General features: G+C 43.0%; 40 protein-coding genes and 2 pseudogenes (2 of these 42 running past the window's edge). 23 read left to right on the plus strand and 19 right to left on the minus strand.

Annotated features, from left to right (window positions below; all coding sequences use genetic code 11):
• On the minus strand, nt 1-2,693 hold the 5' portion of the coding sequence (locus BQ7997_RS00930) for a glycoside hydrolase family 3 C-terminal domain-containing protein (protein WP_073342613.1). Its footprint begins 172 nt before the window's first position; the window shows 2,693 of its 2,865 coding nt (coding positions 1-2,693); it begins with the start codon at nt 2,691-2,693; its stop codon lies beyond the left edge, outside the window.
• A 44-nt stretch (nt 2,694-2,737) separates the two neighbouring features.
• On the minus strand, nt 2,738-3,661 hold the full coding sequence (locus BQ7997_RS26040; protein ID WP_317045000.1) for a family 43 glycosylhydrolase: 924 nt from the start codon (nt 3,659-3,661) through the stop codon (nt 2,738-2,740).
• 1,439 nt (nt 3,662-5,100) lie between these two features.
• Between BQ7997_RS26040 and BQ7997_RS00940 the strand changes: the two genes are divergently transcribed.
• Nucleotides 5,101-6,123, plus strand: coding sequence for a helix-turn-helix transcriptional regulator (locus BQ7997_RS00940; protein ID WP_044654905.1), 1,023 nt, complete (start codon nt 5,101-5,103; stop codon nt 6,121-6,123).
• On the opposite strand, the gene BQ7997_RS00945 is transcribed toward BQ7997_RS00940, so the two are convergent.
• Nucleotides 6,115-6,954: a patatin-like phospholipase family protein gene (locus tag BQ7997_RS00945; RefSeq protein WP_022140147.1), complete on the minus strand. Its 840-nt coding sequence runs from the start codon at nt 6,952-6,954 to the stop codon at nt 6,115-6,117. The two genes, BQ7997_RS00940 and BQ7997_RS00945, sit on opposite strands and share 9 nt — an antisense overlap.
• Before the next feature lie 225 nt (nt 6,955-7,179).
• Here BQ7997_RS00945 and BQ7997_RS00955 point away from each other — a divergent pair, with 225 nt between their 5' ends.
• Complete coding sequence (locus BQ7997_RS00955) at nt 7,180-7,701, plus strand: hypothetical protein (protein WP_022140146.1); 522 nt, start codon at nt 7,180-7,182, stop codon at nt 7,699-7,701.
• Between the two features lie 92 nt (nt 7,702-7,793).
• Here the strand turns inward: BQ7997_RS00955 and BQ7997_RS00960 are convergent, their stop codons facing one another.
• Entirely contained in the window at nt 7,794-8,120 is a 327-nt protein-coding gene (locus BQ7997_RS00960; RefSeq protein WP_235817241.1) for a DUF4907 domain-containing protein, read from the minus strand.
• Nucleotides 8,107-9,150: a Kelch repeat-containing protein gene (locus tag BQ7997_RS00965; protein ID WP_073342621.1), complete on the minus strand. Its 1,044-nt coding sequence runs from the start codon at nt 9,148-9,150 to the stop codon at nt 8,107-8,109. The genes BQ7997_RS00960 and BQ7997_RS00965 overlap by 14 nt, the downstream gene beginning before the upstream one ends.
• Nucleotides 9,151-9,341: 191 nt before the next feature.
• On the opposite strand from BQ7997_RS00965, the pseudogene BQ7997_RS00970 reads away from it, so the two are divergent.
• From BQ7997_RS00970 to BQ7997_RS00980, 3 genes and pseudogenes are all read left to right on the plus strand, one after another.
• Nucleotides 9,342-10,666 (plus strand): annotated as a pseudogene (locus BQ7997_RS00970) (DUF4270 family protein).
• A complete protein-coding gene (locus BQ7997_RS00975; RefSeq protein WP_073342624.1) occupies nt 10,663-11,868 on the plus strand; it encodes a BamG family beta-barrel-assembly machinery protein in 1,206 nt (401 codons plus the stop codon). The pseudogene BQ7997_RS00970 and the gene BQ7997_RS00975 overlap by 4 nt, the downstream one beginning before the upstream one ends.
• Before the next feature lie 102 nt (nt 11,869-11,970).
• Complete coding sequence (locus tag BQ7997_RS00980) at nt 11,971-13,155, plus strand: C1 family peptidase (protein WP_044654906.1); 1,185 nt, start codon at nt 11,971-11,973, stop codon at nt 13,153-13,155.
• 15 nt (nt 13,156-13,170) lie between these two features.
• Here the strand turns inward: BQ7997_RS00980 and BQ7997_RS00985 are convergent, their stop codons facing one another.
• Both BQ7997_RS00985 and BQ7997_RS00990 read right to left on the minus strand, forming a co-directional pair.
• The gene (locus BQ7997_RS00985) at nt 13,171-13,899 is read right to left on the minus strand and encodes a LytR/AlgR family response regulator transcription factor (protein WP_073342626.1); all 729 of its coding nucleotides are present in this window, start codon (nt 13,897-13,899) and stop codon (nt 13,171-13,173) included.
• Nucleotides 13,899-15,113, minus strand: a complete 1,215-nt coding sequence (locus BQ7997_RS00990; protein WP_073342629.1) for a sensor histidine kinase — start codon at nt 15,111-15,113, stop codon at nt 13,899-13,901. Before BQ7997_RS00990 ends, BQ7997_RS00985 begins: the two co-directional genes overlap by 1 nt.
• 895 nt (nt 15,114-16,008) lie before the next feature.
• Between BQ7997_RS00990 and BQ7997_RS00995 the strand changes: the two genes are divergently transcribed.
• The 5 genes from BQ7997_RS00995 to BQ7997_RS01015 all read left to right on the plus strand — a co-directional run bounded on the left by BQ7997_RS00995 (nt 16,009) and on the right by BQ7997_RS01015 (nt 24,340).
• Nucleotides 16,009-17,376, plus strand: coding sequence for a DUF4925 domain-containing protein (locus BQ7997_RS00995; protein WP_073342632.1), 1,368 nt, complete (start codon nt 16,009-16,011; stop codon nt 17,374-17,376).
• A gap of 9 nt (nt 17,377-17,385) precedes the next feature.
• Nucleotides 17,386-18,720 carry a DUF4925 domain-containing protein gene (locus BQ7997_RS01000; RefSeq protein WP_073342635.1) on the plus strand — a complete coding sequence of 445 codons (1,335 nt, stop codon included), beginning with the start codon at nt 17,386-17,388 and terminating at the stop codon, nt 18,718-18,720.
• A 33-nt stretch (nt 18,721-18,753) separates the two neighbouring features.
• Nucleotides 18,754-21,603 carry a TonB-dependent receptor gene (locus BQ7997_RS01005; protein ID WP_073342638.1) on the plus strand — a complete coding sequence of 950 codons (2,850 nt, stop codon included), beginning with the start codon at nt 18,754-18,756 and terminating at the stop codon, nt 21,601-21,603.
• 138 nt (nt 21,604-21,741) lie between these two features.
• The gene (locus BQ7997_RS01010) at nt 21,742-22,422 is read left to right on the plus strand and encodes a hypothetical protein (RefSeq protein ID WP_073342640.1); all 681 of its coding nucleotides are present in this window, start codon (nt 21,742-21,744) and stop codon (nt 22,420-22,422) included.
• 43 nt (nt 22,423-22,465) lie between these two features.
• Complete coding sequence (locus BQ7997_RS01015) at nt 22,466-24,340, plus strand: alpha-L-fucosidase (RefSeq protein WP_073342643.1); 1,875 nt, start codon at nt 22,466-22,468, stop codon at nt 24,338-24,340.
• Between the two features lie 149 nt (nt 24,341-24,489).
• Here BQ7997_RS01015 and BQ7997_RS01020 read toward each other — a convergent pair whose 3' ends face one another.
• The 6 genes from BQ7997_RS01020 to BQ7997_RS01045 form a co-directional block, all read right to left on the minus strand.
• Complete coding sequence (locus BQ7997_RS01020; RefSeq protein ID WP_073342646.1) at nt 24,490-25,692, minus strand: BT_3987 domain-containing protein; 1,203 nt, start codon at nt 25,690-25,692, stop codon at nt 24,490-24,492.
• A gap of 27 nt (nt 25,693-25,719) precedes the next feature.
• A complete protein-coding gene (locus tag BQ7997_RS01025; RefSeq protein WP_073342648.1) occupies nt 25,720-26,829 on the minus strand; it encodes a glycoside hydrolase family 18 in 1,110 nt (369 codons plus the stop codon).
• 25 nt (nt 26,830-26,854) lie between these two features.
• A complete protein-coding gene (locus tag BQ7997_RS01030; protein WP_073342651.1) occupies nt 26,855-28,411 on the minus strand; it encodes a SusD/RagB family nutrient-binding outer membrane lipoprotein in 1,557 nt (518 codons plus the stop codon).
• A 12-nt stretch (nt 28,412-28,423) separates the two neighbouring features.
• Nucleotides 28,424-31,711, minus strand: coding sequence for a SusC/RagA family TonB-linked outer membrane protein (locus BQ7997_RS01035; protein ID WP_073342654.1), 3,288 nt, complete (start codon nt 31,709-31,711; stop codon nt 28,424-28,426).
• 168 nt (nt 31,712-31,879) lie between these two features.
• Complete coding sequence (locus tag BQ7997_RS01040; protein ID WP_073342796.1) at nt 31,880-32,866, minus strand: FecR family protein; 987 nt, start codon at nt 32,864-32,866, stop codon at nt 31,880-31,882.
• A 24-nt stretch (nt 32,867-32,890) separates the two neighbouring features.
• Nucleotides 32,891-33,475: an RNA polymerase sigma-70 factor gene (locus tag BQ7997_RS01045; RefSeq protein ID WP_073342793.1), complete on the minus strand. Its 585-nt coding sequence runs from the start codon at nt 33,473-33,475 to the stop codon at nt 32,891-32,893.
• 338 nt (nt 33,476-33,813) lie between these two features.
• Between BQ7997_RS01045 and BQ7997_RS01050 the strand changes: the two genes are divergently transcribed.
• The 7 genes from BQ7997_RS01050 (at nt 33,814) to BQ7997_RS01080 (ending at nt 45,330) form a co-directional block, all read left to right on the plus strand.
• A complete protein-coding gene (locus BQ7997_RS01050) occupies nt 33,814-34,686 on the plus strand; it encodes an electron transfer flavoprotein subunit beta/FixA family protein (RefSeq protein ID WP_044654281.1) in 873 nt (290 codons plus the stop codon).
• A gap of 2 nt (nt 34,687-34,688) precedes the next feature.
• Nucleotides 34,689-35,708, plus strand: coding sequence for an electron transfer flavoprotein subunit alpha/FixB family protein (locus BQ7997_RS01055; protein ID WP_044654282.1), 1,020 nt, complete (start codon nt 34,689-34,691; stop codon nt 35,706-35,708).
• Between the two features lie 6 nt (nt 35,709-35,714).
• Entirely contained in the window at nt 35,715-37,421 is a 1,707-nt protein-coding gene (locus BQ7997_RS01060) for an acyl-CoA dehydrogenase family protein (RefSeq protein WP_022136840.1), read from the plus strand.
• Nucleotides 37,422-37,573: 152 nt separating this feature from the next.
• Entirely contained in the window at nt 37,574-39,322 is a 1,749-nt protein-coding gene (locus tag BQ7997_RS01065) for a rhomboid family intramembrane serine protease (RefSeq protein WP_073342657.1), read from the plus strand.
• 7 nt (nt 39,323-39,329) lie between these two features.
• Nucleotides 39,330-39,749, plus strand: a complete 420-nt coding sequence (locus tag BQ7997_RS01070; RefSeq protein ID WP_073342659.1) for a hypothetical protein — start codon at nt 39,330-39,332, stop codon at nt 39,747-39,749.
• 42 nt (nt 39,750-39,791) lie between these two features.
• On the plus strand, nt 39,792-44,852 hold the full coding sequence (locus tag BQ7997_RS01075; RefSeq protein ID WP_073342662.1) for a DUF4132 domain-containing protein: 5,061 nt from the start codon (nt 39,792-39,794) through the stop codon (nt 44,850-44,852).
• A 7-nt stretch (nt 44,853-44,859) separates the two neighbouring features.
• The gene (locus BQ7997_RS01080; protein WP_044653288.1) at nt 44,860-45,330 is read left to right on the plus strand and encodes a GAF domain-containing protein; all 471 of its coding nucleotides are present in this window, start codon (nt 44,860-44,862) and stop codon (nt 45,328-45,330) included.
• Nucleotides 45,331-45,442: 112 nt separating this feature from the next.
• Here BQ7997_RS01080 and BQ7997_RS01085 read toward each other — a convergent pair whose 3' ends face one another.
• The 5 genes from BQ7997_RS01085 to BQ7997_RS01105 all read right to left on the minus strand — a co-directional run bounded on the left by BQ7997_RS01085 (nt 45,443) and on the right by BQ7997_RS01105 (nt 50,884).
• On the minus strand, nt 45,443-45,757 hold the full coding sequence (locus BQ7997_RS01085; protein WP_073342798.1) for a chaperone modulator CbpM: 315 nt from the start codon (nt 45,755-45,757) through the stop codon (nt 45,443-45,445).
• A 14-nt stretch (nt 45,758-45,771) separates the two neighbouring features.
• Nucleotides 45,772-46,740, minus strand: a complete 969-nt coding sequence (locus BQ7997_RS01090) for a DnaJ C-terminal domain-containing protein (protein ID WP_073342665.1) — start codon at nt 46,738-46,740, stop codon at nt 45,772-45,774.
• Nucleotides 46,741-46,879: 139 nt separating this feature from the next.
• On the minus strand, nt 46,880-48,595 hold the full coding sequence (locus BQ7997_RS01095) for a phosphoethanolamine transferase family protein (protein ID WP_073342668.1): 1,716 nt from the start codon (nt 48,593-48,595) through the stop codon (nt 46,880-46,882).
• A complete protein-coding gene (locus BQ7997_RS01100) occupies nt 48,582-49,775 on the minus strand; it encodes a BamA/TamA family outer membrane protein (RefSeq protein ID WP_073342671.1) in 1,194 nt (397 codons plus the stop codon). The genes BQ7997_RS01095 and BQ7997_RS01100 overlap by 14 nt, the downstream gene beginning before the upstream one ends.
• A gap of 95 nt (nt 49,776-49,870) precedes the next feature.
• The gene (locus BQ7997_RS01105; protein WP_044653292.1) at nt 49,871-50,884 is read right to left on the minus strand and encodes a threonine aldolase family protein; all 1,014 of its coding nucleotides are present in this window, start codon (nt 50,882-50,884) and stop codon (nt 49,871-49,873) included.
• A gap of 502 nt (nt 50,885-51,386) precedes the next feature.
• Between BQ7997_RS01105 and BQ7997_RS01110 the strand changes: the two genes are divergently transcribed.
• The 5 genes and pseudogenes from BQ7997_RS01110 (at nt 51,387) to BQ7997_RS01130 (ending at nt 55,628) form a co-directional block, all read left to right on the plus strand.
• Nucleotides 51,387-52,106 (plus strand): hypothetical protein, encoded by a 720-nt coding sequence (locus BQ7997_RS01110; protein ID WP_229087787.1) that lies wholly within the window; start codon nt 51,387-51,389, stop codon nt 52,104-52,106.
• A gap of 10 nt (nt 52,107-52,116) precedes the next feature.
• Nucleotides 52,117-52,989, plus strand: a complete 873-nt coding sequence (locus tag BQ7997_RS01115) for a thiol-activated cytolysin family protein (RefSeq protein WP_073342674.1) — start codon at nt 52,117-52,119, stop codon at nt 52,987-52,989.
• 20 nt (nt 52,990-53,009) lie between these two features.
• The gene (locus tag BQ7997_RS25810) at nt 53,010-53,750 is read left to right on the plus strand and encodes a hypothetical protein (RefSeq protein WP_235817242.1); all 741 of its coding nucleotides are present in this window, start codon (nt 53,010-53,012) and stop codon (nt 53,748-53,750) included.
• A 24-nt stretch (nt 53,751-53,774) separates the two neighbouring features.
• A pseudogene (locus BQ7997_RS25815) lies at nt 53,775-54,548 on the plus strand (thiol-activated cytolysin family protein); the annotation flags it as partial.
• Nucleotides 54,549-54,563: 15 nt separating this feature from the next.
• The gene (locus BQ7997_RS01130) at nt 54,564-55,628 is read left to right on the plus strand and encodes a thiol-activated cytolysin family protein (RefSeq protein ID WP_073342683.1); all 1,065 of its coding nucleotides are present in this window, start codon (nt 54,564-54,566) and stop codon (nt 55,626-55,628) included.
• A gap of 526 nt (nt 55,629-56,154) precedes the next feature.
• On the opposite strand, the gene BQ7997_RS01135 is transcribed toward BQ7997_RS01130, so the two are convergent.
• Complete coding sequence (locus BQ7997_RS01135) at nt 56,155-56,373, minus strand: winged helix-turn-helix domain-containing protein (protein WP_022136827.1); 219 nt, start codon at nt 56,371-56,373, stop codon at nt 56,155-56,157.
• A 235-nt stretch (nt 56,374-56,608) separates the two neighbouring features.
• Here BQ7997_RS01135 and BQ7997_RS01140 point away from each other — a divergent pair, with 235 nt between their 5' ends.
• On the plus strand, nt 56,609-57,671 hold the 5' portion of the coding sequence (locus tag BQ7997_RS01140) for a thiamine pyrophosphate-dependent enzyme (protein ID WP_073342686.1). The gene runs 677 nt beyond the window's last position; only the first 1,063 of its 1,740 coding nucleotides appear in the window; its start codon is at nt 56,609-56,611; its stop codon lies off the right edge, out of view.

Genomic DNA, 57,671 nt, shown 5'->3' on the forward strand with positions numbered 1-57,671 from the left:
CCTTTATTCTTCACACTTACCCATACGGTCTTTTGGTTCTTCGTCAGATTCTCTTCCACTTTCGAAATAGAGAGGTCGAAGTCAGCGCCAAACTCATGAGTATAATCAAGCATACCGGATACGCCCTTTTTCTTATCGCTAAAGCCTACACTATGTTTAATCTCATTGTTGGCCTTATAGTCAGGACTCATACCGCCGACACATATCTTGAATTCTCCTTTTTCCACTACTCTGTCCATGCGGTCATTGAGCAACGAAATATCGTACGGTGTCAACTCAAAAGAGACGTTTTTTGATTCTCCCGGTTGCAAGTGAATACGCTCGAAGTCTTTCAGTTCCATGACACGGGTCTTTACACTGGCATACATATCCGTCACATACAACTGTGCCACTTCATCACCGGCACGGCTTCCTGTATTTTTCACCGTTGCCTGAACTGTTATATTTCCATCCGGTTTTTCCTGTATCTTCAGATTAGAATATTCAAAGGAAGTATAGCTAAGACCGAATCCGAAGCGGTAAAGGGGATAATATTCCATATCCACATATTCATAACGGCGTCCTGAAGTCTTGAAGTTATAATATAATGGAAGTTGCCCAACGTGGCGCGGGAAAGTCATCGGCAAACGACCGCCGGGATTATAATCGCCAAACAGCACGTCCGCCATTGCCGGACCACCTTCTTGTCCCGGAAGCCAGTTTACAAGAATAGCCTTACACATTTCGGATGCTTTCAGAATATCATAAGGACGTCCTGCCTGAAGAACCAGAATCACAGGTTTCCCTGTTGCACAAACCGCTTCCAGCAATTCCTGTTGCTTGCCCGGCAAAATCAAGGTAGCCCAGTCATTATTTTCTCCGCATGTCTTGCGGACGTCGTTGGTGGCTTCACTGGTGGAACAGTCGCCCAATACCATTACTACAACATCCGATTGGGAAGCGGCTTTGACTGCTTTGGGGATATTCGTTGCATCCGGATTTGTAAAGTCACAACCTTGTTCATAGAGAACTTTTGTCTGTTTGCCCACGGCATTCCTTATACCCGTCAGGACGGATTTCAATTGTCCGGGCTGCAATTTCGGAGTGTAATCACCCGGCTGAAGGTCATCTGCCCCAGGGCCTAATACGGCAATAGTGCGTACGGTCTTGGACAAAGGCAAAAGATTATCCTTATTTTCCAGCATTACAATAGATTCGCGGGCCGCCTGACGTGCCATTTCTTTATGGCTGTCCGAGTTCCATCCCGGATAGATTTTCTTCCAGTCCAAAGGTTTGCAAGGGTTCTTCTCAAAGAGTTCGTTGCGGAACATGGTAGATAGCATGGTACGACATACGTTATCCAAGTTTTCCATATTGATACGTCCGTCTTTTGCAGCTTGAATCACTTCCTTATTGTTATAAGTGTCACCGCAATTGGTAGCGATACCGGCAGCCAATGCCTGATTGGCAGCTTCAATCTTATCTTTTGCCGTATAATGTTTACGGGCAGTCAGATTCCCGATAGCACCGCAGTCACTGACGATAAATCCGTTGAATCCCCATTCCTGACGTAAAATCTGTTGCAGCAGTTCCGTGCTCTTGGCAACAGGAATTCCCATATAGTCGGAGTAAGCCATCATCAAAGACTGGCAATCGTAGTTGCGGATAGCATGACGGAACGGAACCAAATGCACCTCACGCATCTCACGCTCGGACAGGCCGATGTCGTGCGAGTCACGTCCGCCCAACGGAGCGCCATGTCCGCCAAAATGCTTGGGAGTGGTGAACAGGCCTCTGGACTGATAACCTTTAATCCATGCACCGCCTATTTGTGAAACCAGTACCGGGTCTTCCCCGAAAGTTTCTTCACAACGTCCCCAGCGTGCATCCTGTGCAACATCCAATACGGGCGACCATGCCTGTTTGGTATTTGCCGCTACAGTCTCGTCACCGATTACCATCGCCACTTCTTCCGTCAGTTTCCGGTTCCAGGTCGCTCCCATCGCCAAAGCCTGCGGGAAAATAGTCGCGCCGCTTCCGTACGAGAAACCATGTACTGCTTCTACCTTTGTGATAGGCGGTACATACAAATGAGGAATACCGGGAATCCCCCATCCTTCACGAATCAATTCCATTTTATCTTCCGGCGTCATTACAGCCAACAGGCTCTCTACGCGTTCTTCTACGGGAAGGGACGCGTCCATATAACGACGGTCGGTTACTTTACCTTTGCTGTCCTTCAACACCTTTTCCGCTACGAGCACAGAAATCTCCTTAAGAGAAAAAGGCTTATCCAGCTTTCCTGATTTGAAGTTCAGCTTGACATGAGCACCATATTTAGGGGGAAATTTCACTTTCATTTGTTTATCACTCCCCTCTACCTGATAACTTACAGGAGTTCCCAGGTTCATCGGGTCATAAGTGACAAAAATATCCAATGCATCTTTCAACTCATTTTTGTTGATACCTTGCATCTGAAGCTCCAGCTCGCAGACATCACCGGGTTGTTGAATGGTAAACATCAGCCATTGTTCGGTCTTTAATGCCTGAGAGGGGATTGTCCACATTGTCTTTGCATTTTTATCAAATGCCAAAGAAGCATTTTCTGCGTTTGCAGAAGCCGCTACCGATAGAATATCGCTCTGTTGTTGCGCCATTGCTACTGAACACGACAATAATCCTACTGCCAGCATCCATTTCATTTTGTTTTTCATGTTATATTCGTTTTTCAAATATTATTAGTATTCCGTTTATCTATTTATTTCGTCTGCTTTACCATTTGTATAGTGCCGTCCTGATTGTAGTATAACTTATCTACACAAATAGAGCGCAACCAATCATGCCCGGACAGTGTGCTGTTGTGATAGAAAGCATACCACTGCCCTTTGAACTGGACGATAGAGCCATGATTCGTATAGCTGTCGGTCGGTTCCATATAGATACCTTTCGATTCCCATGGTCCCAGCGGGGAGTCACTGATGGCATAACGCATCCGATTATCTCCTTTCACGCCGTCATTCCAGTTCTCATCATGGTTGTCGGAGTAGGACAGGTAATATTTTCCGTTATATTTGTGAATCCAGGCTGCTTCGTGGAAGTCTTCCAACCCTTTCATCAGTTGCATCGAACCATCCAGTTCTATCATATTATCTTTCAGCTTGCCTCCTTTGCAGATGCCGCCACCGCCATTGTAGATATAAGCCTGCCCGTCGTCATCCACAAAGACGCAAGGGTCAATCAGCGGGTCCATTCCCTCGATATATCCCTGCACTTTGAATCCTTCCGCCGGCTTGTTGCTGGTAGCCACTCCAATCTTCCAACTGTTATCCCACGCTGTCTCACTGGGATGGGGAAAATAGAAATAATAAGTACCGTTCCTGTAAGCACAGTCCGGTGCCCACATAAAACCGCCCTCTTTCCGTCCCCAGGGTACTTGTTCAGAACTAAGAATCTCCCCGTGGTCTGTCCAGTTCACCATATCGTCGGTTGAGAATACATGATAACGGTCCATCAAGTCACATCCGCGCGGCGGGGCAATATCATGGGAAGCATATACATACAAGCGTCCGTCTTTCCAGACATGAGCCGAAGGGTCGGCTGTGTACATATGCCGGATAAAGGGATTCGGAGCTGCAGGATTCAGACTTGTATTCAGTGCTATCGCCTTTTCCTTACGTAAAATCTTACCCGCTTCGCCTACTAATTTCAGATAATGGTCACTTTCCACCCCTTCCTCGATAGGCACAAACGTACTTTCACCTACCGGAACTTTCTTGGCACACTTAAAGATAGCCGTCCCCTCGTCTATTTCATCAAACATTGCTACATAAATCATTTCGGCACCTGCCCGAATAGCTCCCATCAACTGTTCCCAAAGGAAAGAGCCTTTGTTGCGGGGGATAAGTGAATTGTTATCTTTCCCCTTCATATTCGCCCATGAAAAACCCGGGAAAACCAACGGAGCATAATCAACCTGATTCTTCTTCGCCCACTGAATATCTTCTTCTACGAGTTTCTGATATTTCGGATAGATAGTCTGATTGTATCGCCCAACAAACCAGGGCATGATAATATCACATTTTCTGATAAGTGCGTGCAACTGAGGGTCTGATTCCGTATCACCTTTCAGTTCGCGCCACTGGGTAGGCACTCCAAGCATCACACTGAATCCCTGAGATTTCAAGCCATCGATGATACGCGCAGCTTCTTTCAGCCCATAACGTCGGTTATCATTAAATCCCACTCCCCATACCGTAACCAGTGGCTTGCCGTTGTGATACAGATAGGAAGAATTCTTTGCCCGATTTTTTATGGAATATCGCTGTGCAATCTCCGCTATGTCTTTGAGCAGGAAGTCTTCCTCACCCGGCTTCATTCCGCTCAAGTCGTACATCACACAGATAGCACGCTCATATTTATTGGCAGCTTTCATTGCCGAGTTCAGTACTTTATTGAAATGCTTCATCCCACTTTCGTTTCGAATCTCCGTGATAAAACGCTGCATGAATACTCCGTCCAGTCCATACTCTTTCATCCATTTGAAATGAACATTGACCGTAGACTCATCATAAGAAGAAAAAACAGATGCCTGTTTACCGTCCGCAAAAGTAAACTCCGTTTTATAGAGTTTCTTATATTCCGACACTTCCGGCCAGAAATCGACCGAACAGGAACCCGGACGAAACCCATCACGACCATTGTAATGATGCCAGCCACGACCGGAGCCGTCACCAGGGGTATTGAACCACCCCTGATAACCAGCCATGACCAATCCTTTGTAAGAATCATACCGCTTCTTGCCGGATTGTGCAGTCGCCCCTATTGAAAACAATAAAAATACCAATATCCAATCAAACCTTTTTACCATGTTATTCCTTTGTTTTTCATGTTATACTTTTAAGTCTTTAAAACTATTTTCAGCAAAGTAAAGGGACATCCCTTAATAAATTCCGCCAAAGTCAATTAATAATGACTTAAAATCGAATTAATTGAGAAAAAAGATAGAAAGAACCGGGAAAATACACCTTTTTACGGAGATATTACAAGAATAAAGACAGGCAACCTCTTTGTTTTACTGAATTTATTTTTCTACTTTTGAAGCAAATCTTTATTCTTCTGCTTATGCCAGCCAATAGAAATGCCTTGATTCGTTATAAAACGATTGATAACTGTCTGCGTAATCCTTACCGTCGCTGGACGCTCGAAGATTTGGTGGATGCCTGTTCGGATGCCCTTTATGAATATGAGGGCATTGACAAAGGAATAAGCAAACGTACCGTGCAAATGGACATCCAGATGATGCGCAGCGAGAAACTGGGATATAACGCCCCGATTGTAGTGTACGAGAATAAATATTATAAATACGAAGACCCGGAATACAGTATCACGCAAACTCCGCTGAACGAACAGGATTTGAAAATGATGTCGGAAGCGGTGGAAGTGTTGCGGCAGTTCAAAGGATTCTCCTACTTCACGGAAATGAGCGATATTATCAACCGCCTGGAAGACCATGTGGCTTCCGCCCGAATGAAGACAACCCCTGTCATCGACTTCGAAAAGAACGAATCGTTGAAAGGGCTGGATTACCTGGACACTATCTATCACGCCATTGTAAACGAACACCCTATACGGTTCAAATACCGCTCGTTCAAAGCACGTTCGGCAAACGAATTCATTTTTTATCCTTATCTATTAAAAGAATACCGGAACCGCTGGTTTGTTTACGGAGTAAGGAAAAGCGGACGTATATTGCAAAATTTAGCTTTAGACAGGATACATTCCTTAGAAGTCCTGCCGCAAGAACACTATATAAAGAATACGTTCTTCGACCCGAATACGTTCTTTGACGATCTGGTAGGAGTCACCAAAAACGCAGGAAGCAAAGCAGAAAAAGTAGGTTTCAAAGTAAAGGCTGACGAAGCGCCTTACATCATAACCAAACCAATACACCGCAGCCAGCAATTGATAGAAAGATTAGCTGACGGAAGCGTCATACTCGAAATCGAAGTAGTCATCAACCACGAACTGGAACGGGTATTCTTCGGCTATGCCGACGGAATACAAATTCTGTATCCGGAGACATTGGTAGAATTGATGAGCAGGAAACTAAAAAGAGCTGCCGAACAATATACAAACTCAAAATAAAGCTCGTGCACACTCATATCCTTCCTGATAAAACTCCGTCAGCTTCTGCACATCTTTCTCGATACGGTCTACAGCAACAGGTTTCAACGGACGGATAACGATAATCTTTCCCTCGTCTTCCATACGCTCTACCATCTCCAACTGTTCATTATACACGGCGCAGCGACGCCCCAGCGCTTCGCGCAGTTTCGGATATTTACGGTATACGAATGACGGGACACGAATATCTTTCGAATCTTTCCGATAACCACGATTGCGAGTGAGCACAACAACATTGCGGGTGTAGCCATCTGAAATAGCACGTTGCAAAGGAATGGAGTCTACAATTCCCCCATCGAGCATCGGGATGCCGTCTACATAAGCAATGGGACAGACAATAGGCAGACTGCTGGAAGCACGGACAATATCAATCACCCGGTTCTTGTCTTTCTTTTCCTCAAAATAGTTGGCTTCTCCCGTCAGGCAGTTTGTGGTCACCATGACGAAACGTTCGGGTGAAGCGAAATACGTTTCATAATCATACGGAAGGATATGTTCGGGAAATTCATTGAACAGCAAATCGAAGTCGAGGATATTCCGCTTCTTGAGCAGATGTTTCAAGCCGATATAATTGTACTTTTCCAGCAGGTCGATATTGCTGTATTTGGCGCGTCCCCGTTGACGGGAGGCATAAGACAGTCCGTTGCATGCTCCGGCGGACACCCCTATCGTATAAGGGAACCGGATGTCGCGATCCATCAAATAATCGAGTACGCCGCAGGTAAATACGCCGCGCATTCCCCCGCCTTCCAACACTAATCCGGTACATTCATCTATTTCAAAGTTCTTCATTCTTATCTCCCCCTTATTTTTATTTATCACTCTCCTTACAGACTCCGTCCTATTACTGTTTGTTGCATATTTATTATAAAAACAAACGAAAAAGACAGATTATCCGGCAAAAGTAGCAAATATTTAAACAAAATCTTGTTTTTTTGCTTCAATCTATGTAACTTTAGGCTAGCTTTATTGTTTAAGTAGGAAAAAATAAAAAAGTCCTGCCCGCAGGCAAGCACCATGAGAATACAGTTTGAGATTAAAGAAAAATTGCCGGAAATCATTGAAGAAATCATGCATTCCGAGAAATGGCAAACTTCCGTAAAGGAAGAAATCAGCGGTCGGACGACCGTTGTGATTCGTGACCAGGCGTACGGTTCTGAAGCTACCGTTGAAATCTATGCTGCATCCATCGAAATCAAAACCGCATGGTCAAAGTACTCCTATCGTATATTTGTCGCCAACGACCTCGTTTGGTGCGAATATGACGGTGCCTATCGTGGATTACTGGAACAAGTGCTCCTGCCCACTATTACTCCTAAGGAAAGTTTGCTTGATTCTGAAGTAACTGAAAGTTCGCTTTATGGACGCGAACATAAAAAACTACGGGAATATGCCGAAGGAAACCTGAAACTGAAACAATTCCGCCGGGAGAATTTCGATGAGCAACGGAACGGGACAGCAGCATTCGACCATCCGAAACGCGTGTATGATGAGTTTATCAAAGAAGATTATGTGGTTAATCCTCAAAAGAGGGAGTAATCCACGTACAGTACCCTACAGCGCTAGCCTTGTGCCACCCCATTGGCACAGTTGTGCCAATGCGGTGGCACGGCTATGCCAACGGTGCAGCATTAATATGTAACTCCCAAGTTATCCAAGTCCCCCTTCGATATAGTAAATTCATCTCCTGCTTCAATGCGTTCCAAGACTAAATTCCCTACCCGTCGGGCATCCTGCTCTGCACGGAAAGCTCTTTTTCCGGCAATGACAGGAATGAAAGGCTGAACAATAATCGTACGTTCTCCCTCATAGATTTTATAACCGTATCCGTTCTCTCCGAGTTTCATCACTTCCAAATGGTAGCGGGCTGCGGGACTTATATTCCGGTAACAGACAAATCCGGTGGCGAGTAACAGGATAAGGCATCCGGTACCTGTTATTATCTTACTTTTCTTCATATTCATAAGGTTTCAACTCCCAGGTGTCGTCATAGTAGGACGAGGAAGTACTACCACCGGTCGTTACAAATCCCCGTGTTCCTGTGGAAAAGCAAACAGCTTTCGCACGTGCGCTGCCTTCAAAATCGGTCAGGTCTTCACCTTCCCACAAATCCGTAGAAGGGTCGTATATCCAGTAGTTGGTACGCAAGCTCCCGCCCGCCGTCTGTCCTACTGCCAGATATCCTTTACCGTCAATCACAAAAGCGCAGCCATAGCAGCGTGCGATAGAAGTATAGTCGTCATCATAATCATCATCACTGGAATCTTTTATGTCACGCAGTTGTTTCCAGGGATTGGATGCATTCGACGGGTCAAAACACCAAAAGTCCGTGACATCCGAATTATTATTCTCGCCACCGCAGATATAGGCTATGTCATCAATGACAAAAACCTGTCCGCCCTGTCGCTTCTGCCCGCCGAAGCCATTGATAAGCGTCCATTCTCCCTTATCGCCCGCCGAAGGGTCAAAGCGGTAAAAATCCTTCTGATAGTTATCATCGTAGCCCGTACCTAGATAACCGTATTGCCCGATGCCGAAAGAAAGTGCGTAACGCCGTCCTCCTCCGGGAAAGTCCGCCATCTGTTTCCAATCATTCGTTGCCGGGTCATATTGCCAGCAATCTTTCAGAAACGAACTAGTCTTGGCGTCATATCCGGTGGCAATATATCCTTTCGTCCCTACGGCAAAGCCTGTCGCCGCGTTCCGGGCAATGGCTTCTTCACTCATGTCCTTGCATTGAGTCCACCAGTCATTATCAATATCATACTCCCAGCAATCTTTCAGGCGGTCTTTGTTGCTTCCCCGGTATCCGCCGCAAATATATCCTTTGTTGCCGATAGTAAACCCTGCGGCATCATTACGTGCCACGCCATCAAAATCAGAACGGCGGTACCACACGCCTGCCGTATATTCCGTATCCTCCGTACATGCCGCCAATGAGAGCAGTACGACCACCATGCAAAGTAATTTATTCATTTTCTTATCCATTAAATATGTCGTTTATTACCCGCAAAAGTAGGGGGCAACGGGCACGGATAAAAAAACTATCGACAAACAGATATATTCTGTCTACCAACGAAATCGAGGTCGACAAATAGCAAGACTTAGTCGATAGTTTTTGGGGAGACTGCTTAAAAGCTCTTCTTTTGCCGTCACAAAACCAATCTCATTAGTATGGCATGAAATCAATCTTAGTACTTTTTTCGCTCTTTCTATTTCTTTCTTTTTCCTCTTGCCTGGACGAATCATCCGCAATAGGCGGAAAATGGGTGGAAAGTTCTTTCCGGAATGTACAGACAGTTGTACCGTATCGCTCAGTACCATCCTTAGTGACTCACTGGCAACTTCGGGTGATACCGTTTGTCAGATAGGACATCGTAAAGACGAGTTATGGGGAACTATTACGGCCTCATTCTATGCCGAATATGAATTACCCTCTTTCTCCTTTAATGACGAGACGGTATATACATTCGATTCCATCACCATCCGGCTTTACTCCTCCGGCAATTATCTGGGAGATACACTGAGCACCCAACGCATCCATATGCACCGCCTGACGGAAAATATCCAATTGGACGATTACGGGTATCTATACAGTACCACCCGGACATCGTATGAAACATCTCCCCTGACCTCGTTCAGTTTCAAGCCGACTCCCGGACAAAGGACAAAAGAACTGGAAGTGCGCCTACCCGATGACTGGGGAGAAGAGTGGTTTGACCTGATGCAGCAAGACGCGCGGCAAATGGAGTCACAGGAGCTCTTCCATGATTACTTCAAGGGCATCGCCTTTATTCCGGACATCGACAATGACGCCTGCGTCAGCGGCTTCCAGGTAAATGATTCCAGTTTGTGTATTACGCTCTATTACCATGAACAGGCGGAAATCTCAACGGAAAAGACACTTGTATTCAATGCCAGCAGTTCTCTTATATATAATAAGGTATCATATGACCGTACGGGCACTCCGATTGAGGGACTGAAAAGCGGCGCCGACAACGCTCTGCCCACCGCCCGGACAGAACACCAATGTTATCTGCAAGGCATGACAGGAATGTATATCGCTATCGACTTCCCGCATTTGAATGATCTCTGCGCAGAAGGCGAACTCGTGACCATCGAAAGCGCCACGCTACAACTCTATCCGGTGAAGGGGACGTATGACGGAATGTACCCGCTCCCGCAAAACCTGACCCTCTATACAACCAATGAGGATAACGTGAGACAGGATGTCATCACCGACCTTACCGGAAGCTCCGTACAAACGGGCAACCTGGTGGTAGACGACATGGCTTACGAAGAGACGTATTATTCTTTCGACATCACCTCTTTCCTCCAAAGCAACCTGGGAACAACCGGATATAACCGGCAGAAGTTACAGTTATTCCTTCCCGACAACTTGTTCTACACCACCCTGCAAGGTGTTATCTTCGGTGACAGCGAACATACGGCAAATAAAAAGAACACCAAACTTATCATACTCTACAAAACTTATCAACAATGAAAAAGATTTTGTTCTGCCTTTTGGCATTCTATACTCCCGCTCACTTATTGATGGCACAAAACACAACGAACTCCCCCACTTCCATGTTCGGACTGGGCGAACTCTCTACCGGAGAAGGCGGGCAATATGCCGGACTGGGGGGTGCGGGGATTGCTCTGCGGGGTAATAATTTTCTGAACAGTGCCAACCCTGCTTCACTCACGGAGCTAAGCGAACAGCGGTTTCAGATAGATGCCGGCATCATGGGGTCTTATCAGAATTATTCGCAGCGGGGAGCAAACAACCATTCTGTCACGGGGAATCTGAATAACCTGAGTATCGGTTGCCGGATTATTCCGCGATGGTACGGGGCTATCTTTATGGCTCCCGTAAGCAGCGTAGGATATGCTATCACGTTGGATGAAGAGGTGGCGGGCAGTAACGGGAGTACCGTTTCTTCTTTATTTCAAGGCGAAGGCGGGCTGTCCAAAATGGGTATCAGCACGGCGTATCTTTTCGGGAAAGGATTTTCTATCGGTACGAATCTCTCCTACGTCACCGGTACTATTACGCAGACGGAAACACAGGGCAGCGCGTCAGAAGAAACGAGTTCGTATAAACATACGTTTTATGCAGATTTCGGCGTGCAGTATAAATGGGCAATCGACCGTGACCGTTCTTTCGTAGCAGGTGCTGTCTATGGCTATTCGCAGGACTTCAAGCAGGAGAATAGTCTATACGTCAGCAGCAGTTCGGGCGGGGATGATATTGCAAAAGACCTGAAACGTTACCGGCAATGCCTTCCCCAATTCTTTGGGTTGGGAGTTTCTTACAATAACTTGCGGTGGATGGCAACCATTGATTATAAGTATGTGGACTGGAGCCGGATGCAATCTTCACAATCCAATATCAGTTTTGAGAATCAGCACCGGCTGTCACTGGGAGGAAGATATACCTTAGGTAATGTGTACCGTAATCCGGTCAGCTTGTTGCTGGGAACGGGAATCAACAATTCCTATATTGTCATCCAAAAGAAAAAGGCGACTGAATACTATATGAGTACGGGGCTGAATCTGGGCTTGCGCAATAATAATGTCCTTTCCATCGGACTGAAATATAAAGGACAAATGAAAGTACCTGCCGGCATGCAACGCGAAAACAGCCTGTCTTTGTTCCTCAATATCACTTTCTCCGAACGGACTTACCGTGCCAGGATACAGTAATATTCATTCTTTTTTTATGCAAATTGAATCCAAATGGATGGTTTTCAAGAGAGGAATCGTTATATTTGTGCCCAAAACAAATTTAATATGAATGTCATAAGAATGAAAAAAAGTATCCTTATCGCTGCCCTGGGCTTATGTAGCCTGGGCATGACGGCACAAGACGCAAAACCCCAAGAGGGATTTGTATTCACGACAGTGAAAGAGAACCCGATTACTTCTATCAAAAATCAGAACCGTTCGAGCACGTGCTGGAGTTTCTCCACTCTCGGATTTATTGAATCAGAACTGCTTCGTTTAGGCAAAGGCGAATATGACCTGGCTGAAATGTTTGTGGTACACAAAACGATGCAGGACCGCGGAGTAAACTATGTACGCTATCACGGTGACAGTTCTTTCTCACCGGGTGGAAGTTTCTATGATGTAATGTATTGCATCAAGAATTATGGTATCGTTCCGCAGGAAGTGATGCCGGGAATCATGTATGGTGATACGCTGCCGGTACACAACGAGTTGGATGCCGTAGCAAGTGGATACATCAACGCTATCGCCAAGGGCAAACTGAGCAAGCTGACTCCGGTATGGAAAAACGGACTGGCAGCTATCTATGACACTTATTTGGGTAAATGCCCGGAAAACTTCACTTACAAAGGTAAGGAATATACTCCGAAATCCTTTGCAGAATCATTGGGATTGAATCCTGACGATTACGTATCACTGACTTCTTATACCCATCATCCCTTCTATTCCCAATTCGCTATCGAAATTCAAGATAACTGGCGCAACGGCTTATCTTACAACCTGCCTATCGACGAACTGATGGCTGTGATGGACAACGCTGTAAAGAAAGGTTATACTTTCGCATGGGGCAGCGACGTGAGCGAACAAGGTTTCACACGCAATGGTACTGCTGTGATGCCGGATGCAAAAAAAGGCGCTGAACTTAGCGGTTCGGATATGGCTCGCTGGACGGGTCTGACTGCTGCCGACAAGCAGAAAGAAATGACTACCAAGCCGTTCCAGGAAATGGAAATCACTCAGGAAATGCGCCAAACAGCTTTCGATAACTGGGAAACGACTGACGACCACGGAATGGTAATCTACGGTATCGCTAAAGACCAAAACGGAAAAGAATACTTCATGGTGAAGAATTCTTGGGGTAAAGCGGGCAAATACGATGGTATCTGGTATGCTTCCAAAGCATTCGTAGCCTACAAGACTATGAATATCCTGGTACACAAAGATGCGCTTCCTAAGGACATCGCCAAAAAACTGGGTATTAAATAAGTGTAGCTGCGCTTATTAAGACAGACTCAGTTTTCCGATGTATTCCGTAAATCTTTCCTTATAATTATCACCGACAGGAATGTAGGTATTCTTATCGAAGATAATACGGAGACGGGAAACTTCGGTAATCTTCCGGAGATTGACAATATAAGAACGGTGAACCCGCATGAAATGCGTGGGAAGCCGTTCTTCCATTTTCTGGAGACTGGCAAGCGTGATAATCGCCCTGTCTTCTCCTTCCACAAAGATACGTACGTATTCACTCATGCCTTCAATATAGCGGATGTTATTCACGTCGATACGAACGACTTTATAGTCGCTTTTCACAAACAGCGAGTCTCCTTTTATCTGCGAAGCGTTTCCCAATTCGCCCTGTTGTTCCAACAAACGGTATTCAAACTGCTTGCGGGCTTTGTCCGCCGCTTTCAGTAAATCCTGAAATTCAAACGGTTTCAGCAGATAGTCTACGACATCCAGTTTAAAGCCTTCTACTGCATATTCGGAATAAGCGGTGGTGAAGATGACAAGCGGCGGGCTAATCAATGAGCGGATAAAGTCCAGTCCATTCAAATCGGGCATATTAATGTCCACGAATATCAAATCTACTTCTTCTTCGGCTAATACCTTCATTGCTTCGAATGCATCCTGGCAGGACTTCACTAAAGACAAAAAAGGGACGCGGGAGATATAATCCGATAATTGCGTCAGTGCCAACGGTTCGTCATCTATTGCTAAACATTTCATTATAATAAAGGTATGATAAGTAATACATCAAATATTTGTTCTTCACTGGTAATGGAGAACGTATAGTCATTGCCGAACAGAAGCCGCAGGCGTTTGCGGACATTCTCGAGCCCGATACCGTGGTGCTGCTCGTCTGCCGAACCGTTATTGCTGTTCGTACAACGGAAAGACAGGCGGTTGTCTTCTTCCAACTGCACGAGGACGCGAATGAAAGACTCGTTCCGGTAACTGACTCCATGCTTGAAGGCGTTCTCTACAAAAGAGATAAAGAGCAGTGGGGGAATCTGTACTTCGGGCACTTCGGCAGGGAAGTGCATCCCGATAGATACTTTGTCGGTATAGCGCAGGCTCATCAAGCCGATATAGTTTTCAAGAAACTGTACCTCACGTGATAGCAACGTGGTTTTATTGCTTGCTTCATAGAGCACATAACGCATCAGTTTGGAGAGTTCCACAATCGTACTTTTCGCTTTTCCCGTGTCGATGTCCACCAATGCATGAATATTATTGAGCGTATTCATAAAGAAGTGCGGGTTGATTTGATATTTGAGATATTGCAGTTCCGACTGCAAGCGCTGATGTTCGAGTTCCTTCAGCATTTCCTCGTCACGGAAGGACTTGAAGAATAGTTTGATGGCAATGTTAAACCCTACCATCAGAAAGGCGATGGCAAAATGGATGAGATAACGGATACCAAAGAGCGGATAAGGGAAAGGACCCGGCTTCGGAAAAGCATCGGGACCGCCTTTAGGCTTTCCCATTCCCATTGGGGGCTTTTCACGTTTAGGCTCATCCCGGTACCCTTCTCCTTCCTCCCTGCTCTTCTCTCTCATCCTTATTATTTGGTCTCTTGGATTCTCCTTCATGTTGCGGTGTAAACCGTCGCGCCTGAAATCTTTCGGAAAGCGTGTCATGGAAGGAGACGGAGCAAGCCTGCACATGGCAACTATCAGGAAAAACAATGAAACAGTATATTGCCAGTATTTTTTCTTAAAAAGGAAATAGGGAACCAGTCCGTAATTGTTCAGTAAAAAAAGCACGAAGAAAGGAAGGATACCCAGCCATGAGTCACGGATAACCGTGCGGACTTCTTCTCTTTCGAGTCCGCCGCTTAGGGCAAAGTATCCGCCTATCAGCGGAAGAAGAAATATTACGTTCCAAATGGCTCCGTAAATACTCTGCTCCAATAACTGTTGTTTACGCAGTCTTTTCATGCTTCATTGTTCCAAGTTAGCAGGACAAAGGTAAGGCCGACGCTATTTTATCACAAATAGAATCGACCAAAGGACGGATTTCGACGGTAAACAGGCTTTAAGCAACCAGCAATTCTGTTCTGTTTTTAAGATTTTGCTATCCGGCAAGAGAGAATAATCAAAGCTAATAGAGAATAAAGCGCATAAATTAATGCAAGAACATGCATATTCAAGCCCTTATTATGCATAAACAAGGGATAAATATTTGCTTTTCCGAGGTTGATTATATCCATTCCTCACCGAGAAACACATCGTTCCTCGGTGAGGAACACTTTCTTACTCACCGACCAAGCGATTATTCCTCGGTGAGGAAGCATATTTAAGCCGAAATAGAGGCGGTTTTCGAGCTATTTCACTTCTGAAACCGTTGATTAACCTGATAACAAATAGCTGCATATCGACAGAAAATCTATCTATTTATTTCCCTTTCACCAGCAAACAGCTCAAAGAGGATTCTTTCTTCCCAAAAGACTATCTTCTCTCTATTTCCCTAATGTAAATTTACGCACTTTTCTATCCACGTCTCCATATGTCCCTCCATTTAGATAGAGAAAATGCATAAAACGTTCCATTTTTATGTACAGTCAGATTTTAAGAATATGGGGATTACTGTTCCCGATATTCCTACAGAAACCTCTCCACATATTTACATAAAGACTTATTCTAAAACTCTCATTCTTAAAAGAAGAACAATTCATATTAAAAATAGAACATGAATATTTCTACTTCGTTCACTATTTATACCCAAATACTTAAAAATAGAACATCATTATAGAAAAATAGACCTTGTTAATAAAGGATTGTTAGTCGAACTTTGCAAAGATTTATTAAATATGCAATAAAAGCAAGAAACAAAATGAGAAACTTAGAGAAACTATTTTGGGTGGCTTGTGCCGTTTTTTTCTTTACATCATGTGAAGAGACTTACAATGACAAGCTATTTTGGTCGGGAGAAATCAGCCGGGAATATGGCTCGTATATTAAGCCATATACGTTAGACCTAACCTACAGTGGAGAGAAATTAATTGGAAAAACTATCAGCTTTAAGACAGAAGACAGTGAGACGGGAACGTTGACACTGAATGATGTGATTCCGGGAGAGGCTAGTACTCCTATCAATGGCATCAAACTTTATGAGAATGAAGAAAAGGGTAACTACACTTTCAACGGAACGAATATCACAATGGGCGGCGCTACGGTAAAGTATAGCGGTAGCATTACGCCGAAAGCGATGAAGCTGGATGTAAATGTAACGATGCCGCAAAACAAATGGAATAAAAGTTATGATTTATCTAACTTTACCAAGGGGAAAAAAATGACCATAGGTACCAGTGGCGGAGAATATGTATGGAAAGAAACAAACGAAATCCTGACCGGCGCCTTCTATGTTCACATGGATGATGTGGAGTTGACACAAGCAGGCAGCCAACTTTTTCTTAGAATGAAATTGATTCAAAATGCACTTTGTTACTTCATCCCCCAGCTTCTTCAGACAATCACATTGCAACCGGATGGTAATATTATTGCAAATTATACCACAAGTCCGGTCTATATTGGTAAAGTACCTATTAATGAAATAGATCCGGATAAAGATGTGGCGACTATTGCAATGTTCGTTATGAAATTCATGATAGGTACAATGAGTGCCACCGACATTAACAGTGCGCTTGCCAATCGTACTTGGGCTACTTCCCCTATTAATCTGCTCACTTGGTCAGTAAATAATGGAAAACTTAAAATAAATCTGAATTTACCAGCTATTATCAGTCAGGTAACTAAAGATAGTGAAACACCCATTGACCCAGGACTGATTTCCGGTATCGTGGAAGCTCTTTCCAAATCCGACGCTATTCAACTACAAAAGCTACTTGGAACTGTAAATGCCGTGCTTGGCAATCAGTATCTCGGTATCATTACCAACATGAATGAGAGTAATTTCCAGCAAATCTTCTACTTATTAACTGAAGGTATAACTTTTAATGTTGAAGAAGAAGAGGGACATACCCATCTTTATTTAACTAAAGAGTCTACAACAGCTTTCATTCAGTTATTACCACAACTACAACCGGTTATTGAGAATTTATTACCGGAAAATATGGCCAATAACACAACGTTCAAAAATCTACTCGGATATCTCATGGGAACCAATGAAGATAGTCTGCCAATCCTATGGAATGCAGCTAATACCATTGATTTAGGATTAGACCTTCTACCCCAGGAATAAGCACTAACAATGAATATGAAAGAAAAAATGAATATGAAGAAATTATCTATATTATTGGCAAGTGGTTTCATCGGAATGAGCGGTTTGATGACCTCTTGCAGCGAAGATTACCCGGGACCGGATCCTGTAGATGTAACAGCTAATTATTCAAATAAACATCTCAGCCACGCCAATTTGGTTCTCAATTATAGTGGTGAAGAATTATTCGGTAAAAGTATTGATTTCAGTACAGTGAAAGGAGAAAATGCCAATATCACCCTTTACGACATTCTCCCCGGAGAAGCAGTTGTTTCACTGACAAATGTACCCTTGTCAGGAACAGCCAATGAATATACTTTTTCAGGAGATGCAGCCGGAGCAAATACTAATATCCAATTTCACTATGATGGAAAAGTAGAAAAAGGACATCTTATTTTCAACCTCACGGATATACAAACCGCCGGTAGTACACAATGGGCAGAAAATTATCTGCTTTCCGAAATCACTAAATCATCTAACGAAACCATTGGTGCAGAGGTTCCTGGGACCGGTGCAGGTTTTGTTGATACAAAAATGGCAGAAGGCTCTGATTCTGATTACAATGTATTTCTACGAAGTACATTAGCGTACTTCCTACCTCAATTTCTTCATTCTGTCACATTAAAAGCTGATGGAAATATTCAAGTGGAATACTCAACAGGCCCTATTATGATTGACGGCAAAGTACCGGATATGGAAGCGGAAGGAGCCATGATGGAGATTGTACAATTCATCTTTAGTAAATTATTAGGTGGGGGAGTTACAAATGAAGATGTAACAGCCGTAATAAAAGACCGTACTTTTTATACTTCTCCTACAAATTTAGTTTATTGGTATCCTAAAGACAACCAAGTCAGAATTAAACTCAATTTACCTGCAATAATCACGCTTGTAATGAAAGGGCAGGGAAAAATGATAGATGAAAATCTATTGTCTTCTCTTACTGATATAATTTTGAAAATGGATCCGATTCAACTTAAAGGAATACTGATCAAAATAAACGGAACTTTGCAAAATAGTATCATCAGTTTCATTACCAATTTAAATGACAAAACCTTCAATACTTTCTTTGAGTGGATCACAACAGGAATCCCAATGAATATAGAAAAAGTAGATGGACATACACACCTCTATTTAGACAAAGCAACCCTGCAACCTATTTTAGATATGATTCCAAGTCTAGTACCAATCATTATAAATATGCTGCCTGAATCGACAGATGATTTTTCCAAAATGATGTTAGAAAGTCTGCTCAATCAATTCGCTGATGCTTGGTCAAACGCACAGAAATTCAATATTGGACTCGATTTGGTACTATCCGAGTGATATACAAACATTAATATTAAAGAATAAGAAACAATGAAGAAACTATATATACTAACTTTACTTATCTGTCTTACCGGCTTTGGAGCAAGCTTTGCCCAAACCTTGAAAGGACATATATATGACGCCAAGACCAATGAACCATTGGTGGGAGCTGCCGTTACCTATAAGCTTCACGGTAACCAGGGAGTAGTATCCAACATTAACGGAGAATATGAAATCAAACTTCCCGAAGGTGGAGTCGACCTCGTATTCAGTTATGTAGGTTATGATGATGTACTGATGCCTATCGTCATTGGCAAACGTGAAGTAGTCACTAAGGACGTTTACATGAAAGAAAGCACTAAGCTACTGGAAGAAGTAGTGGTCAGTGCCGGACGTTTCGAACAGAAATTGAGTGATGTCACCGTTTCTATGGACGTTGTCAAATCGGGAGATATTGCACGTCAGGCACCAACCGATATTTCTTCCACCCTTCGTACACTTCCCGGTGTAGACATTGTAGACAAGCAGCCTTCTATGCGTGGTGGTAGCGGATGGACTTACGGAGTAGGTGCACGCAGCCAGATTTTGGTAGACGGCATGAGTACACTGAACCCTAAAACAGGAGAAATAAACTGGAACACCGTTCCTTTGGAAAACGTAGAACAAGTGGAAGTGATTAAAGGAGCTTCTTCCGTACTATATGGTTCATCAGCTTTGAACGGTATCATTAATATTCGTACCGCACGTCCGGGACTGACCCCGAAAACACGATTCAGTGCCTATGTCGGTGTATATGGAGATGCGGAAAATGATGAATATCAATGGAGTGACAAGAGTTTTTGGAAAGACGACAAGTATGCGGTAAAACCCATTTTGCGCGGAAGCCTTCTCAGCGGTGTACGGAATCCGATTTATGAAGGATTCGACCTTTCCCACTCCCGCCGTATCGGTAATTTCGATGTCAGTGGCGGTATCAATCTTTTCACTGACGAAGGATACCGTCAACAAGGATACAATAAGCGTTTCCGCATGGGTGGCAGCCTGACTTACCACCAACCGGATATGGGAATGAAAATCTTGAATTATGGTTTCAATGTAGATTTCCTTTCCAACCAATATGGTGACTTTTTTATCTGGCGTTCACCGACGGAAGTGTACAAACCGTCTCCTTTCACCAACATGGGACGTGAAGAAAACAACTTTCATATCGACCCGTTCATCAACTACGTGAATCCCGAAAACGGTACGTCACATAAGATTAAAGGACGTTTCTATTATAGCGCCGACAATATCGTGCGCCCTACTGACGGAGCATCCATTACCGATATTCTCGGCAATATGGGAACAGACGCCCAAACCATACAGAATATTGCAGGTGGCGATTACAGTTCACTCTACCCAGCATTAGTCGGTATCGGTTCAGGACTTATCAACGGAAATCTGGATGATGCCATGAACGGGATATTTACTTCATTGGGCAATATTTTCCCGAACGCAACAACTGCCGATTACTGCGACCTTATCTCATGGGCTATGGATAATGGATTGCCTAGTGATTTGGACAAGTTGGTGCAGGACGGGAAATTACCGAGCGACCTCGTTCCGTGGTTATCCAATGTCATCAATCCTTCACGCAACAATCCGAAAACTCAGACTGACAAGAACTTCGACTATTATCTCGACTACCAGTTCAACAAAAAATGGGACTGTGGCGCACAAATCACTACCGGAGCTACTTTCGAACATATCCGCTATGATTCCGCCATTATGGACGAAGTGTACAAAAGTGATAACATCGCCGCTTTCTTCCAGTACGACCAACGTTTTTGGGATCGCTTGAGCGTATCTGCCGGTGTACGCGCCGAATATTATCGTGTAAACAATCACCACCGCGAAGCGGAAACCAAGATATTCGGAACCAAAGTTCCGTTCCGTCCCGTATTCCGTGCCGGATTAAACTATCAGTTGGCTGATTACAGTTTTGTCCGCGCAAGCTTCGGACAAGGTTACCGCAACCCGTCCATCAATGAGAAATATCTGCGTAAGGATATTGGTGGAGTCGGTGTTTATCCGAACCTGAACATCAATCCGGAAAAAGGATTCAACGCTGAATTAGGGTTCAAACAAGGATACAAGATTGGTAACTTCCAGGGATTCGTAGACGTTGCCGGATTTTACACGCAATATAAGGACATGGTTGAATTCCAGTTCGGACTGTTCAACAATGCCAATTATACGATGATTAACAGCATCGGCGATGCCATCCAAATGTTGTCGGACGGCAAAGGTTTTGGTATCGGCGCCCAATTCCATAACGTATCGAAAGCGCAAATCTACGGAGTTGAAATCTCCACAAACGGTGTGTATAACTTTAATAAGAATACGAAACTGTTCTATAACTTAGGATATGTATACACCGAACCCCGTGATGCAGATTATCAGGAACGCAATGCCGTAGAAGGTCTTTATACCGACCCGCTGCAAATGAAAGAGAAATCAAACACCGGAAAGTATCTGAAATATCGCCCGAAACATAGTTTCAAAGCTACGGTAGATTTCCAGTGGAAACGTATCAACGTAGGTGCCAACGTAGCATGGAAGAGCAAAATCCTTGCAGTAGACTATCTGATGATGGACGAGCGTCCCAAAATGCAAAATGACCTGATGGACTATGTACGCAGTATCCTCTTCGGTTATTCAAAAGGAGAAACACTGGCTACTTACTGGGACAAGCACAACACGCCCTATGCCACTGTTGACTTCCGCTTCGGAGTGAAAGCAACCAAAGAAGTGGCATTCCAGTTTATGGTAAACAACCTGTTCAACAAGGAATACAGCTACCGCCCGATGGCAGTTGCCGCCCCACGTACTTTCGTACTGAAAATGGATGTCACTTTCTAAATAACCAGTAAGATTTACAATTGATTAAGGAACGGCTGCACAACGCAGCCGTTTTCTTTTTTTACCCTACCTGCCAATATTTATCCATAATATTGATTATCTTTACCCCCTGAAAAATGAAAAGATACAACCGATAAAATGAAAAAACATATTGTACTTATTGCCATCCTATTTTGCACCGCCTTTGCACAGGCACAAGAAGTTTTTGTAAATGCGGACTTTGTCAGCAGCTATACCTGGCGTGGTATAGACAGCGGTAATGCAAGTGTGCAACCTTCACTCGGCCTCAACTGGAAAGGACTTACCGTTTATGCATGGGGTTCTACCGAATTTCGTGAAAAGAATAATGAAATAGACCTTTCATTGGAATATGCCTATAAAAACCTGACTATTTACGCCAACAACTATTTCACCCAGACAGAGGATGAACCTTTCAAATACTTCAATTACAATTCACACTCCACCGGACATACTTTTGAAGTAGGGGCCGGATATATGTTTAGCGAGAAATTCCCGTTATCAGTAAGCTGGTACACTACATTTGCCGGAAATGACTATCGGGAAGACGGGAAACGCGCCTGGTCGAGTTATTGTGAACTGAGTTACCCGTTCAGTGTGAAAGAAGTAGATTTGAGTATCGAGGCAGGATTTACCCCTTGGGAGAGCTTCTACTCCGACAAATTCAATGTAGTCAACGTCGGACTATCCGCAACGAAAGAAATCAAAATAACATCCAATTTCTCTTTGCCCATATTCGGAAAGCTGATAGCCAATCCGTATGAGGAGCAGGTTTATTTTGTATTCGGAATTACACTCTAGCAAATTAATTTATCTATTTAATAATTTATTAATTATCACCCCCATGAAAAAACACTCTCTTATTTTCTGCGCAGGAGTTCTTCTACTAAGTGCCTGCCAACCGGCAAAAGCACCGGAAGCTATCTTGCCCATCCCCGAAGCTAAACAGGTTGAATGGCAAAAGATGGAAACTTACGCTTTTGTACACTTTGGACTTAACACATTCAACGACCGGGAATGGGGATACGGAGATTCCGATCCCAAAACATTCAACCCCGCCAAACTGGATTGCGAGCAATGGGTACAAACCTTTGTGAATTCCGGAATGAAAGGGGTTATCCTGACAGCCAAGCATCACGATGGTTTCTGCCTTTGGCCTACCCAACTGACTGAGTACTGCATTCGCAATACGCCGTATAAAGACGGAAAAGGTGACATCGTCCGTGAGTTATCGGATGCCTGCAAAAAGTACGGCATTAAATTCGCTGTTTATCTGTCTCCGTGGGACAGACATCAGGCCAATTATGGTTCTCCCGAATACGTAGACTACTTCTATAAACAACTCAATGAGCTACTGACCAACTACGGTGACGTTTTTGAAATCTGGTTCGACGGTGCTAATGGCGGTGACGGCTGGTATGGCGGTGCAAAAGACAGCCGTACTATCGACCGCAAAACTTATTATGATTATCCGAGAGCTTACAAGATGATTGACGAACTGCAACCACAAGCGGTTATCTTCTCCGATGGTGGGCCGGGTTGTCGTTGGGTAGGCAATGAGAAAGGATTTGCCGGAGCGACCAACTGGTCTTTCCTTCGTGCCGGAGAGGTCTATCCGGGTTATCCTAACTATCGCGAATTGCAATACGGCCATGCCGACGGCAACCAGTGGGTAGCTGCCGAATGTGACGTTTCTATCCGTCCGGGATGGTTCTATCACCCCGAAGAAGACGACCGTGTGAAAACAGTGGACGACCTGACCGACTTGTATTACCGCAGCGTAGGACATAACGCAACCTTATTACTGAACTTCCCCGTTAACCGTGACGGATTGATTCATCCGACAGATTCTGCCAACGCCGTTAATTTTCACAAGAACGTGCAAAAACAACTGGCAAACAACCTATTGGCTGGTCTTTCTCCTAAAGCATCGGACGAACGAGGTTCTGCTTTCTCTGCAAAAGCTGTCACAGACAATGATTACGATACCTATTGGGCTACCAACGATGGAGTAACATCCGCCACTATCGAATTCGACTTGCCCCAACCGGAGAAAATCAACCGTATGATGTTGCAGGAATACATTCCTCTCGGACAGCGTGTCAAATCATTCGTAGTAGAATATAACCAGGAAGGTGAATGGCTTCCCGTGAAACTCAATGAAGAGACAACAACCGTTGGTTACAAACGTCTTCTCCGTTTCGAAACAATCACAACCGATAAGATTCGTGTCCGTTTCACGGATTCACGTGCTTGTCTTTGCATCAATAACATTGAAGCATTTTACGCAGGAGAAACTTCTGATTCATATACTGCAAAAGCGGAAGAGCTGAAAAGTTTCCCGTTCACTATTAGTGGAGTGGATGCAGAAGAAGCACAAAAATGCATGGATAAGAACGACCAAACGACCTGTTTCATCAATGGGAATACAACCTTGATTGACTTGGGAGAAGAACGTACGATTACTTCATTCCATTACCTTCCCGACCAAAGCGAATATAATAAAGGTGTAATCGCCGCATATGAAATATCTGTCGGAACGGATAGCAATGCTGTCAATCAGGTAGTAGCGAAAGACGAATTTTCTAATATAAAGAATAATCCGATCCTGCAATCTGTCTATTTTACCCCAGTCAAAGCCCGCTATGTTCAATTGAAGGCAACACGGATGATACATGACGGAGAACCGATGGGAATAGCCGAGATTGGCATACAATAAAAACAGAGGTATTCAGGCACATTTCTCCTTCTTTTTTGAAAATTAAATGTGACTGAATATCTTTTTATATAAAAAGTGAGGTCATCTCATTGCTGAAATGACCTCACAAATATCACAAACAAATGTTATTCTTCTTTTGTTATTCTTCCTTACTTATTAGGATGGGCAAAATTAAACTTTTGTTCACTCCATGCAGGAGTTCCATTAAGAGTAATGTGATTCCCATTAGGACTGCTATCTTTTAACACATTACCTGTACCTTCATCACACTTCCAATAACCAATCAGTCCCTCAGAATCACTTGGTATCTGACGTGACATGGCATCCTGAATTGCACCGGCAGTCAAGCACTTCTTCCACAAACGAATCTGGGCGAATTCTACCTGCATATAAGAGCCAAAAGAACCGTCAGCAAGCGTGATTCGTGAGAATGTATAATCTCTCGCATCAACTTTCTCCACATCCATTGCACCATCCTTATACAAGATAATCTTCTCTCCATCGTAAGTATATGCTATATGATACCATGTATCAGGCCACCAGAATTCATTGCTATCCATGTCAAATCCGGGATTGTCCAGATGGAATTGCAGAGTCGGAGCTATTGTTGCAACCCCGTCAGCCCAGTAACGAGGTAATATTCCGTTAAAAGTAATAGGAGCAGATCCGTCACAATAAATATAGTTTCTAAACCATTTATTACTTAGCCCAACCCAGTCGCCGGTTGCCATTCCTGTTGTATTATCAACTTTGAGCCAATACTCTATGGTCCACTGGTCAGCAGGAATCTCACTGGTAAACGTAGTTGCCGTCTTATTTCCTCTCTTCAGTATGATTGAATTTTGCTTATTAGGGGAAGTCAGCAGATAAAGCATACGATTCGCGTTTCCCTTCATTGCTACCGGCCCCTCCACGGAAATGATTCGTAGCGGAATAGCATAAGCCTCACCGTTTGGGGTAGTGTACGGCTTTATAGTAAGGTTAATAACCGGAGCTGAGACCTTGCCGGCAGGAATTGTTACAGTTTTCTCAAAACTGCGAAACTCTTGAGGAAGAACCTGATAATCCGCCTCATTCTTCTGATTATAGTCATCAAGCAACTGTTGGTCAATATCCAGCGTAACGGTCACATCTTGGTCAATGGCACGCACCAAACGGACTGTCAACGTTTTTGTCACTTCATCTTCATCCACCAATTGCGTTTCCATCTGCTGGTCAAACTTATCAGAAGGAGCGGCTTCCTGTATATACAATCCATTATCAATAGGGCTCAAATCAGCATCGTCACATCCTACAACCGACGCTAGAATAGCTCCCATCACTATATATTTGGTAAATTTAATCATCTTCATTTTTTCTTCTTAATTATGTTCATACAATTAATGCTGAGCCGGATTCATTACCTGAATAACCTCACGCATAAAGAAATAATCATTCACCGGTCGACACAGATTAAAACGATAAGCCCCCACTCCACCGATACGGGCATCCACTCCCGGACGATAATACATCGCCATTCCTTTCAATGAGTATGTCACAATTCCATCACGTGTGGTAAATACCGGCCCACCATCTCCTTTGTGTTTCTCAAAGTCTTCGCACCATACGGTTTTACTGAGAATAGTGGCTTCGTCCTCTATTGAACCGAACTTGTTCAACAACCTTTGAAAACGTTCATCAAGTGAGTTATAAATATCTTTATTGCCGTCACCTGTATTATAATAAGCTTGAACAACATAATAATCCAACAACTTGCCTGACTCTACATTCAAAGTTTGCGGCTCGCCGTCAACCATAAGGATACGTCCTGTACCTGACTTTGGGCCGAATGACTTCGACAGTTCATCCAATAAAATATGCATACGGTCCGAATAACTACTGATATTACCTCCATAACTAAAATTCGGTTCATAGTCAATATCAAAACCGTCATAATCATACTTATTGATAGAATCAACAATCACTTGTGCATATTTACGGATAGCCTTTTCGATACCTTCTGCAGAAGTATCGCCCTGATTTCCATACCATCCCCAGTATGCAGCCATAGCCTCGTCATATGATTCGTATTGTACACCATCCACTATATACTCTTCTTCCACAGACGCCGGTGTCATGCTTCTACCGATATTAGTGATATGCTGGCAGTACAGTATACGGGTGCCTTTCTTTTCCCTGACTTCCTGCAAATCGCTTTTTTGCGCTTCCGTCAAATTGAAAGCGCTACCCCACAAAGAAACAATGTCCATTGAATCGGGAATACCCCTCAACTGATTGTTCATATTCGTACCGACACCAGTCCAATCACTATACCAGCCGAAACAAATAGGATGTTTCGACTTTTTATATTCTCTCAGTGCCTTGTAATAGTCGTCACCATTGATATTCACCGGTTCAGTGAACTTAGGTTCCATTTCAGTCCAATCGCTGCACTGAATAAACATCAATGCACCCACTGCCGCAAATATGACATATAGTATTTTCTTCATATCGTAATCTTTTTAATTTTAGCTGTTAATAACTACCATTACTCTTCAAAGCCCACCAGAGATCGGTACCATTGGAATCTTTTCCACCATTAAGCATGCGTACAGCAGCTTCCACATTTTCCTTATTCGTATTGTATTCAGTATCGGCAAAACGAATACGGCGTTGCCCACGTTCAACAGTACAATCCGCATTTGCAGAACTGGTTGCCGGAAAAATTCTCGGATACCCTGTACGGCGGTAATCTGCCCATCCGTTCATCGGGTCGGGATAGCAGGCAATCCACTTCTGAGTAAGAACTCTTTCCAGTTTCTCTGCATCACTGGCTCCTTCATCCCATTGAATAGTAATTGAAGACTGGTTAGTGTAATTATCCGCAGGATGCGAGCTATCTGTATAATTGCCCGGAACAGAAGTATTGTCCGCCAAATACTCATCTGCTCCCGACACATTAAATTCGGCAAATGATAACCGGACTCCCTGTTTATAGAAAGTCTCCGCGTCACCCTTCATATCCCAACCTTTCAGCTCACCCTCAGCACGTAAGAAAGCAGCTTCGGCAGCATACATCACCGGTTGCGGTAAAGACCTGCCGGTCGTTATCATAAGATTGCTATAAATACTATAACTAGAAGGAACCGGAATTTCTGTGGAACCGGAACGGACTCCGACATATTCTCCTGACAAGCCACCTGTCGGTTGGGTAAAATAAGCACTTCGACGTGGATCTTTGTATCCGTTCATATAAGAAACAATACAAGCATTAGCTCTCAACTCGCCCCATCCGCTGACAATGGAATATCCATTTACACCGATGCCGCTGTGAGTCGTGTCATACGCACTTTCAGACGTAGACTCCAATACACCGCCAAGCACTGCTTCTTCCGCCTTACTTTGAGCATAATCCGCTACTCCCGATACACGGATAGCCATCCGCAGTTTCAATGTATTAGCAAACTTCACCCACTTTGCGCAATCACCGCCATAGAACTGGTCGACTGTTGCCAAATCCTGATTAATACCTAATTCTGCGGCTGATTTCAATATAGTAATCACATTATCCAAGTCATCAAACATTGCACGCCAGGCAGTCGGTTCATCATCATAAAGAGATTTTATATCGCCTGATGTCACTTTAGAATATGGGATAGGACCTTGCAAGGAAGCCATCAGTTGCATGGCATAAATACGCGTCAACTGTGCCATGGCATAAATAACGCCTTTCTTCTCCGTGGCTTCTTCAATCCGAAAGAAATTCGGATAAATCTGACCATAAATAGTTCCCCATGAAGCACGGTTATGGTCTTCCATCGCATTATAATAAGCAAAAAGATTTCTGCCTTTACCCCAATCGTAAGGCGCAGTAATCTGCCCGCTAAAACAAGCCCACATACAGTTTATAGCCTGACAGTCGTTTTGTTGAGGAGATGCATAGACCTTAAACATAGTCGACAGCAAGCTGTTGGCGGGAACTTTCCCCGGTTGGTACGGATTGGTATTGTATTCCTCAAAATTAGTAGTACATCCTACCATCATCAGACACATAGCTACACCTGCACCAATATTTCTTATTATTTTATTCATACCTATTATTATTTAAAACTGAAATTTGACATTAAATCCAAAGTTTCTCGTACTCGGGAGCATATATGAATCGAATCCCTGATAAAAATTGGAAGATGCAGAAGTCGTTATTTCCGGATCGAAAGGAGCTTTACAATAAATCATCCACAGGTTCTTTCCTACAAGGCCGACAGTCATTCCCATGCTATTGGCAAACCATTTCTTTGGCAATGTATAGCTCAGGCTCAATTCTCCTAAACGCACGTTAGTAGCACTATAGGTATGATAAATGGAAGCCCCCTGGATAGTCTGAAAATAAGAGCGTGCATCTACCTTTGCCTGATTAATAACCACACCACCTGCATCGCGTACATCAGCACTAACCTTTGATACGCCGGCAGCGTCAAGAATTGACTGTGTTTCACTTATTACAATGCCGCCAAAACGACCGGTAAATGTCATACCCAGGTTGACACCTTTATATCCGAATCCTAAATTCCATCCCATATTCATCTTAGGCAGAATAGAACCCAAATGAGTTTCTTTATTTTCCAAGGAAAGACCTACTCCATCTTCATTGAGGATGTATCCGTTCAAGTCACGTTTCAGCACTTTCTGTCCGTATACATCTCCCATCGAACCGCCTACACGCAGAACCAAGTGAGCATCCGTCTTTCCATAAGTCATCATTTCAAGTTCCGGCATTTCTATCGGTTCCCCCGTAGCATAGTTATAGACACCATCGGCAAGTTGCTTGATTTTATTACGGTTCCAAGTCAATGTATAATTAGTGGAGAAAGAGAAATCACCCCATTTCTTATCGTAACCCAAAGCCATTTCGATACCTTCGTTCATTATATTTCCACTTTGGATAGGAATTTTGGAATATCCGGAAGATTCGGACAAACTGGCATAGAATGTCTGATTGTAAGTATTGGAACGATAATAAGTCAAGTTGAAGCTAATATCATTCAGGAATTTGGCATCTACACCTATTTCCCATGATTTCGTGCGTTCCGGTTTTAATTTAGTGTTCGGATAAATAGATGTACTGGTCCAATTATGCGATGCTTCGTCATATGGGTAAGTAATGGATGTCATGAAACGGTCGTAAGAGTTACCTACCTCTGTGTATGAACCGCGAACCTTCAGGAATGACAACCAGTCCGGCGCATCAAACATGCTGGAAATAATAGCCGAAAGACCTACCGAGGGATAGAAGAATGACTTATAGTCAGAAAATGCCAATCTGGAATCCCAGTCATTACGACCGGTGACAGTCAGATAAAGCATTGATTTCCACCCAAGTTCAGCATTTGCAAAAATAGCTTTTGTCTGGTCATGCCAACCGTCCTGTTTAGGTTTCCACGCTTCATCGAAGTTGATATTATGTACGGCAAAGAAATTAAGAATCTTCAAACCGCCTTCATAACCCATAGATTCATAGCGATTGTCGTTTAAAGATACGCCCAGGTTCACATTAACCGACCAATCATTGATATTCTTATTCACTGTAGCAATAGCATCCGCATATGTACTCTTTGATTGTGCCCAAGAATCAGCATAAGTACCTCTGTCACCAGCAACCAGGCTACCGGTAGAAGCATATGCCTTATATGTCCTGCGGTTTTCATAATTGTCAACCTTCACACGACCTGTTACATCCAGCCAGTCCAATATCTGATACTTGAGAGAAGCGTTGACCATGTAACGGGTCTTTTTATTCTCACGTATCTGGCGATTTTGTATCCAGTATGGATTTGCCAGACCACTTGAAGTTCCCCCATAAGGCCAGTATTGTTCCATGATATCCAAACCTTCATTATATCGCTCATACATACGCACATCTTCAAAGTTTTCGGAACGAGGGAAGCGATAAAGTCCGGGCAAAGGATTATAGTAATATCCCTGGGACATCATGTTTTTATCATTCTGAAGAATATAACTCGCACCGGCATCCAAGGTCATTTTGTCATTCAAAAAACTGGTTGTGTTGCGTATGGTAAAATTATAACGGTTATATCCGCTGTTAGGCAGAATATTTGTCGTATTGGTGGTAGAAGCAGACAGATAAGCCTGATTTTTTTTATTACCGGTAGATAAAGACATCGAATTGATTATATTACTTCCTGTACGGAAGAAATCACGCGGGTCGTAATCACTGTTTACAATCGGTCCCCAACTATCCAAATTTCCCGCAACGTTTCCATATTTGCTCTGCATTTCAGGCATCATGGCTACTTTGGAGAAAGTGGTATTATTGGAAACGGTTACAGATGTCTTGTCTACCGAGCCTTTCTTTGTAGTAATTAATACAACTCCGGCAGCGGCAGCATTACCGTACAATGCAGCAGCGGAAGGACCTGTCAACATGGAGATTGATTCAATATCTTCGGGGTTGATATCGGCAGCACCATCTGTACCCGGCTGATCGGAATAAATACTTCCGCCACCACCGTTCGACATATTGTACATCGGCACACCGTCAATCACATAAAGTGCAAGGTTGGAAGAAGTGATGGATTTGACACCACGCATAACGACACGTGAAGCACCACCGGTTGTATTAGATGAATTGATAGTAACACCCGCTACCTTACCATTCAAAGAAGAAATAAAATTGGCATCTTTGATTGTAGTCAATTCATCGCCTTTCACTTGCTGTACGTTGTATGACAAAGCCTTTTCCGAACGCTTGATACCTAATGCGGTAACAACAACTTCATCCAACACCTCAGCATCCTGTTTCAATACAATCTGATAAAAATCTTTATTAGAGGCTGCAACTATTTGAGTAGCATATCCTATATAAGATATTTTCAGTTTGGAATTGCTGAATGCTTTGATTGTAAAGTTTCCGTCTATATCCGTAATGGTACCCGTAGAGCTTCCGTCAACAGAGATGTTCACACCGATTAACGGTTCGCCACTTTCATCGACAACTTTACCTTTGATTGTTTTCGCAATCTGTTGCGTCACTGGCTTTTGTTCAGTTATTATGATATAATTATCATGGATTTGATAAATGAAACCTGTTCCTTTCAAGATTTCATCGAGTGCGGTAGTCACAAGTGCGTTTTTCAAGTTCAGATTAACAATTGTCTTTCCTCTCAATTGAGAATTACTATAATTTATCGACATTTGAGTCTGTTTTTCCACAGTCTTCAATGCTTCAATCACAGTAATATTTTTCTGTTGGATAGTGATTTTACTATCCTTTTGTCCCAAAACAAGCGTAGGTATCATTAATAATACTAAAAAAGGAAGAAAAACTTGCTTTTGGAATACTCGTCCTGCTATTTCTTTATATTTTTGTAGCATCTTTCTCGTATTAGTAAATTGGTTATTATTTCTATTTAATCGTTAGGAGTTTGCGTCAATTAAACGCTAATATCAGGAAAGTTTTTGATTTCATATCCGGAAGGAACTGGCATTCCCTCCGGGTATTTTTTTACATGGTGTGTTAAGTTAACAATTAGACAATAGGGATTATTTTTTATCAGTTATATAGCATTTATTATCTTTAATCACATAGTGGATATCTCCTGTTACCTGCGATACAATTTTCATAATTTCATCCAAAGTCGCCTGTTTGGGAAAACGGAAACTGTATGTGTTATTATTCAAACTATGGAAACTATATACAAAAGTATAAGGATATTTACGTTCAAGTCTCGTAAATATATCTTCCAAATGCGCATCACTAAATACAGTTTCTCCCCGTTGCCAAGCCAGTACATCATCAACTTGTGATTGTTGCAAACTACTTTTCTTCGTCAACTTATTATAAGATAACTGTTCATTGGGTTTCAATATAACACTTGAAATCAAATTATTATATTCCACTTTTACACTACCCGAAATCAAAGTAGCATGTACTTCCTCATTTTCCGAATAAGAGTTTACATTAAATTCCGTACCTAAGGCTGTCACCTGGAAATCAGCACCTTTTACTATAAATGGATGTTTTTTATCTGGCTTCACCTTAAAATAAGCCTCCCCCATCAAGTAGACACTTCTAGTTTCACCATTAAAACTTTCCGGGTAGAACAAGGTACTTTTAGAGTTTAGCATTACAGAACTGCCATCCGGCAAAGTCAATTCACGTATTTCCGCAGTTGGTATATAACATTCTATCAAATCACCGGAAAAATCCCCTTTCTCTAAAAGTAAATAGATAGAAACTGACGATATTGCCAACAACAGCGCTGCAGCCACCTGCCAAACCCGTAATATATATTTCTTTTGTGATGAAGCAGGCCGGATACCTATATTTTGTTGCATACGCCGTATGGATTGCTTCATTCCTTGGGGAACTTTCTCCTGACCGGCTTCCTTCCAAAGAGTATTAAGAGCTTCCATCTTCTCCTCAGCATGGTCTTCGTCTGCCAACCAGTGCCGGAATTGCTTCTGCACTGAAATCGGATAATCATTTTGACTAAACAGTTCTATTACTTGTCGAATATAATTCTTCATCATTATTTCTTTTTTATTTCGGCCTTATACTTTAAAGACAACTAAAAACAATGTACTACTTAAGGATGCTAACAAAAAAATTAAAAAAAGAAGTATTTTCTTTAGGTCTATTAATGCCAAATAGACTTGATGTTCCACTGTACGAATAGAAACACCAAATTTTTCCGCAATATCTTTATAGCTTAATCCTTGGAATCTGCTGGCTTCAAAAATCACCCTCCGACGCTCGGGCATCTTCGCCAAAGCAAGCCGGAGTATCATAAGCAACTCTTTATAATAGATATTCTTCAGAGCCTGGTCATCTTCTATTATTTCGCAAAGTATCACATTCTCCGCAAAATCTGCCTGATAGTCCTGCTCGATACGCTGATGCTTAAACATATTAAGAATGATGTTCCGTGTTGCTACAAAAATATACCCATCCAATTTATCATTGGGGGTTTGCCATATTTCCGGTTGTTGCCAGAGTTTGCAAAAAACATCTTGTGCGACATCCTCTGCATCTTCATCCGACTTTAACAACCGCCGGGCAAAATTTTTCACCTTAGGAAAGTTAGTGGTAAAAAAAGACTGGAAGTCTTTTTCCATTTGTTTTTGATTATTTTCCATCATAATACATAAAAGTAACAACGGGCAAATTAAGCACATTGACAGCAAAAAAACAACAGTAATATTGTTTTTTATCAAATAAGAAAAAATAAGAAAAACCAATTGATAAGAATATCGCCGGACAATATTAAATAATAAAGAAAAGATAAATCTCTAAAATCGTGCTTTTATGCTCAAAATTCTTAAACCTGTGCATTTTTTACTCGGTTTTCTTGTCAGAACCAAGTGTTTGAGTAATTTTGCACGCTGATAGTTAACCGGATAGTTTGGATAGCAAGAGATTACTACTTGACTACTGGCTGCTAACTTGTAGAAATACTAATACTAAAATTTATAGCATGAGTTTGAAAATTGTTGTATTGGCAAAACAAGTTCCTGACACACGTAATGTCGGGAAAGATGCCATGAAAGCCGACGGAACGATTAACCGTGCGGCACTTCCCGCCATCTTCAACCCCGAAGACCTGAATGCCCTTGAGCAAGCGCTTCGATTGAAAGATGCTCATCCAGGCTCTACCGTAACCATCCTGACAATGGGACCGGGACGGGCAGCCGACATTATTCGTGAAGGACTTTTCCGTGGTGCAGATAACGGCTACTTGCTGACCGACCGTGCTTTCGCTGGTGCAGATACACTGGCTACTTCTTACGCACTGGCTACTGCCATCCGCAAAATCGGTGACTGTGACATTATTATCGGTGGTCGTCAGGCTATCGACGGTGATACCGCACAGGTAGGTCCTCAGGTAGCAGAGAAGCTGGGATTGACGCAAATCACATACGCAGAAGAAATTCTGGAAGTGGGTAAAGACAAGATTAAGGTAAAACGTCACATCGACGGTGGTGTTGAAACAGTAGAAGGCCCGCTGCCTATCGTGATTACCGTAAATGGTTCTGCAGCTCCCTGTCGTCCGCGCAACGCGAAACTGGTTCAGAAATACAAACACGCCAAGACTGTCACTGAAAAGCAACAAGGCAACCTTGATTACACTGACTTGTATGACAAGCGCGACTACCTGAATCTGGCAGAATGGAGCGTAGCCGACGTAAACGGCGACCTTGCACAATGCGGTCTGTCCGGTTCGCCCACCAAAGTGAAAGCCATCCAGAACATCGTGTTCCAGGCTAAAGAGAGCAAAACCATCAGCGGCAGCGACCGTGACGTGGAAGACCTGATTGTTGAACTATTAGCTAACCACACCATCGGATAATCATGAATAACTTATTTGTATATTGCGAAATAGAAGAAGGTAACGTTGCAGACGTTAGTCTCGAACTTCTGACCAAAGGTCGTTCGTTAGCCAACCAGTTGAACTGTCAGCTCGAAGCTGTGGTTGCCGGAAGCGGCCTCAAAGAGATTGAAAAACAAATCCTTCCTTATGGAGTAGACAAACTTCACGTTTTCGACGGTGAAGGACTCTATCCTTATACTTCACTTCCTCACACTTCTATCCTTGTGAACCTCTTCAAAGAAGAGCAACCGCAAATCTGCCTGATGGGCGCTACCGTTATCGGTCGTGACCTCGGCCCGCGTGTTTCTTCTGCTTTGACCAGCGGACTGACTGCCGACTGTACTTCACTTGAAATCGGTGACCACGAAGACAAAAAAGAAGGTAAGACTTACAAGAACCTGTTGTATCAGATTCGTCCGGCATTCGGCGGTAACATCGTTGCTACGATTGTGAACCCGGAACATCGTCCGCAGATGGCGACCGTTCGCGAAGGTGTGATGAAGAAAGAAATCCTCTCTCCTAACTATCAGGGAGAAGTAATTCGTCACGACGTGAAGAAATATGTAGCCGATACGGACTATGTAGTGAAAGTAATCGAACGCCACGTAGAAAAGGCTAAGAACAACCTGAAAGGTTCTCCGATTATCGTAGCCGGCGGTTACGGTGTAGGTTCGAAGGAAAACTTCGACCTGCTGTTCGACCTCGCTAAAGAGCTTCATGCAGAAGTAGGTGCCAGCCGTGCTGCTGTCGACGCAGGTTTCGCAGAGCATGACCGTCAAATCGGCCAGACAGGTGTAACGGTTCGTCCGAAACTCTATATCGCTTGCGGTATCTCCGGACAAATTCAGCATATCGCCGGTATGCAGGAAAGTGGTATCATCATCTCCATCAACAACGACCCGGATGCTCCGATCAACACGATTGCCGATTACGTAATCAACGGAAGTATCGAAGAAGTTGTGCCGAAGATGATTAAGTATTATAAACAAAATAGCAAGTAAGGAAAGATGGCTAATTATTATACAGACATACCGGAACTCAAGTTTCACTTGAACAATCCGATGATGAAACGTATTTGCGAACTCAAAGAACGCAATTACAGAGATAAAGATGAATTCGACTATGCTCCGCTGGACTTTGAAGACGCTGTAGACTCTTACGACAAAGTGTTGGAGATTACAGGAGAAATCACAGGAGAAATCATCGCCGCCAACGCAGAAGGCGTGGACGAAGAAGGCCCTCACTGTGCCAACGGACGTGTAGAATACGCTTCAGGAACCAAACAGAACCTGGACGCTATGGTGAAAGCCGGCTTGAACGGCATGACCATGCCACGTAAATTCGGCGGTCTGAACTTCCCGATTACCCCATACACCATGTGCGCGGAAATCGTGGCTGCTGCCGACGCAGGCTTCGGTAACATCTGGTCTTTACAGGACTGTATCGAAACATTGTACGAATTCGGTACATCTGACCAGCACAGCCGTTTCATCCCTCGTGTATGCCAGGGCGAAACCATGTCTATGGACTTGACAGAACCGGATGCCGGTTCCGACCTTCAATCCGTTATGCTGAAAGCTACTTATAGCGAAAAAGACGGATGCTGGTTGCTGAACGGTGTAAAACGTTTCATTACGAACGGTGATGCTGATATTCACCTGGTACTGGCTCGTTCGGAAGAAGGAACAAGAGACGGTCGTGGTCTTTCTATGTTCATCTACGACAAGAATGAAGGTGGTGTGAACGTACGTCGTATCGAAAACAAACTCGGTATCCACGGTTCTCCTACTTGTGAATTGGTATATAAGAATGCCAAAGCTGAACTTTGCGGTGACCGTAAACTCGGTTTGATTAAATATGTAATGGCTTTGATGAACGGTGCCCGTCTGGGTATTGCCGCACAATCCGTAGGTTTGAGCCAGGCTGCTTACAATGAAGGATTGGCTTATGCCAAAGACCGTAAGCAATTCGGCAAAGCTATTATCGAATTCCCGGCAGTATACGACATGCTGGCTATCATGAAAGGCAAGTTGGATGCCGGACGTGCATTGCTATATCAAACAGCCCGCTACGTAGATATCTACAAAGCGCTGGATGACATCGCCCGCGAACGTAAACTGACTCCTGAAGAACGTCAGGAACAGAAAAAATACGCTAAATTGGCCGACAGCTTCACTCCACTTGCCAAGGGTATGAACTCTGAATATGCCAATCAGAACGCTTACGACTGTATCCAGATTCACGGCGGTTCGGGCTTCATGATGGAATATGCCTGTCAGCGTATCTATCGCGACGCACGTATCACCAGCATCTATGAAGGAACAACCCAGTTGCAGACCGTAGCCGCTATCCGTTACGTGACTAATGGTTCTTACATCGCTACTATCCGCGAATACGAAACAATTCCTTGCTCACCGGAAATGGAACCGTTGATGTCTCGTCTGAAGAAGATGGCTGATAAGTTCGAAGCAAGCACCAACGCTGTAAAAGAAGCACAAGATCAGGAATTGCTGGACTTCGTTGCCCGCAGACTGATGGAAATGTCCGCTACCATCATTATGTGTCACCTGTTGATTCAAGATGCCAGCAAATCTTCAGAGCTGTTCTCCAAATCCGCACATGTATATTTGAATTATGCAGAGGCAGAGGTAGAAAAGCATACAAATTTCATCGAAAACCTCGATAAAGAAGACTTAGCTTTCTACAAAAAGTAAAAGATTAAGTACCAATAATAAAAAAAGCATCCTCTTCGTGAGAAGGGATGCTTTTTTATTTGTCATATTCTGTCATTTTTCATTATTATTCTATACATTTGTCAGGGAGATAAGTAATTTTTTAATCAGTAACCAGAGATAGAGAAAGAAATATGGCACTCAAACCTTCATATGACGACAAACTACATTTATCAGGATTATCAAATACGGAAATTCTTATATTAGCTCTTGAGGCTTCTCAAAAACTTGAATGGAACATCGAAGAAATAGCTCCGGAATGGATCCGTTTTGAAGTCCCTATAAATATGCACACCAGCGGAGAAGAAATAACTTTCACTCTCGGAAAGGAAGGTGACGGAGAGATATCCATCCACAGTGAATGTACTTCCATACAATTTGTAGATTATGGAAAGAACAGGAAGAATATCCAAAAGTTACAAGAGATAATGGAAGAAGTAAGGGCTACCCTGCTCCCGGAAGAACTTACCCAAAAAGCAAATAAGCTGAAAGAAGAATTTAACCGTCCGCTCACAGAAGAAGAAAAAGTATATATAGAAGAGGAAAAGAAAAAAGGTTCTCTCTTGTCTTTCTTTATTCCACGCAAAGGATTTATAGCAACGCCTATCCTGATAGACATCAACATTCTGGTATTTATCCTGATGGTCGCTTCGGGAGTGGGAGTATTTGAGCCCGGCACATTGGCGCTGTTAAAGTGGGGAGCCGACTTCGGACCGCTGACCCTTACAGGCGACTGGTGGCGCACGGTGACCTGCAACTTCATTCACATCGGTGGTTTCCATCTTGCGATGAACATATATGCCTTCATGTTTGTCGGCCTTTTTCTGGAACAACTGATAGGAAGCCGCCGGATGTTCGCTTCTTATCTCCTGACCGGGCTATGTTCGGCCGTATTCAGCCTATATATGCATGCCGAGACAATCAGCGCCGGAGCTTCCGGGGCAATCTTCGGACTTTACGGCATATTTCTTGCCTTCCTTTTATTCCACGGCATTGCCAAAGAACAACGAAAGGCATTACTAACCAGTATCCTTATTTTCGTCGGCTACAATTTGGTTTATGGGATGAAAGAAGGAATCGATAATGCAGCACATATCGGCGGATTATTAAGCGGCTTCTTGCTGGGAATTGTTTATGTATTCAGCTATAAGTTCGAAAAAGCCGATGCACGGCGAACCATATCCATCATCGGAGAACTTGGCATATTCTGCATTTTCCTGTTCAGTTTCATTATACTTTGCAAGAATGTCTCGCCCCTGTATCAAGAGATACGTCAGGAGTGGGACAGCGGAATCGTAGAAGCCTATCTTAACGGAGAACTGGAAGAAGAAAACGATGATGAGACGGGCATGAATTCTTCCGATGACTCTTCCGGCAGGCAGTTTCCTTCATATGTTCCCGTTGGTAATAACGATACATGGCTTTCTTACTACGATGCAGAAACAAATTTCAGTTGCCAGTATCCGACCAACTGGAGGAAAATTACAGGAGGACAAGGGCTAACTCCCAGTTCGCAACCACCATTACTCAGACTCGTCAACGGAGCCAACCAACTGACAGTTACTTCTATTACCTATGATACACAGAAAGAATTTGAACATACAAAAGAATTATCGCTTATTCTCCCGAGAAATGCACAAGGGCAACCATCGGAAGACTACAAGCAAAGCGATGTCAACATCAATGGGCTATCCATGACAAGGACTACCAATCCTTTACACATCGGTGCACCCGATGAACCGGGAGAAGATATACAACAAATTGTATTAAAATATTTTCAGGAGAGTAAAAAAAGAATCTTTAGTATTGTCATGCTCATCTATGACGAAGAAGCGAAACCCGATATAGAAGCCATCGCATCAAGTATTCAGATAACCAAATAAAGAGAATATGAGAGTATATATCCAAGTCAAACAATTAGGAAAGCGGAAGTGCGGCATCGAAAAGATGCCCGTCGATTTTCCTGCTCCTCCTGCCCATGTAGGGGAGTTGATTGAAGCCATCGTCAGTTGGCAAGTCAGTGAATACAACGAACGCTTGCAACAAAGCGAAGTGCTGAAATACCTCACCCGGGAAGAAGTGGAAGATAAAGCTGCATCCGGTAAGGTAGGCTTCGGGGTAAATTACAACGGCAAGCCCGCTGCAGAAGCCGAAGCTATCGCCAATGCCCTGCAATCCTACGAAGACGGAATTTTCCGTATCTTCATTGACGACGCGGAAGCAGGAGATTTATCCTCTCCTATCCTAGTGAAAGAAGAATCCACACTGACTTTTATCCGGCTAACCATGCTGTCAGGAAGATTGTGGTAATTCATATCCCATAAAAGAAAACACTTAAAAACAAATAGAATCATGAGACTCATTTATAATGAAACATTAAATAAACGGATACTTCCGTACTTGGAGAAATTAACCAAGAAGAAAAGTAGTTTGGATAAAGAGACCCGCACCTTGTTTGATATATTTATGCTATACTTTGATATGGATACCCGGTATGGCACATATAGCGACAAGCTGGAGCCTTGCATTATAAGTATTATCAAGGAAGAGAAAATCAAGAGCGTAGCCAATCTCTTCGACGGAAAGCTGAACAAACTACTCCTCTATTTATTGGGGAATGAATACGCACATCTGTTTCACACTTATCTGAAGCTCAAAGCGCATTGTCCATACACACATGGATATTCAAGACGGTCGCAACGCGCTGTCAATCCTTATCTGCATTTCTCCCATGTGATAGACGCACTGACTCAATTTCTGAAGCTTCGTGCCACCGGCTTTACAGAACAGGCCATACTAAACGGTGGAAACACACCGGAAGAAATAGAAGCATACAAAGACTGCATGAGCTGCGAAGACTGGATAGCCGCCCAAATAGCAGAAGGCAACCAAACCGTTATTGACTACCTGCACAATGTACTGACCAGCGAAAATAACGCCAACCGCCTAAATCAGGGACATCTTAAAGCTATCGCAGTGAGTGGGCACCATCCATTGCTGGAACTGGAAGGGAAATTACTTTTGGCGGCCAAATTACAGGAAGGACTCCGACAGGCTATCGTGGAAACAATGGACGAAGGATGTCCCGAAAGTTATTTATACCTACTCTCCGTGATTTACGACAACGGCCTGCAACGGTTTGCTTCCGTAAAACGGGGCATCGCAGTCAGCACGGGAATCGGCGAGCAGGAGAGCAGCGAACGCGTCACCAATAAATATGTAGAACTAATCCTGAAATTCCTGAAGAATCAGGACGAGGCACGCAAAGCCCTTCAAAGCAAAGATACCATCGAGCTTTATCTGGCTTTATGGAGCATTGGATTTTATAATACAAACGATATTCAGGCACTTGCAACAGACATCATCAGGAACGGAGCCAAACATCAAGTACAGACTTACCTTTATTTCCTGCGTTGTACGCAACACTCCGCCATGAGTTATTGCATCAGCAAAGATGCCTTTGAGAAGTGGCACAGTGCCCCGTCGGTCGTGGCAGCTATTCTCCCACTCTATCTCTCTGATTTTTATCTTAGCCGATATGGCGGGCGTGAAGACCCGAAACTTACCGATTACTTTGAGAACAGAGAAGAAGCCGTGCGCCACTATGGATATTTGAAGCAAATCTATCAGTCTATCTCAACCAAGGAAACCTATGCTCCTTATATATTCCCGTGGGAAAGCACACAGCTCACCCAGTCGGAAGTAGTTCTCAAAATGGCATATATCATTTGGATGCTGAATGATTCTGCCATGAAAGATGACCTTTGCAGTTATCTGGTATCCTTGGATTCTTATATGCGGGCAAGCTATATCAGTATCGTACTGAATCCGCCCACTAGTCCGCTGCAAGAAGAATATATACTGCAATCACTGGGCGACCGTTCTCTGGATGTACGCAATGAGGCCTACAAAGTATTGTCTGAAATGGCCTTATCGCCCGAACAGAATCAGAAAGTGGAAGAGTTGCTTCGTTTCAAATATAGCGAGATGCGTATCAACGCTATCAACCTGCTGATGAAACAACCGAAAGAAGAACTGGCCGGCAGCATCCGGCGATTGCTTACAGACAAAGTGGCCGAACGCCGCTTGGCGGGACTGGATATGATGAAGACAATTCATAATGTAGATTTTATGCAAGACATCTATCAGGAACTTCTTCCTGCCATCAAAGAAATTCAGAAACCGAACGCTAAAGAAAAGGTGCTGATAGAATCTTTGATTGGTGACGGAACGGAGAAGAAAGCCACGCAGCACTACACCAAAGAAAACGGTTTCGGCCTGTACAATCCTGATTTCGAAGTAAGCCTGCCGGAAATTGCGCCGGACAAAGGATTCAATGTCAAGAAAGCATTCGAGTTTATCAGTTTTGGAAGAGCCAAACTCACTTTCGAAAGATTGAGTAAATACATCGCCGCACACAAAAACGACGAGTTTAAAAACGACTACGGGGAAGCACGCCTGGTGGGTAACAGCGTACTGATGAAATGGAGCAACTACGGTGGACTGAGTGGTCTTGGGCTCCCCGAACTCTGGCAGGATTTCTACGAACGTGAAATCGGAAGTTACGAGAAATTAATGATGATGAGTTTCATGCTTGCATCGACAGGCGTTGCCCAGGATAATGACGACTACGACGAGGAAGATGAAGAAGATAGAAAAGCCGATATAAAATCAGCCAATAGTTTTGAACCGCTTGTCAACAAAATGTATGCGGGTTTCACCTATCGCGGATTGCAAAAGGTACTCCGGAAATTGCCTTATTATGAACAGATGGAAGATATTATCGACGCGCTGACCTATGAGTACAGAGACGAAACAGTTTATCAGCGAATGGCTGCCAATATGTTGATCCAACTGACACCCTTACTCGATACAAAGAATATCTTCCGCCAATATACGAGCAAACACGCATGGCTCAGAGACAAACTGGAATACGGAGAAAAGCTCATTGTTTATCCGATACACAACAATAAGTTTGTCCAGTTCTGGCTTGATACACCCAGCAGGCCGATAGACGACGCCTTGTTTACCCGCTACTTCACCGTGCGCTATCAGCTCTACAAGCTCACCAACTATATGGAGCATACCCCCGAACTGGAAGAAACCGATTCCTATCTGCAATGCGTGGACTTTGCCCGTGCCTGGATGCTAGGATTGATTCCGACAGAAGAAGTATATCGTGAACTGATAGCCCGTGTCAACTCTCCCAAACAAATCAAGAATATCACTCTGGTATTGAACGAGAACCGTCGTTTCAATGAAAGAGACAGGGAGTGGATGACCTATATCAAGGATTTCAACTTCTCTCTCTTCCGGCCACTGCTGCAAAAGGTAGTCAACCGTATCCTGGACATAGAACTGTCACGTGGAGATTCCGAAACGCAGGTTACCCGTCTAGCCGAAGAATTGACTTGTGTCTATGGTGCCGAAACATTTATCCGTATCCTGCAAGCATTCGGTAAAGATACATTCATACGCGACAGTTATAATTGGCGGAACACGAAACGGGGAGTATTGAGTAGCCTGCTCCATGCTTGCTATCCGTTGCCGGCAGACACAAGCGACCATCTCAAAAAACTGGCAAAGCAAGCAGAAATCAGCGACGAACGTCTGGTAGAAGCTGCCATGTTCGCCCCGCAATGGATTGAACTCACCGAGCAAGCCATAGGATGGAAAGGACTGACAAGCGCAGCATACTATTTCCACGCCCATACCAACGAGACTTGCGACGACAAGAAGAAAGCAATTATCGCCCGCTATACTCCGATTGACGTAGAAGACCTCAGAGATGGTGCTTTCGACATCGGTTGGTTCAAAGATGCTTTCAAGACGATTGGCAAACAACGCTTTGAAGTAGTCTACAATGCCGCCAAGTATATTTCATGCAGCAACAGCCACACCCGCGCCCGCAAATTTGCGGACGCCACTAACGGCGCAGTGAAAGCAGCGGATATAAAGAAGGAAATATCAGCCAAGCGCAACAAAGATTTATTGATGAGCTACGGCCTCATCCCACTAGGAAAGAAAGCGGATAAAGAGCTGTTGGAACGTTACCAATTCCTGCAAAAATTCCTGAAAGAAAGCAAGGACTTCGGCGCGCAAAGACAGGAAAGCGAAAAGAAGGCAGTGGGTATCGCCCTGCAAAACTTAGCCCTCAACTCCGGTTACGGTGACGTCACCCGTCTGACCTGGAGTATGGAAACCGAATTGATTAAAGAACTTCTCCCCTACCTCTCTCCGAAAGAAATAGAAGATGTAGAAGTGTATGTGCACATTAATGACGAAGGCAAAGCGGAAATCAAACAAATCAAAGCCGGAAAAGAGCTTAACAGTATGCCTGCCAAGTTGAAAAAGCATCCGTATGTAGAAGAACTGAAAGCGGTACACAAGAAACTGAAAGACCAGTACACCCGTTCCCGCATTATGTTAGAACAAGCTATGGAAGACTGCATCCGTTTTGAAGAGAACGAGCTTCGCAAACTGATGCAGAACCCTGTTATCTGGCCGTTATTGAAGCATCTTGTCTTTATCTGTAACGGACAGGCAGGTTTCTATACCGACGGATTACTGGTGACGGCAAATGCCGTCTGTCTCCCGTTGAAATCGAAAGACGAATTACGTATCGCCCATCCTACCGACCTGTACGCAAGCGGTGACTGGCATATGTATCAGAAATTCCTGTTCGACAAAGCCATCCGCCAACCTTTCAAACAGGTATTCCGCGAACTTTATGTGCCTACTCCGGAAGAGGAAGGCGCCACACAATCCCGCCGCTATGCCGGAAATCAGATTCAACCGCAGAAAACAGTCGCCGTACTGAAAGGACGCCGATGGGTGGCCGATTATGAAGACGGACTTCAGAAGATATATTATAAAGAGAATATCATCGCTACCATCTACGCCATGGCAGACTGGTTCTCTCCTGCCGACATCGAAGCTCCGACCTTGGAATATGTCTGCTTCCACAACCGCAGGGACTATAAACTAATGAATATCTCGGAGATTCCGCCCGTTATTTTCTCTGAAGTAATGAGGGATGTGGACTTGGCGGTCAGTGTAGCCCATGCCGGAAGTGTCGACCCGGAAACCAGTCACTCTACCATCGAAATGCGCAGCGCATTGGTGGAACTGACGATGCCTTTATTCCATCTCAACAATGTGAAGGTAAAAGGCAACTTTGCCCATATAGAAGGCAAACTGGGTAAATATAACATCCATCTGGGCAGCGGTGTGATTCATCAGGAAGGCGGTACGCAGATTGCAGTTCTTCCGGTACATTCGCAAAACCGCGGACGCCTGTTCCTGCCTTTTGTAGACGAAGACCCGAAAACAGCTGAAATATTGACTAAGATTATCTTCTTCGCAGAAGACAATAAGATAAAAGACCCGAGTATCCTGAACCAAATCAAATAAGGACGATATGGCAGAAAATTTATTAATCAGCACAGGAAGCAAAGAGGAGAAATATCGCGAGCTACTTCCACAACTACATGCTTTAGTAAGTACGGAAACGGATTTCATAGCCAATCTAGCCAATGTTGCGGCAGCCCTGAAGCAGACTTTCGGTTTCTTCTGGGTAGGCTTTTATATTGTAAAAGGAGATGAACTTGTATTAGGGCCTTTTCAGGGGCCTATTGCCTGTACACGTATCCGAATCGGCAGAGGGGTTTGCGGAACAGCCTGGAAAGAAGTCCGGACACTGATTGTTCCTGATGTAGAGCAATTTCCCGGACACATCGCATGCAGTTCGGATTCAAAATCGGAAATCGTAGTGCCGATGATAAGGCAGGGAGAAGTAGTCGGAGTATTGGATATAGACAGTGATACACTGGATAGTTTCGATACGGTTGACGCACGCTATCTGGAAGAAATTTGCACATACATCGGATAACTGCGGGCGTGCCGCTATCATACAAAAAAACAGAGGCTCTGATTGAATGAAACAGAGCCTCTGTTTTATATAAATAGAGGCTCTATTTGCACCAAACAGAGCCTTCGTTTTTTTACCAGTCCACATCTTCTATTTCCTGTCTCCGATACAGCAAGAGTTGATTGCGAAGTGAACTCATTTCACGTCGCATCTCTTCCATCCTTTCCAGTAAATGGTGGATGGCGTCGATGCCTTCCATGTTGATGGACAGGTCGTAGTACATTCTGCTATAACGTTCTACGCTCGGAAGTTCCGACAAAAGCAGATAATGTTCACCACCTTCGGTATGTACGTTAATCAAACCGCCTTCTTCCAACAGTTCTATGAATGAAGGCTCGATATGACATTTGTGACAGTATTCACTGACAATAATTAATTCGGTCTGCATAGTACTCATTCTTTTTAGTTCATACTCTGTAACTCGCGGAACAACTCTTTCTGTCTGTCCGTCAAGTTCGTAGGAATCTTGACAGAATAGGTCACAATCAAGTCACCGAATTGTCCTTCCTTCTTATAAACCGGGAATCCCTTTCCTTTCAGACGGACTTTCGTGCCGTTCTGCGTTTCCGGTTTTATCTTCAGTTTCACCTTACCGTCCAACGTGTCGACCAGCTTTTCACCACCCAATACGGCTGTGTAAAGGTCTACTTCCACATCTACGTACAAATCGTCACCCAAGCGCTTGAATACGGGGTCTTCGGCTATGACGAAAGTAATGTACAGGTCGCCCGCAGGGCCGCCGTTGATACCTTCGGCTCCGTAGCCTTTCAGTTTAATCACTTGTCCGTTGGCTACACCGGCAGGGATAGTGATACGCACTTGTTTACCATTAACGGTCAACACCTGTTTATGCGTCTGAGAAGCATCACGAAGAGACAGGTGAAGTTCGGCATTAAAATCCTGTCCGCGGAATCCCGCAGAACCTTGTCCCCGCCCACCGCGATGTCCGCCGAACATTGATTCGAAGAAATCGGAGAAACCGCCGGCATTACCGCCGGAGAAGCCTTCACCGTCGGAACTGTACCAATATCCACCGTTTCCGTCAGAGAAACCTTGTCCGCCACCACCGAATCCGCCGAAACCGCCCGCGCCACCGAAGCCACCGGCTTGTTGCTGCGCCCGTTTCTGTGCTTCGAATTCATCGGCATGCTTCCAATGTTCTCCGTACTCGTCATACTTTTTACGTTTCTCGGGGTCACTCAGTACTTCATTGGCTTCGTTGATTTCCTGAAACTTATCCTTTGCACTCGGGTCATTGGGGTTCAGGTCAGGATGGTACTTCCGGGCCAACTTACGAAAAGCCTTTTTGATATCGTCCTGAGAAGCACTTTTGTCTACTCCAAGAATCTTGTAATAATCTATATAGGCCATGTTTTATGAATTTAATCGTTCATACATCATACGGCAAATAACACGCCAATCCTGCTTTTGGATGCAAATTTTAGCAAGTATTAAGTATTAGGTATTTAACCGCAGCTTCCGGCAAGTTTCCGTCCGCATGGCATACTACTTAATACTTCTCTTTATACTTAATCTCTTTCTGCTCCAGCATTTGAAAATCCTGTTTCTTCATGCCCAAATCATCCAACGGACGGGGTTCGTTATGGTCATTCAAATATGCTCTCGGCTTCATTTGATAAAGTGAAGTGACTACGGATTGTGAATCATCCCTGTAAGGAGTTTCTATCCCGCCCAAATCCAGTATGGTCGGGAAGAAGGAACTGCTGGAAGAAACATCTTTCTCTTTATTATCCATTGCCGCCTGCCAATGTTCGGGATGAGTTTCCCGGTAACTGTCGGACATCCAGATAAGAAACGGCACATGAAGCTGATAATAAGAAGGCACGGGCGAAGCATGAAGGAACAGATGACGGGAATCGTCGAAAATATCCTCTCCATGGTCGGAAGTATAAATCATAGCGGCGTCTATCTGTTGTTTTTCCAACATACGGATGATTCTTGCCAGAAAACCATCCGTGTAACGGATAGAATTATCATAAGCGTTCACCAGATTATCACGGTATTTCCGTTCCGCGTCGACCGGATAATCCGGTGTGAAGAAAGTGTTTTCCAACGGATAGCGCTCGCGATAATTAAAGTGGGAACCGTAGGTATGAAGTACGATAAATTGCTTCGTTTCACCTTTCGCCAGTTCTTGTTCCACTAGTTTCAAAAGTTCGTCATCGGACGGATTATAGTTTGAATCAAGAGAGTCTTCTTTTATAAAATCAGAGGTGTCGGCTTCCTTTCCGAAGAAGTCGATAAACGAATGGTTGTAACGCTGATTAGAGAAAAAGGCGGTCTTGAAACCGGCTTCTTTAAAGGCGGTGATGATTCCCTTTTGGTGATAAATAGAGTCGTAGTTGCAAGCGTTGACGTCCGACATCAGCATAGGTACGCTTTTGTGTGTCGTATTCGATTCCGTCAGTACCTTCGGGAAAGCAATCAATCCTGTCTGCTGAGACAATAGTGGATTCGTCTCGCGTTCATAGCCGTACAACTGCCAGTTCAAGGCACGGGACGTTTCGCCTATTACCATCACATACACTTCCCGTTCCTCTTTCGGATGGGTGGCCTTGGCATGGAAGGTAAAGTCTTTCGAGGTTTGATGATAATTCTGTGTCAAGACCGTCCGTTGGAAGGCAAGACCTACATTATAGCAGACATTCAGTGGATATAAATCCGACTTCAGCTCATATCCCGAGTCTTGTACATACGCTCCGGCAAGGCTGAGAAGGGAGATTCCAAAGACTATGAAAGCCCTTTTCCGTTCTCTGTGGATGAACTCTACCGATAGTTTACGCTTGCGGATTATTGAAATCGTTCCCAAAATCAATGCAGGAACATAAAGTATGATTACGGCGATAATGGCGGGAGTCAGATTATCGAGTAGTTCGAGTGCCTCACTCGAATTGGTAGTCACCAGATTCAGGAACATATCAACAGCGATGATGGACTGTCCGAACAAATAAAGCAGTACGATTTGGAAAGCCCCGAAAAAGAGGAACAAGAATAAAATCCATAGCATCTTGCCACAGTTTCTCGACAGAGTCATCAACAGGTAATAGCAGCCGAAAGGCAACAATACATTAGCAACTTTTGCCATCACCGGTAGCGGCTCCGTAAAACAGAGGACGATGTTAGGCACTATCAGGATAAACAGGAACAGATAAAACAAGTGTTCCTGATTTTCCAGCCATTTTTTTATATTCTTAAAAAGCTTCATTGATATTAAAGATAAATCCGGTCTGGTGTTTACCCAAACCTAAGTCCAAACGTACATTTACTCTCTTTTTAAACTCCCAGCGGTAACCGAAACCGTAATTGGGCAGAATATGCTTCGGGGTAAATTCGGAAAATTTCGGAAAGATTGTTCCCGCTCCTGCCCATACAGCTACTCCATTCCGCTTCCAAACGTGTTGCCGGAGTTCTATTTGCGCATCCATCGCACACTTGTCACGATAACGGCCTTCGTAGTATCCACGCATCGAATAAGAGTTTCCCAAGGTTGCCATCAGTCCCCAGGGGGTATCTCCGTAAGTTAACAGCGTGTGGAATTGTCCTGCCAGCACTCCGCCTTTCCACACGGTGTGATAGTAACTGGTAGTCAATTCGGTGCTGCTGAATGCATATTTATTGCCGAGGAAAGCAGGACTGAACCGTTGATCCAGTCGCAGATAATATCCCCGGTAAGCATTTGTCAGGAAGTCGCGTGAGTCGTAGAGAAGGGAAAGCCCGAGACTCATATTGGTAGTCCGCGCCGCCATTCCTTCCCATAGTTCCGGTTTTTCAAAGTCCCGCCCGTCGATGTAGTCGAATACAGCCATCGGGCCGATATAGAAATTCTTCGCCATACGGAACATGAAATCGACCTTCACTTGTGCCTGAAAACGTTTATAATCGCTTTCGTTATCGGAGTTTGCTCCATTATCATAGCCCCTGCCCCAATAAAGGCTGGGGAAAGAATAAAAATAAAGGTTATAGTTCAAGCGGTATTTATCTTGTGGAAACAGATGATTTCCACGGACTCCCAATAAATAAAAGCCGACCGTAGAGACATCTCCATAGAGGGATATGTTGGAAGGGGGAAGAATCGTATCCTTATAATCGGTGCGGTATAGACCCGCCGCCACCAGTCCAAGTCCGAATTTTGTATCACTGGAATAATGAGGGCCACCTATCACACTGAAATCAAACTTTTTATTCTTTTTTTCCTTATTGGCATCATTGAAGTAATCGAGAAACTTCTTGAAGAAGCTGCGCTTTACCGCAACAGTATCTTCGGTAACTACTGATACAGAGTCTCCGGGCAGTTCAATTTCGGTAGAATGCATCTGCGCGCCAAGTGATGTTCGTGTCAGTAACAATAGCGCGAATAATATCAGCCAGTTCTGTCTAGTATTCATTGTAATAAGAAGTAGAAAACTTTCGGGACAAAGTTAGTTTCAAACTTCTTATTACAACAGAGTTTCAGGAGCTTTTGTTGCCCCATTTTTCCTTTTTAACGTTTCAAAAGTCGCATAAACTCGTCAACATCTTCTTCTGTGGTATCAAAAGAAGTTACCAGACGGATTTCATTATTATCTTCGTTCCAGAAATAAAAGAAGTAAGATTCCAGCATCCGGTCGATTTCCGGGCGGGGCATAGTCAGAAATAACTGGTTACTCTCCGCCTTTTGAGTAAAGGTTACTTCCGGAAGTTTTTTCAATTCATTGTAGAGTTTGGCTGCCATTGCATTGGCATGCTTCGCGTTTCTCAGCCAAAGGTCATCTGTCAGATAAGCCGTGAACTGGCAGGAAAGGTAACGCATCTTCGAAGCCAACTGGGCGGACTGCTTACGGATGAACCGTGCTTCCGATTGCAAGTCTTTATTGAATACGATAACGCACTCTCCCATCATTAATCCGTTCTTTGTACCACCGAAACTCAGGATATCCACTCCGCAATCTACAGTCAGTTCTTTGAGAGAAAGATTGAGGGCGGCACAGGCGTTGGCGATTCTCGCCCCGTCCATATGGACATACATACCGTTCAGATGAGCAAAGTCGGTCAGACGTTTCAATTCTTCGGGAGTATAAATCGTGCCAAGTTCGGTACATTGGGAAATATAAAGAGCCTTGGGCTGTGAATGATGCTGGTCGCCAAAGCCATGAAGGTAAGGTTGCATCAGTTCCGGGGTGAGTTTGCCGTCCGGGGTAGCAATCGGGCGAATCTGACAGCCGGTCATTTTTACGGGAGAACCACATTCATCTACATAGATATGAGCGGTTTCCGCACAAAAGATGGAATGATACGGACGTGTCATTAATTGTAATGCCACGACATTGCTGCCTGTACCGTTGAACACAAATAAGGGTACGCAGTCCGGCGTAAAGGCTTCCTTTATCTTAGCTACCGCTTCTTCCGTCCATTTATCATCGCCATAGCCTAATGCATGGTCTATATTCGCCCGGTTCAACGCTTCCATCACCAACGGATGCACACCGGAATTATTATCAGAGGCAAAACTTCTCATTGTTTCCTTGCATTTTAAATTGAATTGCAAAGTAACAGATTTATTTCCAAATATACTTCTTACGCAACCAATAATCTACCCCTAGCAAAATTAAGACCAACAAAGCTATATAGATATAAAACTTCAACAAAGGAGCTTCCGACCGGGTATCTTCTCATATTATCTTCTATATTCTTCTCCGTTTCCATCTCCTCTTCTATTATTTACCATTCATTAATACATATATTTTCTTGCGGGTACGGTGCAATCTGATTTTCACATTGCTTATCGTCATCTTCAACACCTATTATGCAATATTTTAGTATTTAACTTGTGCAAAGAGATTTATCGCAGGGAAGGAAATATATAACGGAAGTATTAAATATCAGTTTTTAGGAGTAATATTGGGTATGTATGAGAACATTCCTGTTTTTGATACGTTTATTAAGTAACCCCTGTAAGCAAAACATATTTAGTCAGGATAAATATTATATATAATATACTTATTATAAAAATATTAGCAATGATAAAAAGAAAAGCACTATCATCCCTATTAGTAACATTAGATAGCATATCTAAAAGGACATCTAGATTTTCTTCTGTAAACCTAAGTAGGCAATGTCGGCAGATTATTGGGCGAGATAAAGCAATATTGCGGCATTTAAATCCTTTATTATTAATATTGTTTGTGGCAATTGTAGCTACATCTTGCTCTGATGATAACCGCAAGAGCATTGAGCAGCCATCAATAGACGGTTTGAGTTATTACCCGAAATCCATGAATATTGTGGAATTACAGTATAAACCAGCTGGGCAGGAACCTGGAGTGGTAGATATTGATAAGTCCAGTCAGTATTTTGGGGATCGTGTAGCAATATTTCAACCTGAAAAAATTATATTCAGAAATGATTCTGTATCAATCATAAAGCGAGGTGGTTTAATTCAGGGCTATAAAGCCGAATGGAATAAGGGTGATTTGTATTTGTACAACAGCGTTACTGGAACATGGGACTATTGTGGAAGTAGGGACGGAGAAGCCACACTTATCCTTAATACAGGTTTCTTCTGGGTAAAGGATAGCAATATTCATGGCTCATTGTCGGTGATAGGACAGAATTTCTCATTATTATCATATTCCGAATTAGTTACGTATTTGGGTGGAAGCAGTAACATTCTAAATAATCAGGTGGCGTGGCTAAAAGTACAGTACACATTTGAATTAATCCCGGAAGTTAAACTTTAATATAGAAAACATGAAAGCAGCAATAATATATATCATATTCTTCTCTATTCTCCATGTTAGCAGTTTTGCTCAAAATAATCAGTATACGTCAACCAAGTTTGCGGTCAAAAATCCTTATGAAGTATTCATTGGTGGTATTATGAAAGCGAATGATGTCAACGATGTACATCAACTTTTTAATGTGCCAATGAATCCCATTACAATCAGCTATAGTTTGCCTTTAAAATCCGAAACGATTACACCTTCATACGATAATATGCTTAAGGCTATTCAGAAAAAGCTACAAGATAATAATGCGTTGAAACCTAACTATCAGTTTTCATTTACATTGAAGCAGATAGATTCTTATGAACAACTAGTTTTATCTTTCGGTGAGGAAATTAATTTATCCGAATTATTCAGAATAACATCTCCTAATCTAACTCATAAAACAGTGGCAGTATTAGATATTAGCCAGAGTTATTTTTCTATTGCTATGGATATGCCTGAGGGGGAACTAAGCAACTCGCCGATAGTCCAAGAGCAATTAAGCGAACTTATTTATGTTGGCTCTATTGAATTTGGACGACGGGCAATTCTAATTGTTGAATCGGACCTTGATTATCAAGATGTAAAGGTCGCGTTGAATGAGATATTAAATAAATCTACTACCAAGAAGGGCGATATATCGGAAAAAAGCAAATCAATCATGGCTAGTTCAATAATCAGAGGACTAATTTTGGATCCCCTTGCCAATGAAAACATAACACCGGATAACCCTTTGGAGTACTTATTGGATTATATAAACTCTGATATCAGCCCACATGATTTTGGGGTGCCCATTTTCTTTACAGCAGCCTGGCTAAAAGATAATTCTGTCTTTGTTAACAAGTTTACAAACTAAATTTTTTAAATTTACAACTTATGAAAAAACACATTGTGATGCCTGTCTTATTATTAGCAATTCTAATAATAAGCTCATGTAGTGAGTCCGATCCATTCTTGGATAGTAGTGCCTGTTATCAGCTGAAAAGAGCTAATTACAAGATAAATGTCGATTCTATGTATACCTATCCGGGAGATACGATATACAATAGCTGGTTGAAATCTTATAATGCCAGATTGCAAAGCCAAACAAGGGCATTGTCATTAGAAGACGATGCCTTCTTCTCAAAGCAATATATCGTTAAAAGTACGGAGACTACTCTGTTATATGGAAAGAATTATATATATCCTGGTGCCATACTGGAAGGGAATAGTATTATAGACCAGAAATATGTACCTGTGTTTGTGAATAACAGAAATCCGATTACTGTATCAATGACGCTGACTCACAATACCCCAAAGCATACGAGTCAGACGATAAATTCACCGACGTATTCTAAGTTAGATGATTATGTTAAAGATATGGTAGTTGACGGCAATTTTTCCCAGAACCAGAAGTTTATGTTCCAATCCAAGCGCTTTTCGTTTTATGATGAAATTAAGTCGGCATTCGGAACAAATATAAATACAAGGAAATTATTTTCATCAAGAAAAGAAACGTCTACTTCTGAAGAGCATAAAATAGTGAAATCGACAGGGATGTACGTGAAGTTTTTCCAATCTAGCTTCGTTGTCAATATGGATATTGCCCCTTTAAGCAATGAACCTGTAAAAGGATAAACCGAATTTGAACCGGTATATGTCAGTTCTGTAACTTATGGGAGACTAGGAATTATAGTATTTGAAACGGAAGAGACATATGAATTTGCTGAAACTTGTATGAAAAAAGAGATTGATCGTATTTTCTACCATAAGACAACCACACTGAATGAGAAAGAGCAACTATTTTTTGATACTACAGACTTTAAGGTTCTGATAATAGGAGCAGATAGCGACTATGCAGTCCAGACGATAAAAGGTTATGGGCAGTTTTTGAATCTTATCTATAACTCAACCTTTACTGAGCATAGCTACGGTGTTCCTATTGCATGTTCTTTTTCATATGCAAACTCCCATGCATTAGTGGAAACTGAGTTTAAAAACACTCTTGTCCTGCAGCCATTATTTGTATACATAGATAATAAAGATATTACCAATAACCACGCAGAATATACCGGTTATTCTAGACACAGCCCTGTCTATTTAAGATTTTATGAGGACCGGGAGAAAACAAAGACCGGCCGGCCTTATACGGATATAGTTTTTGAGATAGAAAAAACGGTGAACGAAGTACGATATTATACAGAACAAAAGAAGTGGCCAATGATAAGTTCAGAGTTTAAAAATACGAAAGAGCGCTCTCTTGTTCGTAATATTAAGTTCGATACAAATTTATTTATAGGTAACGAAATACATTCATACATCATGGATAGTCCGGAGCCCGGAGGTATGGGACAATCTTATTACCGCTGGGAAGGTATACAAAAAGATTGCAGTTATAATTTACTTGATAGTCCTTTCTTCATAAAAATCTATTAAAACTATAATACAATTATGAAAAAAATTACGTATGTATTTGCTACTTTCATGTTGCTATTTGTATCCTGTAATAACGAGGATATAATTGAAACGGCACCAGCCAGCCAAGTGAATCCTAATACCTCTGGAATGAGTGACTCATTTAAAGATTTCATGTGGGATGGGATATATGAAATAAGGGATGGTAAAGAAGTCGATTTGACTGACTCGCAACTACTGACCAGGGGCAATGTTCAGACATTCTATGAGATATCTACAATCCAACCAAACTATATATATTTAGGATCTGTATTAACTGCCGAATCTATTAATAAGGGGGTATATGCTCCTGTTGGTTTTCCAAACGATTTAAAAAAGAATATTACAATATCCTTCTCTTTACCTATAAAATCGAAGGAGGTAGCTCCTAAAAAATCAGCATTTACCAATGCAATTATTGATGCAATTGGTGATAGAGATTTTAGTGGTAAGCAATCTCAAGTCTTCTCATATAAAATGAAGGAGTTTTCTTTTTATAGAGAAGTTAAGCTTGCTTTCGCAGCTAATGTTAATATCGGGCAGATTTTTTCTATCAACACGGAAGTAAATAGTAATAAAATACATCGTCAGTCTGCTTTATTTGTTGATTTTAGCCAAATATATTTCAATGTAGCCATGGATATACCAGATGATGGAAATATATTTTCTGATGAGAACACGAGACAAAAGTATCTAGAAAAGAATCCCGTCTATGTAAATTCTGTCAACTATGGACGAAAGGGCATCATACTTGTGGAGTCTAACGAAACTTATAGTGTTTTATCCGTAGCAATCAGAGCTGCTTTTAATGCGAAGATAGTCAGTGGTTCGCTTTCGATTGATGCTAAGACAGAAGAGATTCTCAAACAAGCTGAAATATCCATTTGCATTATAGGAGGTGACGGCCAAGCGGCAACCCAGACAGTGAAAGGCTTTGACGAATTTCAAAAGTTTATAATTAATGGAGGGGTGTATAGCAAAGAAGTTTATGGTGTTCCTATTTCATTCTCTGCCGGATATGCTTCTGATAACTCTATGTTTGTTACGGAATTTGAAATTTGATTCTTAAATAGGTTGAGAACCTGATAAATAAAATATATAATAGAAGAAAGGATTATATTATAAATAAAGCAAGCCTGCTATACGACAGGCTTGCTTTTTGTTACTTGCACTAAATACTATTTCCGTTTGGTTTTGTGATTCCTTTAGCAGTGTAAAGGTCATTTTCGCTATCTATTTGTTTGGAGAATATGGTACGGTAATCTTTGGTTCCGTGCCGGTAGTTGATGACAATAAAGCTTTTTTCGCAGATATCCCTACTTTTTAAATACTAGTTGGGGTAAGCACTAAATTCGTTATTTATGGTCTTGGTATTTCGGCACAGTTGTTGGTATGCTTCCTCTTCATAATTAAAATCATTTGTATAAAAAGGACAGGAGGCTTGGTGGCATAGGTCTTTTAAGCGCTTTTCTCATTGAAATGAACATCCATAAAAAAGAAAAAGAATAAAAACTAAAATCCCCGAAGCGTTGACTATCCTGTCGTTACTTCGGGGATTCTTTTGTTCTTGTTCAGGTACTAAACACCTTTAGCCAATGTAAACATTCACACAGAGATACACGTAAAGTTCTTCATCACACTGGTCGAACTCTATCTTATTCTCTCTTGACAACCATCCTAAAGCGGCGCCCAACTCTTTGTCCTTCAGCCCGGATTTTCTTTTCAAAAGTCCGTAGCCCCACTTCTCATTATTGCTAAGCAGTTGCCAAACTTTACCGGCATTCACGCCGATTTCACTTCTATTCATTTTCTACAGTTATTAAGAGGTTTAAAACATTAGGTTAAGATTTCGCCTATAAAGATAACAAATGGATACTGCATTTGTTTATTCTATTTTGCTAAAAAGTTGTTACAAAATTCTTTTTAACACAAAAACTGCGATGTGTTCCAACACAAAGCCGTTATTAGTATATGTTAAAACAGAACTTTTCTTTGCAGATAGCTGTTATTACTTAAAAATCAATCCTAAATCAATTACAGATATGGCAAGAAAAGTAGCAGAACAGCTCATAGATACCCTGGTACAATCCGGTGTAGAACGCATTTATGCAGTGACGGGCGACAGTCTGAATGAAGTAAACGAAGCTGTCAGAAAGAACGATAAAATTAAATGGATACATGTCCGCCACGAAGAAACTGGGGCGTATGCTGCGGCAGCGGAAGCACAACTGACCGGTCGTCCGGGATGCTGCGCCGGAAGTAGCGGCCCGGGGCATGTTCATCTTATCAATGGTTTGTATGACGCTCACCGTTCGGGCGCTCCGGTTATTACCATTGCTTCCACTATTCCCACCGGGGAGTTCGGCACTGAATATTTTCAGGAGACAAATACCATTAAACTATTCAATGATTGTAGTTATTATAATGAGGTGGCTACCACGCCAACGCAATTTCCCCGCATGCTTCAATCGGCTATTCAGACGGCTATCACCCGCAAAGGGGTATCGGTTATCGGGTTGCCGGGTGATTTGGCAAAGGCTTCTGCTGTTTCTGTCGATTCATCGGTCCGTAACTATCCTGTCGTGCCGGAAGTTTGTCCGGCGGAAGAGGATTTGGCACAACTGGCTGATTTATTAAACAAGTATAAACGTATCACTCTTTTCTGCGGTATCGGTTGCCGGGGAGCTCACGAGGAAGTAATTGCACTTTCCGAGAAACTGAATGCTCCGGTGGTTTATACTTTCAAGGGGAAGATGGAAGTACAATATGAGAATCCGTATGAAGTGGGTATGACCGGACTTTTGGGAATGCCTTCGGGATATTACAGCATGCATGAAGCGGAAGTGCTTCTTATGCTCGGAACAGATTTTCCTTATTCTGCTTTCTTGCCGGATGACATTAAGATAGCTCAGATTGATATAAAGCCCGAACGTTTGGGTCGGCGTGCCAAAGTGGATATCGGACTTTGCGGAGATGTAAAACTGAGTATTCAGGCTTTACTCCGTATGCTGAATCCGAAAACGGATGATACATTCCTGGTGAAGCAGCTCAAAAGGTATGAGGGAGTGAAGAAAGACCTCGCTGCCTATACGGAAAATAAAGGGG

This window comes from Bacteroides congonensis, assembly GCF_900130125.1.
GTDB lineage: Bacteria > Bacteroidota > Bacteroidia > Bacteroidales > Bacteroidaceae > Bacteroides > Bacteroides congonensis.

Excerpts from the sequence above, each read along its gene's own strand:
- BQ7997_RS00940 (WP_044654905.1), top strand. The coding sequence starts at position 5,101 with ATGCCAGCCAATAGAAATGCCTTGATTCGTTATAAAACGATTGATAAC.
- BQ7997_RS00945 (WP_022140147.1), bottom strand. The coding sequence starts at position 6,954 with ATGAAGAACTTTGAAATAGATGAATGTACCGGATTAGTGTTGGAAGGC.
- BQ7997_RS00955 (WP_022140146.1), top strand. The coding sequence starts at position 7,180 with ATGAGAATACAGTTTGAGATTAAAGAAAAATTGCCGGAAATCATTGAA.
- BQ7997_RS00960 (WP_235817241.1), bottom strand. The coding sequence starts at position 8,120 with ATGAAGAAAAGTAAGATAATAACAGGTACCGGATGCCTTATCCTGTTA.
- BQ7997_RS00965 (WP_073342621.1), bottom strand. The coding sequence starts at position 9,150 with ATGGATAAGAAAATGAATAAATTACTTTGCATGGTGGTCGTACTGCTC.
- BQ7997_RS00975 (WP_073342624.1), top strand. The coding sequence starts at position 10,663 with ATGAAAAAGATTTTGTTCTGCCTTTTGGCATTCTATACTCCCGCTCAC.
- BQ7997_RS00980 (WP_044654906.1), top strand. The coding sequence starts at position 11,971 with ATGAAAAAAAGTATCCTTATCGCTGCCCTGGGCTTATGTAGCCTGGGC.
- BQ7997_RS00985 (WP_073342626.1), bottom strand. The coding sequence starts at position 13,899 with ATGAAATGTTTAGCAATAGATGACGAACCGTTGGCACTGACGCAATTA.
- BQ7997_RS00990 (WP_073342629.1), bottom strand. The coding sequence starts at position 15,113 with ATGAAAAGACTGCGTAAACAACAGTTATTGGAGCAGAGTATTTACGGA.
- BQ7997_RS00995 (WP_073342632.1), top strand. The coding sequence starts at position 16,009 with ATGAGAAACTTAGAGAAACTATTTTGGGTGGCTTGTGCCGTTTTTTTC.
- BQ7997_RS01000 (WP_073342635.1), top strand. The coding sequence starts at position 17,386 with ATGAATATGAAAGAAAAAATGAATATGAAGAAATTATCTATATTATTG.
- BQ7997_RS01005 (WP_073342638.1), top strand. The coding sequence starts at position 18,754 with ATGAAGAAACTATATATACTAACTTTACTTATCTGTCTTACCGGCTTT.
- BQ7997_RS01010 (WP_073342640.1), top strand. The coding sequence starts at position 21,742 with ATGAAAAAACATATTGTACTTATTGCCATCCTATTTTGCACCGCCTTT.
- BQ7997_RS01015 (WP_073342643.1), top strand. The coding sequence starts at position 22,466 with ATGAAAAAACACTCTCTTATTTTCTGCGCAGGAGTTCTTCTACTAAGT.
- BQ7997_RS01020 (WP_073342646.1), bottom strand. The coding sequence starts at position 25,692 with ATGAAGATGATTAAATTTACCAAATATATAGTGATGGGAGCTATTCTA.
- BQ7997_RS01025 (WP_073342648.1), bottom strand. The coding sequence starts at position 26,829 with ATGAAGAAAATACTATATGTCATATTTGCGGCAGTGGGTGCATTGATG.
- BQ7997_RS01030 (WP_073342651.1), bottom strand. The coding sequence starts at position 28,411 with ATGAATAAAATAATAAGAAATATTGGTGCAGGTGTAGCTATGTGTCTG.
- BQ7997_RS01035 (WP_073342654.1), bottom strand. The coding sequence starts at position 31,711 with ATGCTACAAAAATATAAAGAAATAGCAGGACGAGTATTCCAAAAGCAA.
- BQ7997_RS01040 (WP_073342796.1), bottom strand. The coding sequence starts at position 32,866 with ATGAAGAATTATATTCGACAAGTAATAGAACTGTTTAGTCAAAATGAT.
- BQ7997_RS01045 (WP_073342793.1), bottom strand. The coding sequence starts at position 33,475 with ATGGAAAATAATCAAAAACAAATGGAAAAAGACTTCCAGTCTTTTTTT.
- BQ7997_RS01050 (WP_044654281.1), top strand. The coding sequence starts at position 33,814 with ATGAGTTTGAAAATTGTTGTATTGGCAAAACAAGTTCCTGACACACGT.
- BQ7997_RS01055 (WP_044654282.1), top strand. The coding sequence starts at position 34,689 with ATGAATAACTTATTTGTATATTGCGAAATAGAAGAAGGTAACGTTGCA.
- BQ7997_RS01060 (WP_022136840.1), top strand. The coding sequence starts at position 35,715 with ATGGCTAATTATTATACAGACATACCGGAACTCAAGTTTCACTTGAAC.
- BQ7997_RS01065 (WP_073342657.1), top strand. The coding sequence starts at position 37,574 with ATGGCACTCAAACCTTCATATGACGACAAACTACATTTATCAGGATTA.
- BQ7997_RS01070 (WP_073342659.1), top strand. The coding sequence starts at position 39,330 with ATGAGAGTATATATCCAAGTCAAACAATTAGGAAAGCGGAAGTGCGGC.
- BQ7997_RS01075 (WP_073342662.1), top strand. The coding sequence starts at position 39,792 with ATGAGACTCATTTATAATGAAACATTAAATAAACGGATACTTCCGTAC.
- BQ7997_RS01080 (WP_044653288.1), top strand. The coding sequence starts at position 44,860 with ATGGCAGAAAATTTATTAATCAGCACAGGAAGCAAAGAGGAGAAATAT.
- BQ7997_RS01085 (WP_073342798.1), bottom strand. The coding sequence starts at position 45,757 with ATGCAGACCGAATTAATTATTGTCAGTGAATACTGTCACAAATGTCAT.
- BQ7997_RS01090 (WP_073342665.1), bottom strand. The coding sequence starts at position 46,740 with ATGGCCTATATAGATTATTACAAGATTCTTGGAGTAGACAAAAGTGCT.
- BQ7997_RS01095 (WP_073342668.1), bottom strand. The coding sequence starts at position 48,595 with ATGAAGCTTTTTAAGAATATAAAAAAATGGCTGGAAAATCAGGAACAC.
- BQ7997_RS01100 (WP_073342671.1), bottom strand. The coding sequence starts at position 49,775 with ATGAATACTAGACAGAACTGGCTGATATTATTCGCGCTATTGTTACTG.
- BQ7997_RS01105 (WP_044653292.1), bottom strand. The coding sequence starts at position 50,884 with ATGAGAAGTTTTGCCTCTGATAATAATTCCGGTGTGCATCCGTTGGTG.
- BQ7997_RS01110 (WP_229087787.1), top strand. The coding sequence starts at position 51,387 with ATGATAAAAAGAAAAGCACTATCATCCCTATTAGTAACATTAGATAGC.
- BQ7997_RS01115 (WP_073342674.1), top strand. The coding sequence starts at position 52,117 with ATGAAAGCAGCAATAATATATATCATATTCTTCTCTATTCTCCATGTT.
- BQ7997_RS25810 (WP_235817242.1), top strand. The coding sequence starts at position 53,010 with ATGAAAAAACACATTGTGATGCCTGTCTTATTATTAGCAATTCTAATA.
- BQ7997_RS01130 (WP_073342683.1), top strand. The coding sequence starts at position 54,564 with ATGAAAAAAATTACGTATGTATTTGCTACTTTCATGTTGCTATTTGTA.
- BQ7997_RS01135 (WP_022136827.1), bottom strand. The coding sequence starts at position 56,373 with ATGAATAGAAGTGAAATCGGCGTGAATGCCGGTAAAGTTTGGCAACTG.